59 protein-coding genes (1 of these 59 only partly in view) are annotated in these 55,668 nt (G+C 60.7%); 35 read left to right on the forward strand and 24 right to left on the reverse strand.

Annotated features, from left to right (window positions below; translation table 11 throughout):
* The 3 genes in view from AADZ90_RS11335 to AADZ90_RS11345 are tightly spaced (each overlapping or abutting the next) and all read left to right on the forward strand, a layout consistent with a single transcriptional unit that may run on beyond the window.
* A protein-coding gene (locus AADZ90_RS11335) for a restriction endonuclease subunit S (RefSeq protein ID WP_367310102.1) crosses the window boundary here: on the forward strand, window positions 1–122 show its final stretch. It extends 2,188 nt beyond the left edge of the window; the window shows 122 of its 2,310 coding nt (coding positions 2,189–2,310); its start codon lies off the left edge, out of view; it ends in the stop codon at window positions 120–122.
* Complete coding sequence (locus AADZ90_RS11340) at window positions 119–808, forward strand: abortive infection family protein (RefSeq protein ID WP_367310103.1); 690 nt, start codon at window positions 119–121, stop codon at window positions 806–808. Before AADZ90_RS11335 ends, AADZ90_RS11340 begins: the two co-directional genes overlap by 4 nt.
* The gene (locus AADZ90_RS11345; RefSeq protein ID WP_367310104.1) at window positions 805–4,425 is read left to right on the forward strand and encodes an ATP-dependent DNA helicase; all 3,621 of its coding nucleotides are present in this window, start codon (window positions 805–807) and stop codon (window positions 4,423–4,425) included. The genes AADZ90_RS11340 and AADZ90_RS11345 overlap by 4 nt, the downstream gene beginning before the upstream one ends.
* 64 nt (window positions 4,426–4,489) lie before the next feature.
* On the opposite strand, the gene AADZ90_RS11350 is transcribed toward AADZ90_RS11345, so the two are convergent.
* Both AADZ90_RS11350 and AADZ90_RS11355 read right to left on the reverse strand, forming a co-directional pair.
* On the reverse strand, window positions 4,490–5,713 hold the full coding sequence (locus AADZ90_RS11350) for a type II toxin-antitoxin system HipA family toxin (protein ID WP_367310105.1): 1,224 nt from the start codon (window positions 5,711–5,713) through the stop codon (window positions 4,490–4,492).
* Window positions 5,713–6,078: a helix-turn-helix domain-containing protein gene (locus tag AADZ90_RS11355; RefSeq protein WP_217358768.1), complete on the reverse strand. Its 366-nt coding sequence runs from the start codon at window positions 6,076–6,078 to the stop codon at window positions 5,713–5,715. Before AADZ90_RS11355 ends, AADZ90_RS11350 begins: the two co-directional genes overlap by 1 nt.
* 682 nt (window positions 6,079–6,760) lie before the next feature.
* Between AADZ90_RS11355 and AADZ90_RS11360 the strand changes: the two genes are divergently transcribed.
* The 6 genes from AADZ90_RS11360 (at window position 6,761) to AADZ90_RS11385 (ending at window position 13,921) form a co-directional block, all read left to right on the forward strand.
* The gene (locus AADZ90_RS11360; protein ID WP_367310106.1) at window positions 6,761–7,954 is read left to right on the forward strand and encodes a DUF932 domain-containing protein; all 1,194 of its coding nucleotides are present in this window, start codon (window positions 6,761–6,763) and stop codon (window positions 7,952–7,954) included.
* Between the two features lie 92 nt (window positions 7,955–8,046).
* Window positions 8,047–8,709 (forward strand): CPBP family intramembrane glutamic endopeptidase, encoded by a 663-nt coding sequence (locus AADZ90_RS11365; RefSeq protein ID WP_367310107.1) that lies wholly within the window; start codon window positions 8,047–8,049, stop codon window positions 8,707–8,709.
* A 75-nt stretch (window positions 8,710–8,784) separates the two neighbouring features.
* Window positions 8,785–10,833 carry a ParB/RepB/Spo0J family partition protein gene (locus tag AADZ90_RS11370; RefSeq protein WP_367310108.1) on the forward strand — a complete coding sequence of 683 codons (2,049 nt, stop codon included), beginning with the start codon at window positions 8,785–8,787 and terminating at the stop codon, window positions 10,831–10,833.
* 209 nt (window positions 10,834–11,042) lie between these two features.
* Complete coding sequence (locus tag AADZ90_RS11375; protein WP_367310109.1) at window positions 11,043–12,089, forward strand: DUF7146 domain-containing protein; 1,047 nt, start codon at window positions 11,043–11,045, stop codon at window positions 12,087–12,089.
* 310 nt (window positions 12,090–12,399) lie between these two features.
* Complete coding sequence (locus tag AADZ90_RS11380; protein ID WP_367310110.1) at window positions 12,400–13,326, forward strand: DUF2493 domain-containing protein; 927 nt, start codon at window positions 12,400–12,402, stop codon at window positions 13,324–13,326.
* Between the two features lie 124 nt (window positions 13,327–13,450).
* Window positions 13,451–13,921: a hypothetical protein gene (locus AADZ90_RS11385; RefSeq protein ID WP_367310111.1), complete on the forward strand. Its 471-nt coding sequence runs from the start codon at window positions 13,451–13,453 to the stop codon at window positions 13,919–13,921.
* A 90-nt stretch (window positions 13,922–14,011) separates the two neighbouring features.
* Here AADZ90_RS11385 and AADZ90_RS11390 read toward each other — a convergent pair whose 3' ends face one another.
* Window positions 14,012–14,743 (reverse strand): SDR family oxidoreductase, encoded by a 732-nt coding sequence (locus tag AADZ90_RS11390; RefSeq protein WP_367310112.1) that lies wholly within the window; start codon window positions 14,741–14,743, stop codon window positions 14,012–14,014.
* 31 nt (window positions 14,744–14,774) lie between these two features.
* Complete coding sequence (locus tag AADZ90_RS11395; RefSeq protein WP_367310113.1) at window positions 14,775–15,215, reverse strand: ester cyclase; 441 nt, start codon at window positions 15,213–15,215, stop codon at window positions 14,775–14,777.
* A 115-nt stretch (window positions 15,216–15,330) separates the two neighbouring features.
* On the opposite strand from AADZ90_RS11395, the gene AADZ90_RS11400 reads away from it, so the two are divergent.
* The gene (locus AADZ90_RS11400; protein ID WP_367310114.1) at window positions 15,331–16,221 is read left to right on the forward strand and encodes a LysR family transcriptional regulator; all 891 of its coding nucleotides are present in this window, start codon (window positions 15,331–15,333) and stop codon (window positions 16,219–16,221) included.
* 567 nt (window positions 16,222–16,788) lie between these two features.
* A complete protein-coding gene (locus AADZ90_RS11405; RefSeq protein WP_367310115.1) occupies window positions 16,789–17,124 on the forward strand; it encodes a DUF736 domain-containing protein in 336 nt (111 codons plus the stop codon).
* A 159-nt stretch (window positions 17,125–17,283) separates the two neighbouring features.
* Here the strand turns inward: AADZ90_RS11405 and AADZ90_RS11410 are convergent, their stop codons facing one another.
* From AADZ90_RS11410 to AADZ90_RS11425, 4 genes are read right to left on the reverse strand one after another with little or no spacing between them, the layout of a single operon-like run.
* Window positions 17,284–17,721, reverse strand: coding sequence for a YybH family protein (locus AADZ90_RS11410; protein ID WP_367310116.1), 438 nt, complete (start codon window positions 17,719–17,721; stop codon window positions 17,284–17,286).
* A complete protein-coding gene (locus tag AADZ90_RS11415; RefSeq protein WP_367310117.1) occupies window positions 17,718–17,981 on the reverse strand; it encodes a putative antibiotic biosynthesis monooxygenase in 264 nt (87 codons plus the stop codon). The genes AADZ90_RS11410 and AADZ90_RS11415 overlap by 4 nt, the downstream gene beginning before the upstream one ends.
* An 11-nt stretch (window positions 17,982–17,992) precedes the next feature.
* Window positions 17,993–18,538 carry a YybH family protein gene (locus tag AADZ90_RS11420; protein ID WP_367310118.1) on the reverse strand — a complete coding sequence of 182 codons (546 nt, stop codon included), beginning with the start codon at window positions 18,536–18,538 and terminating at the stop codon, window positions 17,993–17,995.
* 23 nt (window positions 18,539–18,561) lie between these two features.
* On the reverse strand, window positions 18,562–19,236 hold the full coding sequence (locus tag AADZ90_RS11425) for an FMN-dependent NADH-azoreductase (protein ID WP_367310119.1): 675 nt from the start codon (window positions 19,234–19,236) through the stop codon (window positions 18,562–18,564).
* Between the two features lie 132 nt (window positions 19,237–19,368).
* On the opposite strand from AADZ90_RS11425, the gene AADZ90_RS11430 reads away from it, so the two are divergent.
* Window positions 19,369–20,259, forward strand: coding sequence for a LysR family transcriptional regulator (locus AADZ90_RS11430; protein ID WP_367310120.1), 891 nt, complete (start codon window positions 19,369–19,371; stop codon window positions 20,257–20,259).
* A 3-nt stretch (window positions 20,260–20,262) separates the two neighbouring features.
* Here the strand turns inward: AADZ90_RS11430 and AADZ90_RS11435 are convergent, their stop codons facing one another.
* Together AADZ90_RS11435 and AADZ90_RS11440 are read right to left on the reverse strand one after the other, a co-directional pair.
* Complete coding sequence (locus tag AADZ90_RS11435; protein ID WP_367310121.1) at window positions 20,263–20,448, reverse strand: nuclear transport factor 2 family protein; 186 nt, start codon at window positions 20,446–20,448, stop codon at window positions 20,263–20,265.
* Between the two features lie 76 nt (window positions 20,449–20,524).
* The gene (locus tag AADZ90_RS11440) at window positions 20,525–20,743 is read right to left on the reverse strand and encodes a helix-turn-helix domain-containing protein (RefSeq protein ID WP_367310122.1); all 219 of its coding nucleotides are present in this window, start codon (window positions 20,741–20,743) and stop codon (window positions 20,525–20,527) included.
* A gap of 176 nt (window positions 20,744–20,919) precedes the next feature.
* Between AADZ90_RS11440 and AADZ90_RS11445 the strand changes: the two genes are divergently transcribed.
* From AADZ90_RS11445 to AADZ90_RS11545, 21 genes are all read left to right on the forward strand, one after another.
* Window positions 20,920–21,180, forward strand: coding sequence for a DNA -binding domain-containing protein (locus AADZ90_RS11445; protein ID WP_367310123.1), 261 nt, complete (start codon window positions 20,920–20,922; stop codon window positions 21,178–21,180).
* A 148-nt stretch (window positions 21,181–21,328) separates the two neighbouring features.
* Entirely contained in the window at window positions 21,329–21,520 is a 192-nt protein-coding gene (locus AADZ90_RS11450; RefSeq protein WP_367310124.1) for a transcriptional regulator domain-containing protein, read from the forward strand.
* A 91-nt stretch (window positions 21,521–21,611) separates the two neighbouring features.
* Complete coding sequence (locus AADZ90_RS11455; protein ID WP_411997008.1) at window positions 21,612–22,058, forward strand: DUF2285 domain-containing protein; 447 nt, start codon at window positions 21,612–21,614, stop codon at window positions 22,056–22,058.
* A 174-nt stretch (window positions 22,059–22,232) separates the two neighbouring features.
* Entirely contained in the window at window positions 22,233–22,517 is a 285-nt protein-coding gene (locus AADZ90_RS11460; RefSeq protein ID WP_367310126.1) for a helix-turn-helix transcriptional regulator, read from the forward strand.
* A complete protein-coding gene (locus AADZ90_RS11465) occupies window positions 22,514–22,978 on the forward strand; it encodes a DUF2840 domain-containing protein (protein WP_367310127.1) in 465 nt (154 codons plus the stop codon). The genes AADZ90_RS11460 and AADZ90_RS11465 overlap by 4 nt, the downstream gene beginning before the upstream one ends.
* Entirely contained in the window at window positions 22,975–23,487 is a 513-nt protein-coding gene (locus tag AADZ90_RS11470) for a S26 family signal peptidase (RefSeq protein ID WP_367310128.1), read from the forward strand. Before AADZ90_RS11465 ends, AADZ90_RS11470 begins: the two co-directional genes overlap by 4 nt.
* Before the next feature lie 4 nt (window positions 23,488–23,491).
* On the forward strand, window positions 23,492–24,241 hold the full coding sequence (locus tag AADZ90_RS11475) for a lytic transglycosylase domain-containing protein (RefSeq protein WP_367310129.1): 750 nt from the start codon (window positions 23,492–23,494) through the stop codon (window positions 24,239–24,241).
* 247 nt (window positions 24,242–24,488) lie between these two features.
* On the forward strand, window positions 24,489–26,243 hold the full coding sequence (locus AADZ90_RS11480) for a relaxase/mobilization nuclease domain-containing protein (RefSeq protein WP_367310130.1): 1,755 nt from the start codon (window positions 24,489–24,491) through the stop codon (window positions 26,241–26,243).
* A gap of 13 nt (window positions 26,244–26,256) precedes the next feature.
* A complete protein-coding gene (locus AADZ90_RS11485; protein ID WP_367310131.1) occupies window positions 26,257–28,251 on the forward strand; it encodes a conjugal transfer protein TraG in 1,995 nt (664 codons plus the stop codon).
* Window positions 28,252–28,254: 3 nt separating this feature from the next.
* On the forward strand, window positions 28,255–28,683 hold the full coding sequence (locus AADZ90_RS11490) for a ribbon-helix-helix domain-containing protein (protein ID WP_367310132.1): 429 nt from the start codon (window positions 28,255–28,257) through the stop codon (window positions 28,681–28,683).
* 183 nt (window positions 28,684–28,866) lie between these two features.
* Window positions 28,867–29,802 carry a P-type conjugative transfer ATPase TrbB gene (trbB, locus tag AADZ90_RS11495; protein WP_425474920.1) on the forward strand — a complete coding sequence of 312 codons (936 nt, stop codon included), beginning with the start codon at window positions 28,867–28,869 and terminating at the stop codon, window positions 29,800–29,802.
* Window positions 29,799–30,134, forward strand: coding sequence for a TrbC/VirB2 family type IV secretion system protein (locus AADZ90_RS11500; RefSeq protein ID WP_367310134.1), 336 nt, complete (start codon window positions 29,799–29,801; stop codon window positions 30,132–30,134). Before trbB ends, AADZ90_RS11500 begins: the two co-directional genes overlap by 4 nt.
* Window positions 30,131–30,400 carry a VirB3 family type IV secretion system protein gene (locus AADZ90_RS11505; protein ID WP_055086476.1) on the forward strand — a complete coding sequence of 90 codons (270 nt, stop codon included), beginning with the start codon at window positions 30,131–30,133 and terminating at the stop codon, window positions 30,398–30,400. The genes AADZ90_RS11500 and AADZ90_RS11505 overlap by 4 nt, the downstream gene beginning before the upstream one ends.
* Before the next feature lie 4 nt (window positions 30,401–30,404).
* On the forward strand, window positions 30,405–32,891 hold the full coding sequence (gene trbE, locus AADZ90_RS11510) for a conjugal transfer protein TrbE (protein WP_367310135.1): 2,487 nt from the start codon (window positions 30,405–30,407) through the stop codon (window positions 32,889–32,891).
* Entirely contained in the window at window positions 32,869–33,648 is a 780-nt protein-coding gene (gene trbJ / locus AADZ90_RS11515) for a P-type conjugative transfer protein TrbJ (protein ID WP_367310136.1), read from the forward strand. The genes trbE and trbJ overlap by 23 nt, the downstream gene beginning before the upstream one ends.
* A 6-nt stretch (window positions 33,649–33,654) precedes the next feature.
* Complete coding sequence (gene trbK-alt, locus AADZ90_RS11520; RefSeq protein ID WP_367310137.1) at window positions 33,655–33,933, forward strand: putative entry exclusion protein TrbK-alt; 279 nt, start codon at window positions 33,655–33,657, stop codon at window positions 33,931–33,933.
* Window positions 33,934–33,936: 3 nt separating this feature from the next.
* Window positions 33,937–35,226 carry a P-type conjugative transfer protein TrbL gene (gene trbL / locus AADZ90_RS11525; RefSeq protein ID WP_367310138.1) on the forward strand — a complete coding sequence of 430 codons (1,290 nt, stop codon included), beginning with the start codon at window positions 33,937–33,939 and terminating at the stop codon, window positions 35,224–35,226.
* Window positions 35,220–35,909: a conjugal transfer protein TrbF gene (gene trbF / locus AADZ90_RS11530; RefSeq protein ID WP_367310229.1), complete on the forward strand. Its 690-nt coding sequence runs from the start codon at window positions 35,220–35,222 to the stop codon at window positions 35,907–35,909. The genes trbL and trbF overlap by 7 nt, the downstream gene beginning before the upstream one ends.
* The gene (gene trbG / locus AADZ90_RS11535; RefSeq protein ID WP_411997010.1) at window positions 35,906–36,964 is read left to right on the forward strand and encodes a P-type conjugative transfer protein TrbG; all 1,059 of its coding nucleotides are present in this window, start codon (window positions 35,906–35,908) and stop codon (window positions 36,962–36,964) included. The genes trbF and trbG overlap by 4 nt, the downstream gene beginning before the upstream one ends.
* Window positions 36,965–36,969: 5 nt before the next feature.
* Window positions 36,970–38,193: a TraB/TrbI/VirB10 family type IV secretion system protein gene (locus AADZ90_RS11540; protein WP_367310139.1), complete on the forward strand. Its 1,224-nt coding sequence runs from the start codon at window positions 36,970–36,972 to the stop codon at window positions 38,191–38,193.
* Window positions 38,190–38,438: a DUF2274 domain-containing protein gene (locus AADZ90_RS11545; protein ID WP_367310140.1), complete on the forward strand. Its 249-nt coding sequence runs from the start codon at window positions 38,190–38,192 to the stop codon at window positions 38,436–38,438. Before AADZ90_RS11540 ends, AADZ90_RS11545 begins: the two co-directional genes overlap by 4 nt.
* On the opposite strand, the gene AADZ90_RS11550 is transcribed toward AADZ90_RS11545, so the two are convergent.
* From AADZ90_RS11550 to AADZ90_RS11615, 14 genes are all read right to left on the reverse strand, one after another.
* Window positions 38,389–39,300, reverse strand: coding sequence for a LysR family transcriptional regulator (locus AADZ90_RS11550; protein ID WP_367310141.1), 912 nt, complete (start codon window positions 39,298–39,300; stop codon window positions 38,389–38,391). The two genes, AADZ90_RS11545 and AADZ90_RS11550, sit on opposite strands and share 50 nt — an antisense overlap.
* A gap of 336 nt (window positions 39,301–39,636) precedes the next feature.
* Window positions 39,637–40,548, reverse strand: a complete 912-nt coding sequence (locus AADZ90_RS11555) for an MBL fold metallo-hydrolase (RefSeq protein WP_367310142.1) — start codon at window positions 40,546–40,548, stop codon at window positions 39,637–39,639.
* A gap of 87 nt (window positions 40,549–40,635) precedes the next feature.
* Window positions 40,636–42,390, reverse strand: coding sequence for an MFS transporter (locus AADZ90_RS11560; RefSeq protein ID WP_367310143.1), 1,755 nt, complete (start codon window positions 42,388–42,390; stop codon window positions 40,636–40,638).
* A 1-nt stretch (window position 42,391) separates the two neighbouring features.
* On the reverse strand, window positions 42,392–42,823 hold the full coding sequence (locus AADZ90_RS11565) for a nuclear transport factor 2 family protein (protein ID WP_367310144.1): 432 nt from the start codon (window positions 42,821–42,823) through the stop codon (window positions 42,392–42,394).
* The gene (locus AADZ90_RS11570; protein ID WP_367310145.1) at window positions 42,820–43,431 is read right to left on the reverse strand and encodes an NADPH-dependent F420 reductase; all 612 of its coding nucleotides are present in this window, start codon (window positions 43,429–43,431) and stop codon (window positions 42,820–42,822) included. The genes AADZ90_RS11565 and AADZ90_RS11570 overlap by 4 nt, the downstream gene beginning before the upstream one ends.
* Window positions 43,428–44,297 carry an SDR family oxidoreductase gene (locus tag AADZ90_RS11575; RefSeq protein WP_367310146.1) on the reverse strand — a complete coding sequence of 290 codons (870 nt, stop codon included), beginning with the start codon at window positions 44,295–44,297 and terminating at the stop codon, window positions 43,428–43,430. Before AADZ90_RS11575 ends, AADZ90_RS11570 begins: the two co-directional genes overlap by 4 nt.
* Window positions 44,294–45,145, reverse strand: a complete 852-nt coding sequence (locus tag AADZ90_RS11580; RefSeq protein WP_367310147.1) for an SMP-30/gluconolactonase/LRE family protein — start codon at window positions 45,143–45,145, stop codon at window positions 44,294–44,296. The genes AADZ90_RS11575 and AADZ90_RS11580 overlap by 4 nt, the downstream gene beginning before the upstream one ends.
* 140 nt (window positions 45,146–45,285) lie before the next feature.
* On the reverse strand, window positions 45,286–45,966 hold the full coding sequence (locus AADZ90_RS11585) for a hypothetical protein (protein ID WP_367310148.1): 681 nt from the start codon (window positions 45,964–45,966) through the stop codon (window positions 45,286–45,288).
* Between the two features lie 104 nt (window positions 45,967–46,070).
* Window positions 46,071–46,565: a nuclear transport factor 2 family protein gene (locus AADZ90_RS11590; protein WP_367310149.1), complete on the reverse strand. Its 495-nt coding sequence runs from the start codon at window positions 46,563–46,565 to the stop codon at window positions 46,071–46,073.
* 58 nt (window positions 46,566–46,623) lie between these two features.
* Entirely contained in the window at window positions 46,624–47,355 is a 732-nt protein-coding gene (locus tag AADZ90_RS11595) for an SDR family NAD(P)-dependent oxidoreductase (RefSeq protein WP_367310150.1), read from the reverse strand.
* Window positions 47,352–48,875 (reverse strand): aldehyde dehydrogenase family protein, encoded by a 1,524-nt coding sequence (locus AADZ90_RS11600; protein WP_367310151.1) that lies wholly within the window; start codon window positions 48,873–48,875, stop codon window positions 47,352–47,354. Before AADZ90_RS11600 ends, AADZ90_RS11595 begins: the two co-directional genes overlap by 4 nt.
* A gap of 168 nt (window positions 48,876–49,043) precedes the next feature.
* A complete protein-coding gene (locus tag AADZ90_RS11605; protein ID WP_367310152.1) occupies window positions 49,044–50,492 on the reverse strand; it encodes a DcaP family trimeric outer membrane transporter in 1,449 nt (482 codons plus the stop codon).
* A 59-nt stretch (window positions 50,493–50,551) separates the two neighbouring features.
* Entirely contained in the window at window positions 50,552–51,919 is a 1,368-nt protein-coding gene (locus tag AADZ90_RS11610) for a hypothetical protein (protein WP_367310153.1), read from the reverse strand.
* Between the two features lie 203 nt (window positions 51,920–52,122).
* Window positions 52,123–52,893, reverse strand: coding sequence for a helix-turn-helix domain-containing protein (locus AADZ90_RS11615; RefSeq protein ID WP_367310154.1), 771 nt, complete (start codon window positions 52,891–52,893; stop codon window positions 52,123–52,125).
* Window positions 52,894–53,601: 708 nt separating this feature from the next.
* On the opposite strand from AADZ90_RS11615, the gene AADZ90_RS11620 reads away from it, so the two are divergent.
* Window positions 53,602–54,504: a helix-turn-helix domain-containing protein gene (locus AADZ90_RS11620; RefSeq protein WP_367310155.1), complete on the forward strand. Its 903-nt coding sequence runs from the start codon at window positions 53,602–53,604 to the stop codon at window positions 54,502–54,504.
* Between the two features lie 8 nt (window positions 54,505–54,512).
* Window positions 54,513–55,412: a helix-turn-helix domain-containing protein gene (locus tag AADZ90_RS11625; protein WP_411997011.1), complete on the forward strand. Its 900-nt coding sequence runs from the start codon at window positions 54,513–54,515 to the stop codon at window positions 55,410–55,412.
* Window positions 55,413–55,668: the final 256 nt, after the last annotated feature.

Here is a 55,668-nt window from a genome sequence, read left to right on the forward strand (position 1 = left end):
CCAGCGACCCGGAGTGGCATCCAAAGATCGAAAAACTCAGACTGACAGAGATGTCGATCGGGACGGCCGTGCTTGAGGTAACGGCGCTCTTCAACCCGGAAGGCGAGGATGAATCGGTTTGATCATATCGCCTCTGGAACACGCGCACGATTTTCAGAAAGTCTTGGAGCTAGCGAGGCTCGCGGCCACGATCGACAAGGCAGAGCGGGCGCTGGAAACCCTCGAACCCGAAGCAATCGACTACTGCAAATGCGTGATCGAGATCATTTGCAAACACATCCTCGCTGAGCGTGATATTCCTTATGAAGACCTGAAACTACCGAAGTTGGTCAAGCAGGCCTTATCGGCTTGTGGCTTCGACAATGACGGGATTGCTGGGAACCTATCCGGGATCGTCGGCGCGCTGGCAGAAATTCGCAACCGCACAGGCATTGCGGGACATGGCCAGCACGATAGCCAGGACATGCCGTCGCAAACGGACATCCGGATTTTTGTATCGATCTTCGAAAGCGTCATCAGCCTGCTCTGGCATGCTTTCAACCGGTTCAATATCGATCTGACTCTGACCAAGCTCCGTTTCGATCTGATCGAACAACGTCTGGAACTTGCGTCATTCAATGAAGTCTTGGATGCATCAACCTCGATCACCTACGATCAGGAAGAGGGCCGCATTTATATCAATGGCAAAGAGGTTCGCCCCTCGGAGCTGCTGTTCATTTTCGACCGGAACTCATACTCCGAAGAGCTCAAGAAGTTTCAGATTTCTGAGGTCGTTGCTGAACCAGATGAGGAGGCATCGGCCACATGACCACGCATCTCACCGCCCGCATCGCCTGGCATGACGACGGATGGAACGGGCGCATCTGCTCGAAGCCAGAACTCAACACCTACTGCGTTGGCCTGAAGTCCTATCCTGGAGACGTGATCCACCGGGAGCGGGATTTGGAGAGAGAAACGGCTTGCGCTGGCCAGGCGGTCTGCAAGCTCAAGGGTGACGATGTGCCGCCCTGCATATACAGCATCAATGCCTTTGGACCCGACGCTATCCGGGGTTACTCCAATCCACCAGACTTCTTCTACGATGGTGCTGATCGGGAAGAATGGGATATCCCGCCGTCGACCGTCTGCGTCTGGCCTTATGAAGCTATGTATGGCGATGAGGTTTATACTGACGGCCGGCTCGACAACGATAAGCGACGCAAAGGCGCGGACGAATTTTTCGCCGAACTGGATGATGGCGAAAGCCTGATCTTCTATTACGCCAACCACTCCAACCCGTTCACCGAAGAGAACGACCCAAAATATGTGATCGTCGGTGTCTCGCGAGTGAAACAGGTCGGCAAACCGCTTTTTTATCCGAACGCCACGGACGACATCAAAAAGCGCTTCGCTCAGGGCATGGTGTGGGCGCGCAATGTGACGTCCTACTACCCTGACGAAGGTTTCCGCATTCCCTATCACGCCTATCGCGACAAACCAGAAATTCTCGAGAAGATCTTTGTCACACCTGAGAATCCCGCCACGTGCAAATACGGTGCGCGTCACCTCACCGATGACACGGCCATCGGGATGCTGGAGCAACTGCTCGATGCCATCGGCCGACTGAAAGAGATCGGAGACGCCCAGGAAGATTGGGACCTTCGCGAGAAATGGGTACAGGCGCAAATCGGCAAGCTCTGGCAGCGGCGCGGCCTATACCCTGGGCTGCTTACCGTGATGGATCTACTCGACGTGGAAGCCAGCATCAACAATGCTAAATGGTATTGCGACAGGAGGGAGGAGAAAAAGGCCTACGAGCTTTTCTTCGACGCTCTCGAAAGCGGAAAGGATTGCCCCGAACTGAATCTGACGGGTCTCGTGGCGAAACGTGTCTCGCGTTCCTGGCAGTTGCTGGAAGACGATGTGCGTATGTTCCTCAAAACAGTGGCGGTGCGCGTCGACCTCTATCTCGATCAGCTTGAAAGCATTGTTGGCCAGAAGCGTACCGCGCATGGCCTGCCTGAAGACCTGAGGGAAATTGTCGAAGATCCCTATCTGCTAAGTGAGATCTTTGTCGGAGATGCGCCCGAAGACGTTATCCCGTGGAGTACGATTGATCGCGGGGTTTTTCCGTCACCGGAACTCGGCGGTGATGTGCTATGCGACATGCTCCTTGATGATCCTCGCCGGCTTCGTTCGCTGTGCGTGGAGCAATTGCATCGCGAGCCCAACCAGACCTTCCGTCCGGCGGATATCATTCTGAAGGAAATCAATGCCCGAATGGATAGGATGCCGGAATGGAAACGGCATAATTTCAGCCTGAGATATTTTGAGGTTGACCGAGATCCGCTCGAAAAAGCCTTGGTGCTAAAAAAAGAAGACGAGCGCCTCTACCTCTATCTGAAACAGGTATTTCAGGATGAGCGTAGGGTCGAAACGGCGCTAACAGAGCTTTTCGACCGGCCCGCCATCGCTCTGTCCCGCCCGCTCTCGGATGGATTTTGGATGCGAGCTGTTTCCGATGATGAATCGACCCTTTCAAAGAAAGGTGGCGAGGAATACCAGAACGCGGTGGCAGCCCAAGCAGAGCAATGCGCTCAGATATTTAGGCTGCCTCTTTCGGTTGTGTCCGGTCGTGCGGGCACCGGCAAGACAACCATCATCCGCGCCATAGTCAAAGGCATCCGGCAGGTCGAAGGAGTTGGCGCGCCGATCCATGTGATGACGCCGACCGGAAAGGCAACGGACCGTGTACGCGCCGTGTTCGAACGTCACAAGATAGCTGGTGTCGACGTGTCGACGATCCACTCCTTCTTGGCTTCAAACGGCTGGCTCAATGACAATCTGACTTTCAAGAGATGGGGTGGAAAACGGTCTGATCTCGAAGGCACGATCGTCATCGACGAAACATCCATGCTTGATCTTGCGCTCGCCGCCACATTCTTCCGGTCAATCGAATGGCAAAACGTGAAGCGTCTGATCCTCGTTGGCGATCACAATCAACTTCCTCCGATCGGCAGGGGACGCGTATTCTCGGATATCATCGAATGGCTGCGCGAAGCCGAAACGCATAATCTGGCGGTGCTTGAGACTAACATGCGTCAGATGGAAAATAGGCTCGACGGAAAAGGTCAAGGCATCCTCGATCTGGCGGAGCTATTTCTGGTCGATTCCTCCGTACAAAGCGAACAAACGACGCCCGAGGCAGAGCAATTCCTTCAGAAGGTGCACCAGGGCGGGAAGATCGACGAAGATTTGGATGTTGCCTATTGGAACTCAGCCGATGACCTCGTAGCTAGTTTGGTGTCAGACCTAGTCTCCGTCCTGCCTCGGGAAGAGGCGGACTCGCCAGTTTATAAATTGTGGCGCAATGAGATTATCCAGAACAGCCCGGAACGCTTACAGGTCTTAACTCCACACCGCGGGGAGCTTCATGGCGTCGAGGCGCTGAATATTGAGCTTCAGTCTGTTTTGACAAATGACCTGATCGATCGGGTGGGAGCAGTTGATGGCATCACGTTGAACGACAAGGTCATCCAGATCCAGAACAGAACATCTCGGCGGGGACTGTGGGCATTTGATTTCTCTGTCGGAAAAGCCCGCCAAGTTGAGCTATTTAATGGAGAAATAGGGTATGTCGAACCTCATAATTTCGACCGGGCGAACCTTAAAAAGGTCTTCGCGGGATACAGCAAAAAGCGCCTGAAACGATTTCAGGTCAAATTCGCACGAAAAGAGAAGATTTGCGTAAACTACGGTCGCGAAATCCCAACAGCGACAAAGGGTAGGTTTACGTCCGAGAGCGTCGAGAATAATCTCGAACTCGCTTACGCAATCTCGATTCACAAGTCTCAAGGAAGCGAGTTCGAGCAGACATTCGTTGTCCTCCCTGCGTCTCGACGACCGCTAAGTGCGGAACTTCTCTATACCGCATTAACACGCGCCCAAGGCCATTGCAGGTTGTACGTCCAGGGCAATCTCTCACCATTGTTGGATGCCAGGCGAAAAGAGAACGCACAGAGCGTGCTCGTTTCGTCATCGCTTTTCGGCCATTTCAGGACCGTTGATGATCGGCTGTTGGTTAGAAGCGACTGGTATGAAAGCGGCAAGATCCATGAAGCACTCAGCGGCGACATGGTGCGGTCGAAATCCGAGGTGATAATCGCAAACCTGCTCCATCAAGCAGGCATCCCGTTTACTTATGAAGAGCCACTCTACGCTGGAGACGGCAGTTTTTTTCTGCCGGATTTCACGCTTCGGGTGGGTGGGGAAAAATACTTTTGGGAGCACTGGGGAATGTTGTCAGACGAGGGATATTCGGTGCATCGCGATCAAAAGAAGAGTTGGTACGAGGCCAATTTTCCAAATCGTCTGATTGAAACATTGGAGAGCAGTCAACTCAGCTTCAAGGCAAATCAACTGATTGAGGGGATCAAACGCAGATAGCATGTTGGCGCATAGTCCTGCACCTTGCTTGCTGGTCATTAACTATGGCGTTGATTGAGAACTTTCAGCTCTCCTGCGCATGCTTGGTCTCGTCATGCTCGAAGGCATCGGCGTAGCTTTGCACCTCCGTTGTGGAACAGCCTTCATTCCGCAAAGCCTGTTTCCAGTTGTTCGCAATCGTTTCGGCCATCTGAAAAGCCTGCTGCCGCGCGTCATCGAGTGTAAGGTCGAAGAACTCACACGCCTCAAGCGCGATCTCCAGCGACGCCTCAAATGACCCACCCTGAATGATCCCCGTTTCCAGAACGCGATGCCGGGAGGGGGATGGATTAATGTCGAATGCCGGAGACAGCCGCCACCGGTCGCCCCCGACATAGATGAACCCGTGGTTTTTCAGGTGATCGTCCTTATTCGAAACAAGGATGGTGAACACGATCCGACGCCAGAGTTCGTGCAGGTCCTCCACCGGTTTGCTGGAAATCTGACGGATCACCTCGGCGATGTCCGTGTAGAACGCGCCTTCCTCGCTTTGCCAATCCAGTGCGGTGCGAGCCGAAATATAGGGGATGCGCGTGTCGCCGCGGCGGTCGAACCGGCGGATCAGGGCAATCGGGCTATCGCTGTCGCGCAGTTCGAGCCGCGCATCGGCCACGCGCAGACCGCACATGCGCGCCAGTTTCAGCGTCGCCACTTCGGCGCGCTCGACCGGCTTGGTGTCCTGAGCGGAAGTGAACTTGGCAATCCAGAGATGCCCATCGCCTTCGACATTGGCTTTGGGGCGCGCACCACCAAGAGAACCGGCGACACCAGCAAGATCGCGCGCCTCCTCTTCCGCGCCGCCCGGATCCCGTTCGAAGCGCTGCGCCAATGCGCGCAAGCGTTCCAACTCGACCAGCCGGGGAATGGGCGGCGTGAGGTCCGACAGTGGCTCCATATCCTCGCCGAGGAACCGCAAAGCGCCTTGCCGTGTTCGATCGTCTGACAGAACAAGATAGTCGAACTCGCTGAGGCCGCCGCCAAGCGCCCGGGTCATGAGCGCCCGACCCCATGAGTCCGGCGCAGCGTCCGCGAAACATCCTGGCAATGCCGAACGTTTGTCGTCCTTGCCGCTTGAAAAATGACTGCCTTCGCGCAGTGGCAATCCCGGCGACAGCGCGAAGCGATCGTCAGCGCCAAGCCATTCGTCGGCATATTCGAACTGCGAATGCTGGCGGCGCCCGTCGCTTTCAAAGCGCAGGCGTCCGACAATCCGTTTTCCTTCGCCAAGCGCGACGATGGCCTCGGGCATCAGAAACCGACCCCTTCCTCGTCATCCCCATCGGCAATCGGATCAGCCTTGTCCTGACCGCTGCTCGGCGACCTCGGCTTGCGCTTGCGATCGATCCGCTTGGGCAGGCTTTCCCGGTCGAGCAGCAATCCCGTGTCATCCGTGCCCGCGTCGAGGAACTCGGAGATGCGGTCGATTTCGCCAAGGACAAGGCATGCCATGGCGAGCGTGCCGATGCTCACGCCGTCATCGCCTTTCTCAAGGCGAGCCACGGTGCTTTCGGACACGCCGATCCGTTCCGCAAAGCCCTTCACGGAAATTCGCCGCTTCAGCCGCGCCGTCTTGATATTTGCGCCCAGCGCCTCCAGGGCTCGGCGCGCGCTCACAGAATTCACTTTAACCGCCATATCTGACGTCCAAACTAGATTTAACCGTCAAATATGACTGATAGAGCAAAATGAGGTGTAAAGCAACCTCATGCTATGGGGATGGCCGAAGGCCAGGCAATGTCCGAAATATGTAGCATGCTTCAGACAGGTCTTGCCGGGCATTGCGCAGGGGTGCGCAAAACCAGAGGTTCGATGCTGTCGACCATGGACCATGCCCCCGAATGAGGGGCAAGTGCCGAAGATCTGCAGCTGCAAATCATATTCCCAAGTCCGCGCCTAGCGCGGACATCGCAACATGATTCTGCAAGACCACGTGTGAGACCACGCATCCGCCTCCGACCGCCTGAAAGTCTACCTCCGACCGATTGAAAGCCTGAACCTCGCCGCTCAGGGAACCGCGAGATACCAATCCTCCCACTTCACGGCCTGAAGCTGGAGGTTTTGTATCGCCGAGAAGCGCAGGTGGGCGTCGCCCTGCGGGCCGGGCTGTCGGCAGAGCGGAAGCCCCGATGGGTCTTCCCCCTTTCGGGCGTCCATCCCTGACGCGGGCGGTATGGTCCTTCGTCGATCACGCCGTGATATTGAACGGCAAAGAAGAGTGAGAGGCCTGCGGCTGTCGTCGTGACGGGTTTGGAGGTCGAGAGAAAGGCTCTCGAACCGCCCGTCATGGAGAATAGCCATGACAGCAATCGAGATCATGAACGAGCGGCCCGAGAGCGGCGGCTACAAGGTGGATGTGTCCCGTGGTGGGCATAACGGGCGCGTGTCGTCTGAATGGTTTTCCCGGCCCGACGATGAGAAGTATCTCTCGCTCTCTGACCTCTACGCCTCGGTGAAGGGCCGCGCCGAGCGCAGCCGCACGCGGACGGTCGAGAGCGCGGCGATCCGCGTCGAGGCGCATCGCAACGATCCGGAAAACCTGGCGCTGATCCTGCCCGACGCCGCAGCGCCGGTCGCGCCGACCCATTGGAGCTTCGGCCAGCTCGCCAGCCTTGTCGGCGCACCCGCGGCCTATCTGCGCCAGCTTCCGGCGCCGCTCGCGGGCATCAACCTGCAATACGGCCTCACCAACCACCGCGCCGAGCAGGTGAAGACAATGGAAGTCGCCGATGGCCGAACGGAACTGCGCGCCGTCACCGGCCCGGACTATGGCCGGATCTACGATCACGAACTCGTTTCCGCCGTCCAGCGCATTGCAGGCGACGGTGTCGGCGACACGCGCTGGAAAGTGCCGGGCGTGCTCGACTGGTCGACGGGCATCTACAACCCGATGGTCGATGTCACCAAGGACACGACCACACTCTACGCCTCGGATCGCGATGTCTTCCTCTTCCTGGTCGACGATTTGAACCCGATCGAGGCGGGCACGCTACCTGACGGATCGCCCGACCTCTTCTTCCGGGGATTCTATTGCTGGAACTCGGAGGTTGGCGCGAAGACGCTGGGCATTGCCAGCTTCTATCTTCGCGCCGTGTGCCAGAACCGCAATCTCTGGGGCGTCGAAGACTTTCAGGAGATCACGATCCGGCATTCCAAATACGCCGCCAACCGCTTCGCGCATGAGGCAGCACCAGCGCTGGCGAATTTTGCCGACTCCTCGCCGCAGCCCTTCGTTCAGGGCATCCGATCCGCTCGCGAACGGATCGTCGCGCGCAGCGACAAGGACCGCATCGACTTTCTGCGCAAGCGCGGGTTCTCGAAGGCGGAGACCGGCAAGATCGTCGAGACCGTCCTCGCCGAAGAAGGTCGCCCGCCCGAAAGCGTCTTCGATTTCGTTCAGGGCATTACCGCCGTCGCGCGGGGCAAGCCACAGCAGGACGCGCGGCTCAGCATGGAAACCCGCGCCAAGAAGCTGCTCGAACAGGCGGCCTAGTCGTCTGATCTCCCGATCCCGCCTCCGACCGAGAGGCGGGATACAGGCTGAACCGCCATCGGGTGCCATGGTATGGGTGGATCATGGAGCACATGCCTGACATTCTGATCGTAGCACTTGCCTTGGCCGGACCGCCGCTCATCGCCGTCTACGGAACGCGGACGTCTGCACGACCGGCGGCCCTGTCGACCAACCTATTGTGCCAGGCAATGCTCCTCGGCCTCGTAGCGCTTGTCCTGGTATTTTTCAGCTTTGGTGGCAGGTACTCCCTGAGCTTGATCGGTTTTCAGACACCAGACCTGGGGACGCTTCTCTGGGCAGCTGGCATGGCCGCCTTCTTCATCCTCGCGCTCGGTCCGTTTCTCATGCGGCTCCCGCATTGGCTTGGCCTCTCGGGCTTCGAAGCGACACTCTCCGATCTTTCGCGCCTTCCAGTCTGGTATCTGTTCATTGCAGTTCTGATCGGCGGCGCTGCCGAAGAAATCCTCTATCGAGGAGTGGCACTCGCCATCCTCACATCTTTGCTTGGCGATGCTTATGTGGCGGCTGCCGTCATCGTTCTCGCTTTCGGGCTGGCGCATCTTCCGTTGTGGGGGCCTGGCCCTGCGCTGACGACGGTGATCTCCGGCGCTGCCCTGACCGTCTTCTTCCTCTGGCATGGCGATCTCTTCGCCAACATCATTGCCCATGTTGCAACCGACTTCGTGGGGATCGTCCTCGGGCCGCTCCGGGAGGCGTTGCGAAGACGAGAGTGAGAGGGAGGCGGAATTTTTCGTGACGGGTTTGGAGGTCAGAGAGAGTCTCTTGACCGCCCGTCGCGGAGAAATCCCATGACTAGTCCCAAGAAAATCACCCTCAGCGCCTCGCGCGACATCCCCTTCAACAAGCTGGTGCTCAGCCAGTCCAACGTTCGCAAGGTCAAGGCCGGCGTCTCGATCGAAGAGCTCGCCGAGGACATCGCCCGGCGTACGCTCCTGTCGTCGATTACGGTGCGCCCGGTCCTCGACGACGAAGGCGCGGAAACCGGCATATTCGAGATCCCGGCCGGCGGTCGTCGCTACCGCGCGCTCGAACTGCTCGTGAAGCAGCGTCGGCTCAACAAGACCGCGCCGGTGCCCTGTATCGTGCGCACTGACGGGCTCGCCGAAGAGGACAGCCTCGCGGAGAACATCCAGCGCGCACCACTCCATCCGCTCGACCAGTTTCGCGCCTTCCAGGCGATGTGCGAGAAAGGCAAATCCGAGGAAGAGATCGCCGCAGCCTTCTTCGTCTCAGCCAGCGTCGTCAAGCAGCGCCTCAAGCTGGCCGCCGTCTCGGCGACACTGCTGGACGCCTATGCCGAGGAGGAGATGACGCTCGACCAGCTCATGGCCTTCACGGTCAATCCCGATCACGAACGCCAGGAACAGGTCTGGGAGGCGCTGAAGCAGCACTACTCGAAACAGCCTTACGAAATCCGCCGCATGCTGACCGAAGGCGCCGTGCGCGCTTCCGACCGGCGGGCGCAATTCGTGGGTCTCGACAACTACGTCGAGGCGGACGGCGAAGTGCTGCGCGACTTGTTCCAGACCGACGACGGCGGCTGGCTGCAGGACGCAGCGCTCTTGGAGACCATGGTCACCGAGAAGCTGAACGAGGAGGCCGAAGCGATCCGCGCCGAAGGCTGGAAGTGGATCGAGCTGTGCACCGACTTCCCTTATGGCCACACCTACGACCTGCGGCACATTCGCGGCGAGGCCGAGCCGATGAGCGAGGAGGAAGAGCAAACCTACACCGCGCTCAAGGCCGAGTATGAGAAGCTCGAAGACGACTATGCCAAGGTGGACGAACTCCCCGAGGAGATCGACGAACGGCTCGGCAAGATCGAAACGGCGATGGAAGCGCTGCAGGATCGGCCCATCCGGTTCGAAGCTGGGGACTATGCGATCGCGGGCGCGTTCGTCAGCATCGACAGTTCCGGCGGTCTGCGCGTCGAACGCGGCTATGTTCGGCCCGAGGATGAGCCGGTGGTGGAGACCGACGTCGACCCCGAGAACGACGGCGCTGATCCGATGAGTCATGACGAGGCCGTCGACGGCACTGGCCAGGCCACCGATCTGGAAAAAGATGAGGATGATGACGGCACCAAGCCGCTGTCGGACCGCCTCGTCTGCGACTTGACCGTCCATCGCACAATGGCATTGCGCAATGCGCTGGCGAGTGATCCCGAACTCGCCCGGCTCGCCTGTCTCCACGCGATGGTCCTGTCGCTCTTCTATCATTACGGCCAGGACAGCTGCGTCGAGATCACGCCCAAGAGCACACAGTTTGGCGCGCAGGCGGAAGGTCTCGCGGACATGCCCTATGTGCAGTCGATCGATCTGGGCATCGAGACCTGGGCGGGCAATCTGCCGAAGGAGCCGGAAGACCTCTGGGAGGTGTTGGCTGAATGGGACAGCGACAGCCGCGACGCGCTCTTCGCCCATTGCGTGGCAATGACGGTCAACGCGGTGCAGGAGCCGCATTACCGGAAACCGCGCCAGATCGCCCATGCGGACGTGCTGGCGGGCACGCTCGGTCTCGACATGGCCAAAGCGGGCTGGACGCCGACGGCGGACAGCTATCTTGGCCGCGTGACCAAGGCGCAGATCCTCGCCGCCGTGCGTGAGGCAAAGGGCGACAAGGACGCCGACCGGATCGCCGGGTTCAAGAAGCCCGACATGGTCGAGGCTGCCGAAGAACTGCTGGCCGGGAGCGACTGGCTGCCCGAGCCGCTGCGCACACCGCCGCTGGTCGAACAGCCCGATGAGCCGGAGTTCGAGATCGTCGATGATGGCGACATTGCGCCGGATGCAGAACCGGCGGACGACAAGGCAGTCGCCCTCGAAGCTGCAGAGTAGTCGCATAGCGACAGGTGTCCGGCGGCCCTCGGTCGATGGTGGATTTCAGCCGATTGGGCGATGATCTGACTGTCGCCGGGGCCGCCTTCGCCCGACCTTCTCGGAAACCAGCGATCACAAACCGAGGGATGTCTTCCCCCCAAACTCCCTCGACCTGGGGCCTGTCGGACGCGGCAGGCCCTTTTTTGTCGCAAGCACTGGAGGCGTCCATGGACAGTCCGGCATCATCCCTGGCGCAGAAGCTCAGCCGCGAGGCGGAAAGTGTCTGCCGTCACTATCTCCCGAACGGCAGGAAGAATGGTCGCTATTGGCTGGTCGGTGACGTCCAGAACACGCCGGGGCGCAGTCTCTATGTCCGGCTCACCGGACCTTCATCCGGCCCCGGCGCCGCAGGAAAATGGACCGATGCCGCCACAGGCGAGCACGGCGATCTGCTGGACCTCATTGCCGCCAACCTCAATCTCTCGACCCTTCGAGATACGCTCGACGAAGCGCGACGGTTTCTCAGCCTGCCGAGACCTGATCCTCCTCGGCACGAGACACTGCCGCCCGTACCGACGGGCTCACCAGAGGCGGCACGACGGCTCTGGGCTATCTCTTCACCGATCACAAACACATTGGCCGAGCGATATCTTAATCAACGCGGCATCGCAGACTTGCAGGGACTACCAATGCTCCGGTTCCATCCCCGGTGCTACTATCAATTGCCTGCCACTGCAGAACAGCTTGGGCGTCAGATGTGGCCAGCGCTCATTGCCAAGATCACCGACACGGACGGAACGCTTACCGGGTTGCACCGGACCTGGCTCGATCCTGACACGGCCACGAAAGCTCCGCTCGATCCGAACCGCAAGGCGATGGGCAATCTACTCGGAAACGCCGTGCATATGGGTCCACCCTGCGGCGTGATCGCCGCTGGAGAAGGTCTCGAGACCATGCTGTCGCTGCGGCAGGTTTTGCCGAGAATGTCAGTCGCAGCGGCGCTCTCCGGCAATCATCTTGCGGCCTACCAGCCCGCAGCTTGGGTGCAGCGCCTGTACATCGCCGTCGACGCCGACAAGGCAGGTCGCATTGCCGCGAACAGGCTGCGCGACAGGGCGTCCGAAGCGGGTATCGAGACGATCATGCTGCGGCCCGCACTGGGCGATTTCAACGACGATCTCCGCGCACTCGGCATCGACCGGCTGCGCAATAATCTCAGCGCGCAACTGGAGAGCAGCGACACTCCAGAGCGAGTGCCTGAGCGCACCGGCTGATCTCAACGGGAACAAGCCGTTCGAGCCAAAGGAGCATCGCTCGCCTTGCAGCAAGAGCCGCGCCCACGGCCTTCCGAGAGGGACGAGACGGAGCGCAGACCGCCCGGTCCGGCAATGGCTGCGGCGCCCCCGTTTTCCGCCGCCGGACAAGCCCGGCTTTGCATCGCGAGTCAAAACGGCGCCGCCTTCGCCATCCTCCGCTGACGCTCCGGTCCCGCGAACGCGGGATGCAGGCCCGATCGGCCTCCGCTTGCCCGTCGCCCATGAAGGCCGCGCGAGGCGCGATCAGACAGCGAAGGAGACCAACCCCATGACCTTGCACGAACCGCAAGCCCGCTCGACAACCGCCCTGGTGCTCGACGAACTTCAGCTCTTCGGACATCGGCCCTTCTCGGACGAACCCGATCCCAGACCATTGCCTGAACCGGACACCGTCCAAGCCGCCATGACGGACATCTTCGACGCCTTCGTGGTCGCCCTCGGAGACACTCGGCTGGAACCCGATCTTGAAGACCTGCTCTGGTCTACGACCAACGTCTTCCACCGCATGGCCACTCGGATCGACCGGAAGCTTGACGACAATGAGCAAGCCCAGAAGCGCGGCCAAAGCAGCCAGGATGGGTCCGAAGTTCGGTCGGTTGAGCTGGAGCAATTGGTCGCCGAAGGGCTCACACTCACCGAACAACGCAACGCCTACGAGAGCATGCGCGATCTCGCTGCCGAGCACTTCGAGGCCCATCTCGGGCAGACCTGGCACCCACACTCGGGCTCGCAGGTCAACCGCAAGCATATGACTGCCGCTCTGATCGACAGCCGCGACTACCTGGATGCCAAGCGGAAGGCAGATCTTGAACCGCTGATGCCAACCGGCACCAAGATCGCCTTCACCGGCGGGCAGGACGTCACCGACACAACGGCTATCTGGGCTGCGCTCGACCGGGTCCGTGCCAAGCACGAGGACATGGTGCTCCTCCACGGCGGTTCGCCCAAGGGCGCGGAACGCATTGCCGCTTGCTGGGCCGACAATCGCAAGTGTCAGCAGATCGTCTTCAAGCCGAATTGGACCCGCCACGGCAAGGCCGCGCCGTTCAAACGAAATGACCAGCTCCTTGAGACCTTGCCCATCGGGCTTATCGTCTTCCCGGGCTCAGGCATCTCCGACAATCTCGCTGACAAGGCCAAGGCGCTCGGCATTCCGCTCTACGATTTCCGGCACAAGAAAGGCGGGTCGTCATGACCCGTGATGCGCATGTCGCATCGCGTTGTGCGGACCAGGAATATTCCGAGAACAGCGCAATTGTGCTAAGCTCTGCCAGCGCCATGGCGGTGGTGGCGGCGCAATCCATGAGAGGAGACCGCCCATGATTCTGTCCGCACTTCTGAGCATCATTGGACTGGGCGTCCTCGTCTACGTCCTGTTCAGTCTTGCCGTTTACGCGCTGCCTTTCTTCGTCGCCATGACCGTCGGCCTGTATTTCTATGGCACCGAAACCGGTCTCATCGTGGCGATCCTTGTGGGCTTGTTCGCGGGCGTCTTCACGCTCCTGATCGGACAAGTCGTTTTCGCCAAAGTGCAGTCCGTTCCGATCCGTCTCGCCATTGGCGCGCTTTATGCCGCGCCGGCCAGCGTTGCAGGATTCTCCGCGATCAGAGGTCTCTCCGAGATCGGCGGGGCGAGCGAAAGCTGGACGCTCGTCTTTGCAATCATCGGCGGTGTCATCGTCGCTGGTACCGCCTGGGTGCGGATCGCAAGCCTCGCCGGTCCCCCGGGAGCGGATGATGTATTGCACCCAAAAGCACATCAGTCCGCACCATTCGCGAATGACCGGTGAGCGGGACGATACGGACATTGGACCGGGCAGCGATAACGACCACTTCAGAAAAATCGACGAACCTGCAGGTACAGGTCGTACGACCTGACCTCACATCGTCGCACCACCGTTTACCAGCATGTGCTGGCCGGTGATCCACGCGCCGCTATCGCTCGCCAGAAACGAAACAACCTCAGCAGTATCTTGCGGTGCACCGAGGCGTCCAAGAGGCGAAGCGGCGGCGGCCACCTCGCGCAGATCCGGCCCGGCAAAGCTGAACATGCCCGGTATCGTCGGGCCGGGCGAGACGGCATTCACGGTGATCTGTCGCGACCCTAATTCCTCTGCCAACACCTTTGCCCAGGTGCGGACGATGGCCTTGCTGCCAGCATAGGTCGCCATGCCAGTGCTGGGAAAATCGACAAGCGAGGATGAGATGGCAATGATCCTGCCATGATCAGCAACTGTTTTTGCTGCCTGTCGCAATACTTTGAACGTCGCCTTGACGTTGGTGTCGAGAGCCGCGTCCAAATCCTCGTCGGTGATGTCCTGAAAAGCGGCGGCGGGTGCCCCTGCGCCGGCATTCGCCACGATGACATCCAATTGACCAAAGCGGTTCAGCACGGTCTGGAACAGGGCCTCCACCTGTTCGGTTTGACGCAGGTCAGCCTGAACGGAAATGGCTGTCCCGCCGCTCTTTTCGATGGCGGCGATACAGTCGTCGGCGCCGGCCTGGTTCGTACTCCAATGGACAGCCACCACCATCCCATCCGCTGCGAGTTTCTGCGCGATGGCGCTGCCGATGGCGCCACTGGCCCCGGTCACGAGGGCGACGCGCGCCACTCCCGTTTTCGCTTTCCTCGACTGTTCCATATCAGGAATCAACCGGAATCGCGCCGACCTGCTGCATCAGGCCAAGAGCATCCACGAACACGTTGTCTTCGGCGATCTTTCCGTCGCGCAGCCGGTAGAGGTGCATGACGTTCCAGAACAGCGGCTTGTGGGTCGCCTCGAACGGTCCCAGCGGTCCCTCGTGCGTTCCGCCAAAGCGGTCATAGACCATCACGATGTCGCCTTCCGCGATCATGTCGAGCGTTTCTGCTTTGACGTCGGGGATGCCCTTGTAGAAACCCTCGTAGACGGAGCGCATGCCCTCGGGCCCATAGGCTTCTTCGGGTGGAAATGCCGCTAGCGGCTTCAATACGAAGTCCTGCGTCAATAACTCGGGCAGGAGGTCGAGATTGTGGCCATTGAATACCTCCTCCAACAGGCGGGTGACCACGGCTTTGTTGGCTTCGAGTGCTGTGTTGGTCATTGGTCTTCTCCATTTGCTGTGGTGTGAAGAAGATATGGACCATTTGACTAATCGTGATAATCTAGCATTGTTATGAATGACTATCCAGAATTCTGAACAATGAGACCCCCCTGTTATGAGTGACCTCCGCGACAGACGCGCGTTCTGCCGGGTGGCTGAGCTGACATCCTTCGCCGCCGCCGCTCGCGATCTCGGCCTGCCGACGGCGACGGTCTCCGCCGCAGTCAAGCGGCTTGAAGATACGCTTGGTGTTCGGCTGCTTGAGCGCACCACACGCAAGGTCTCGGTTACTGAGGACGGGCGCGCCTATTATGACCAGATTGCCCCCTTGTTGGATGACATCACTGATGTCGAGGCGCGGGTGCACAGCCGCGCCGCCACCGTATCGGGCCGGGTCAGGATCGCGGCACCCAGACATCTGGCCAGCGCCCTGCTGGTGCCGAACATCGCGAGCCTTGTGCGCCAGCACCCGGAGATCGAACTGGATTTCACACTGGCCGACGCCGCCGTGGACATGGTGGGCGAAGCCGTCGATATCGCCGTCCGAATTGGCCCACTGGCGGATACCTCCACAAGTGCGATCCGTCTCGGTGCATTCGAACAGGTACTCTGCGCCGCTCCGCCATGGATTGAGGCGCATGGCACCATCGCACGTCCAGATGAAATACCTTATCCACTTCCAATGGCCTACCGGTTCCCGGGATCAGCGCGTGGCTACCCTTGGGCGTTTACCAAGGACGACGAAACGATCGAGATTAACCCTCACGCTACCATCCGTTTTGACGATCTTGACGCCTATGTGGAAGCCGGGCGCGCCGGACTTGGGCCGATCTGCGTCCTGTCGTTCCAGGCGGCGAGCTATCTGGCCGGTGGAGACCTCATTCATATGCTGACGGACTGGCGTGGGGCAACCATCGACGTCCATGCACTCACTCCCGAACGTCGCCATAGATCCCGACGCGTCGAAGTTGTGCTCGATTGGTTGAGACTATGCGTTGCAGTCTGAAGCTGATGCCTCACCGCTTTGGACGGTCACTCGACGAGGAGGCCCGCTCGAAAGCTGGCGCTTGATTCCGTCAGTTTCGGTATGTCGCGTCTAGTTTTGTTCGAAACCATCGACCGGGTTCGATTTCCGCCCTACCGCCAACACTCGCAATCGGGAGCGTTTTCGCATTCCCTTGGACGTCTGGCGATAAGCCCGCTCCCGCCTTTCTGCACGAAGCTGCCTGTCTTCACACGACAAACGGCGCCGGTGGATTGCTGGAAACGAACGCGGCTGTCATTTCTCTTCCCAATGCCCTCATCACCCGCGTCCGATGCGGTCTCTCCATGGGCTGATCTGACCGGGATCGGCTGACGCCTCGACCGCCTCAGCCGCAACGCCGGGGCCGCACTTTCTTCCCCTGGGCTTCGCCCATTCCTCGCGAATGACCCCCTGGGTCCAAGAAAGCCCGGCCCCGGCGTCCTCCGCTGCGCTGCGGGCCACAGGGGCTGCGTCGGCGGTCGTCCCGGTCCGGACGATCGCCATCGAGACCGCGACGGGCGCGGGATCGAAAACCAAAGGAGAAATGACATGGCCACCATCGGAACCTTCAAGAAGACCGGCAACGAGTACGTCGGAGAAATCGTCACCCTCAACGTACAGGCGCAGAACGTCCGCATCGTCCCCGAGGACAGCGCCCCTGGCGAAAACGCTCCCTCCCACCGGGTTTTCGTCGGCCGCGCCGAAATCGGCGCCGCCTGGTCGAAACGCTCGAACGAGGATCGCGACTATCTGAGCCTCAAGCTGGACGATCCGAGCTTCACCCAGCCGATCTACGCCAACCTCTTCGACGACACCGTCGTCGAAGGCGGCGAAGAGACCTTCAGCCTCATCTGGTCTCGGGCTCGCCGCAAGAACGGCGAGTGAGGATCATCAGACACGCCTCGCCCGGTCAACCGGGCGGGGCGTTCTTGGTCTACCTTTGATCCTGCCACCAGAAGTGGCTTCGATTCCCCAAAAATCTTGACCATTGCCGCCCGGCCAAAGCCCGCTCGCGAGCCTTCGCATTCACTTGTTTTCTGCCACTTAAGCGGCAGAGTTCAGCGACTTCATAGCATTCTCGACCGTGTCGGTCGTGAGATGCTCATGCACGATCCGCCATCCGTCGCCTTCGCGCACCCAGACATGTGTGCCGTGCTGTGCTGCCGACACTTTGTCACCGCTAGTGGAGATACCCTCACCTGCAAAAGCGAATGTCACAACGGCGAGGTCGCCCGATATGCGGATCTGGGGCTCTCCGATGGGCGCGATGGACCAGCTGCGGAACCCCGACAAGGTCCAAGTGCGCGCGTATTCATCGAAGCTTTTCAGGACAACGACCTTGTCGTCGAAATTGTCAACGACATGGATCTCGCCGGTCGAGAACAGCGGGCGCAGCTTCTCGACGTCAAAGGGATTGGTGCCGATGTTCCAGGCCGCGAACCATGTGTTCATGCCTTCGGTGATTTGTGCGTGCGGTGTCATAGTTTCAGTCCCTTCAATGGCGGATTGTCCTGGCCAGCTTCGACCCAGTGGCCGAAGCGCGCCATCAGATGCGGCATAATGAGAAAGTTCAGAAGCGGGACGACGATCAACGTCAGAACCAGCGTTCTTGCAATCAGCGGCCAGTCCCCGATGACCGGCCCGGTGAGGGCCAGCACCAGAGTGATGAGGGGGAAGACGGCTGCCCATAGAAGGACAGCGCGCCGTACGGATGGTCTGTCGATGAGAATACGAACAGTCATTATCCTGCTCCTCATTGACCATCGTCGCTGATCAGCGACTGCGTGGTTTCGAGATCCGGGAACGGAACAGCCGACGAGCCGTGCTCGTGGATGATCAGCCAATCGCCGTCGTCCTGTTGCTCGAAGATCAATGTCACACGTGCTTCGGGAAAAGCAATGGGATCCCCGTTGGGCATGGTGCCCGATCCCGACAGCGATACGGTGGTCCAGGCGATGTCGCCTCTAACCGTGACGCGCATGTCGTCCGCCGGGACAAGCGTCCATTCCGCAGGCAGCGCCATGAAGCCTTCATAGTAGCGCGATGCGGCTTCCCAGCCTTCTACACCGTTGTGCGGGCGGCCGAAGTCGTAGGAAAACAGTCGTTCGTCTTTCACATAGAGATCAGCGATCTGATCAATGGAAAAGGGCTCGTCCGGACTGGTGCTCCAGCCCGCAACCCAGGTGCTGGTCAGGTCGCGCAGCTCTGCTTCGTCAGCGGTGTCCTGTGCCAGGACCGTACCCGCGGTGCTCAGTGCGAGGAGGGATGCAAGGGCGGTTGTTTTGAGAAAGTGTGTCATTGTCTTACTCCTTTGAAAGGGTTTCAAGCGGCTGCGGACGCAGCGCTCTTGTTTGTCAGTTGAGCTGCCACTTCCGAAAGTGTTTGCGCCGCGGCGGCCTGCCGGTCAGGCAGGTTGTCCTTGTCGACTGCTGTCAACTCGACCGCCACCTGTGTGACGTCCTGCACACCGACGAACTTGAGCGCATAGTCCAGGTACCGCGCCTGAAAGTCCCAGTCTTCCACCCCGCTTCCCGGAGCAACTGTCCCGCCGCGCGCGGTGATAACCACGGCAGACTTGCCGCTGAGCAGCCCCCAGTTCTCATAGGGAGCATCCGCACGGGGCTGATAGGTGTAGCCGGGTTGTGCGATGATATCGATCAGATGCTTGAGGACATAGGGCACGCCGAAGTTCCACATCGGGGTCGAGATCACGATCAGGTCCGCATCGGCGATGCGATCGATGACCTGCGTCACGCTTTTCCAGGCACGCGCCTGATCTGAGGTCGGGTCCTCGCCATTCAGCAGGGCATATTTGGCATCGATCAGCGCACCGTTGAACGCGGGCAAGTCCGTGGCCCACAGGTCCATCCGGTCGATTTCGACGTCAGGATTTGCAGTCTGGATGCCGGCCAGGAATTGCGTGGCCAAGGCGATCGAATGCGAGCGTTCCTTGCGTGGCGAGGCTTCGATATAGATGATCTTGTTGAGCGGTTTCATGGTTGGGTTCTCCGTTTTGATCTGTTGTCTGGTCCTGACAAACATCGCGCTGCCGGGCCTTGATTGCCAATTCGAATGGCCCGTTCTGTGATAGGCATTGCTTATTAAAGGCCGCTCTGGCAAATTTGGTTCATGTCAGGGTTCAGGAGATACGAGTGTTTTGTGGCGGTCGCCGAGACGCTGCATTTTCGCAAGGCGGCCGAGCAGGTCGCGATGACGCAGCCCGCGCTCAGTCAGCAGATCGCGGCGCTTGAAAAATCCCTGGGTGCCAAGCTCTTTGATCGGGATCGGCGCAAGGTCAGCCTCACAAAGGCAGGCAAGGTTTTATTGCCTGCTGCCCGGGGCGCATTGGCGCAACTGCAGGCGGCGGAAGCTGAGATCAAGCGTCTGTCTGCGCAGGAGGACAACCTGCTGCGGATCGCATTTCTGGAGTATCTGAAGGTCCCGCATCTGAGCCAGATTCTGGGTGATCTGATGCAGAAACACACAGACATCGACGTGCAAATGTCAGAGCTACATTCCGATGCTGTGGTTCATGCTTTGGTCGCGCGGGACATCGAAGTCGGTGTTGGGTTTTTGCCCCCTGACCATCCCGATTTGGCGGCGCGTGAGACTATGAACGGCGTCTGGATGGCCGCGATACCTGAGGATCATGTCCTGTCGGAGTTCGCGGAGATACCTTTGGACCGGCTTGCCGCAGAAAGTGTGATTACCTTCGCCCGACACCTCAATCCACCGCTCTATGATCGATGCCTGCGCGTGATGCAGACTGCAAACCCGGAAGCGCGCATCGCCTACCATGTGTCCCAACCGTCAACAGGTCCGGAATATGTGCGCGATGGCTTGGGCTGCTTTCTGCATGCATCCTATGTCTTGCCCGATGTACCAGCAGGCGTGACGCGCCGACCTGTCAGTGGCTTCGATCCGATCTCCATCGGCTTGATCTGGAGGTCGGATCGGAAGACGAAGGCTGTTAAGGCCTTTCTGGACGTGCACAAGCATTGGATCGCAGAGAACGTTTGACGCCTATTCGCTCAGGCCCGCCGCTTTTTCAACGATGTACCAGCTGCCTTCGTTCCAGGTGATGGTCTGGACCATCTTGGTGATCTTCCAGCCGGTTTCCGTGCGCACCAGCCAATTGTCATAGTACCCGATCATGGTCTGCACCGGGCCGCCCCTTGCGTTGGGCAGGTAGTGCTGGGCGTGCAGCATTGAGCGGACATAGGCCCACAGGCAACTTAGTTCGCAATGCAATCTTCAAGATTGGGCATGAGCCACAAAACGCAGTTTAATCGGTCGTCTTATCTTCGAGCAGCTTGTTCGGCGCCACATCCAGCGCCAGGGCCGCATGCCAAAGTGTAATGATCGTGACGTTCTGCTGGCCGCGCTCCATTGAGCTAACATGCGCGCGATCGACACCCATCTTCACGGCGAGCGCCGCTTGGCTCATGTCCGCTAAAGCCCTGTAGTGTTTGAGATTGTTACCAAAAGTCTGCCGGATATCCATCCGAAGACAAAGGACTATCGCGTATTTTAGTGCGACGTATTATAATACTCACTATGACAGTGCCATCCAGACAACCGAACGCAAAAATGCGGTCCCTCTGCTGTGCCACCGTTGCGGAAGGCCCTGCAAATAGGGCATTAACTATTCGGGCGCAGCGACGCCCGCTGGGGGATTAGATGGGCAATCAAATAAGGAAAAAGCTTACGGATACTCCCCCGCATAGCGACACGCTGACAGACTATGATCGCGCGCAGTTGAAACTGTATGCACGATTGCTCGACGCTGAAGCCGAGGGCGCGGCGCTGTCGGAAGTCGCCCAACATCTCTTCGGAATCGATGTTGATGACGAACCGGAACGCGCCCGCCGCGTGCATGACAGCCATCTGGTTCGAGCGCATTGGATTGCGGAACACGGTTACCGTGAGCTTCTGAGATAGGCACCAGCAGGCGCGATGCTGACGCCAAGGTGATGCTTTTCACGCATCACCTTATGCCGCTGACTCCTCTACGAATTCCCGCTTAACGCGAGCATATTGCTGTGTCCTCAGCGTCTAACGCTCGGCGCGTAGCAGTGGGAGAGCGAATATGCCGACGAATTGGCGAGACGAAACCAACTACGACTACATCGAAAACCTCGATGCGTCCGGGCTGGCCTGGGAATGTCTCAGGCGCAATCCCGACTACCGCGCCGCATTTCCAAACATGACCGAGAACGAGGCGGCCGCATGGGGGTTACGATTTCCCCGTCGATCCCGAGCTCAGGGCGACGGCCGCTAAGCTCTACTGGAGGCCATCCGTTGCACCGGCCGTCACAACACTGATGACGGATACGGCGCTTAGCAACGCAGACCCAACCGACTTTCGCCGCGTGATCATCGACGTCCGAAGAGGTGCGCAAGGCCGGTATTGGACGTGCATCCGCAGCGGTCTGATCATTGTCTCAAACGACGCTTTATCACCCGACCGGCCGCGCGCCATCGTCATTCCGATCGCTCCCGACTGGTCAATCAGGATGCTTGCAGCGGAGCGCCTGAGAGCCGTATGGCGCGGTCAGACCCCGCCAGCCTTGTTCACCCTTCAGCGACGCCGCCGCATCGGTCATGCGCTACGCACTGACGATGCGCGGCAGTCCGGTGCGCCGCTGCGCGATATCGCAGTCGCCTATTTCGGCGCACACCGAGTCGCTGCCGAACCATGGAAGACCAGCGCTTTGAAAGCGCAGATCGCGCGACTTGCAGCATACGGAAGAACGCTCGTCGGTGATGGCTATCGGCAATTGCTTCGAGGGAAATCAGCGGCCCGATCGCGTCGTTAGCAGCCGTAGTCGCCTAGCCTCGCGCAAGATCTGGCAAAAACTGCACCCCAGTAGGGGGTGACGATTTCTTCGATGAATCTTCGTCATCCCTCCCGGGGACCCTTCTCCGCTTCTCTGACCATCAGCCGTCCTTCGCATCCCGCGAGGAACCCGCGATGACCAGAGGAGCCCCAAATGCCCGATCCCAATGCCGGCCTGCCGCCGCGCTATCTCAGAACCCCTGAAGCCGCCCGATTTCTTGGCCTCTCCGGTCGAACGCTGGAGAAGCACCGCACCTACGGAACCGGTCCGAAGTATTCCAAAATCGGTGGGCGTGTCGTCTACGCGGTCGATGATCTGCAAGCCTGGGTCAGCCGCGGCGAGAAACGCTCGACCTCCGACGACACCGGCGACACCGTGCTTCCCGCCAAGCGCCATGCGGCGGTCTCGCCCGCCTATAGCGGCGAGAAGCGCTCATGAGTGCGCGCACGACCATCGAACTGACGTGGATCGAAGGCCGCATCGAACGCTGGTTGCGCTTCGGTCGGATCGTTCAGGAGAAGATTCAAAGCCGCACCGTCCGCACCGTCAGTGTCGATCCCGGCAGCATCTTCGCGTTCGTCCGGTGGGCGGCCAACGATTACGGCACCGTCGACAGCCGGATCGATATCCTGCAAGCCGTAAGCCCCGGCGAGCGCTATTCGACCGTGCCTCATGTGACGCCCGGCGGGGTCAGCCTTCTGCGCCTCACGGGCTGGCCAAAGGTCGAAGCTTTGTTGCTCGCTGTCGATCAGGTCGAGGCTGAGAACATCGCGCCCGAAGACGTCTGCCCCGACCACTGGCGGCACGTCCACAATCGCCTCAGCTGCAATCTGGAACCGCGTTCCTATACGCCGTTTCGGCATGAGGCCTGGCTCAAACGACAGGCGCTGGCCGCATGAAACACGGCCACAAAACACTCATCACCAGCACTGGCGCAATCGGCCTGATCGCCTTCTCGGCACTCCTTCATGCCACCCCGATCCTCATTTGGAACGCCTCCGCGAGCGTCTCCATCGGCTTCTATGCGGTGCAACCCATCGACATGCCGAAGGTCGGTGATCTGGTTGTCTTGGAACCGCCGTCATCGCTCGGTGACTGGCTTCTGGAGCGCGGCTATATCGGCGCGGATGTCCCGCTCATCAAGCATGTCGCGGCGCTGCCCGGGCGACGCGTGTGCCGCATCGGAGTGACGATCAGCATCGACGGTAACACCGTCGCGACCGCCAAGACGCGTGACCGCTTCGATCGCCCGCTACCCGTCTGGCAGGGCTGTCACCTGCTCACCGACGATCAGGTATTCTTCCTCAACCCTGACACCGATGCGAGCCTCGACGGGCGGTATTTCGGACCGCTGCCGCGCGACACAATAGTCGGTCTCGCGGTTCCGCTCTGGACGCGGGAGGCCTGACGCGATGGCCTTTCTTCTGCCTTCCGGCCGTCGTCTCATCGCCGCTTCCGCGATCCTGACCGCGCTTTCCGGTTGCGCCAATCCGCCCGCCGCTGAGGCGCAGGATACGGTCTCGCGCTCCGCGGAGACCTACGCTCCAACGTCCGACATCGATGCGTATATCACAGAAGCTGCGGAGCGCTTCCGCATCCCCGAGCGTTGGATACGCGCTGTCATGCAGGCCGAAAGTGCCGGCAATGCGCGCGCCGTCAGCAACGCCGGTGCGATGGGTCTGATGCAGATCATGCCCGGCACTTGGGCCGAACTGCGCGCAGCGCATGGGTTTGGTTCCGATCCGTTCGACCACCGCGAGAATATCCTCGCCGGTGCCGCCTATCTGCGCCAGATGTACGACCAGTTCGGCGCGCCGGGGTTTCTCGCGGCCTACAATGCTGGCCCCGGGCGGTACGCCGAGCACCTTCGCACGGGCCGCACCTTGCCGCGTGAGACCCGTCGCTACGTTGCAGTCCTTTCGCAGGAACTCGGATTTTCAGATGCAGTGCTGTTGCAGCCGGTGCGCACCGTTTCTGCCGATCGATGGCAGACTGCACCGCTCTTTGCGCCCGTTTCGGCTTCGCGAGAAGCGCGGCTGAGTGCAGAGCCTGACCGCAAATCTACCGATCCGCAGACCGCAGAAAGCCCGACCCAGGCGCGTTCACACAACAGCCAACCAAACGCGCTTTTCGTCTCCAGAACTGGGAAGCCAGAGCGATGATCGCAGCGACCTGGCTCCGCCCCGTTCCGTCGTGCAGCTTCGTATGGAATGCGGCAGACGGAGGATTGCACCCGATATCAACGACGGGAGGGCAAGATAAAAGGCCGGACGCGCGGGGGCGCTACGGCGTTGTTGTTGTTGGGGTTTTTGCGTGCTGCGCACTTGGTCACAGTGCTGCGCCCACAGCTACCGCTTTGATTCTACTCAGCTTTCACCGTGCCATGCCTGACTTTGGGAGCGCACGAGCATGAGCCAGCGCGATAACGACATCCGCATCAAACCGGGTCACATCCGTGACAAAGGCCCCTCGGCCAAACGGGCGAAAAGCTTCGTCGGACAGGTCATGCGCGCCGCGAAGAAGGCAGGGCATACCGGCAAGCATTTCAGAACGAGCGGCGGTCGCGCCGGCCGGTCGACCTTCGGGCGAGGCCGTTTCGTGAGGGTCTCACGCGGCCTCGCGCGAACGCAGCGCCGGGTCGTCGTGAATGCGCGCATCGTCCGACATCGCGGTCAGACATGCCTATCCGCACCGCTCGCCAAGCATCTCAATTATCTGAAACGCGAGGGCGTCACCAAGGACGGCCGAGATGCGGCGATGTTCGACAAGGAGCACGACCAGGCCGACGACCGCGTTTTTGCCGCCAGCACCGAGGACGATCGGCACCATTTTCGCTTCATCGTCTCGCCGGAAGACGCCGGGCAAATGGAGGATCTGCGCGCCTTCACCCGCGATCTTATGGCCCAAGCCGAGCGCGATCTCGGCACCGAACTCGATTGGGTCGCGGCCGATCATTGGAACACCGACAATCCGCATGTTCATGTGCTGGTGCGCGGCAAGGCCGATGACGGGAAAGACCTCGTGATCTCGCGCGACTACATCAGCCGCGGTTTGCGGGGCCGCGCAGAGGAACTCGTCGAGCTCGAACTCGGACCACGCAGCGAGAAGGAAATCGCCGCCGGTCTCGATGCGGAGGTGAAGGCCGAGCGCTGGACTGGCCTGGACCGGGCGCTGCGGTCCTATGCGGGGGACACACTCGGCATTGCGGATATGCGGCCGGGCGCACCCGATCTCGACGACACAGACCTCAAGCGCCGGATGATCGGGCGCGCGCAGACGTTGGAACGGTTCGGGCTCGCCGAAAAGCTCGCGCCCTCGGTCTGGCAGCTCAAGCCCGGCATGGAAGACACGCTGCGCGAGATGGCCGTGCGCGGCGACATCATCAAGACGATGCATCGGACGATGGGTGGTCAGGCTCGCGCACAAACCGACTTCGCCATCGAAGGACAGCCGGACACTCCCATCCTCGGCAAGCTGGTCGACCGAGGCCTGCACAATGAACTCTCGGGCGAAGCTTACGCGGTCATCGACGGGGTCGATGGCCGTCTCCATCATCTGCGCTTTCGCGATCTCGATCTCACCGGCGACACACCCGTCGGTGGGATCGTCGAGACGCGGAGCTGGTCCGGGAAGGATGGAGCAGCGAAACGGTTGGCGCTAGTTGGCCGGTCGGACGTGGCGCTCGACAAACAGATCGGCGCGGACGGTGCGACCTGGGCCGACCGATTGGCGCTCGCCAAGACCCGCGCGCCGCTGGCGCAGAGCGGGTTCGGAGCCGAGGTCCGCGACGCTCTGGAAAACCGAGCCGAGCATTTGGTCGGTCAAGGTCTGGCGACGCGCCAAGGTCAGCGCGTCACCTTCGCGCGCGATCTTCTAAAGACGCTGCGCCAGCGCGATCTCGATAGAGCCGCAAGCAAGATCGCCAACGACACCGGCCTGTTCTTCCGAAAGTCCGGTGACGGCGAGCCCATTGCGGGCATCTACAAGCAACGCCTCGATCTCGCGTCGGGCCGCTTCGCCATGATCGATGACGGGATGGGCTTCGAACTCGTCCCCTGGAAACCCCAGCTCGAAAAGCATCTCGGCCAGACCGTCTCAGGGACCGTCACGGCAGGCGGCGGCATCGACTGGTCGCTCGGCCGCAAGCGTGGCCTGTCGATCTGACCCGGAGAACTCTATGACCTCGAAGAAACACGCATCACCGGCCACTGCCATCCTCTGGGGCCAGATTCTCATCGTCACGGGTGTAGCGCTGCTCTTCGTTTGGGCCGCGACGCAATGGGTGGCCTTCCGGCTCGGCTTCCAATCCGAACTGGGAGACCCGCTAACGACCATCTTGGGCCTACCGATCTACCCGCCATGGAACGTCTTCGTTTGGTGGTACTGGTACGACGCCTATGCACCGCGCGTCTTCATGGAAGGCGCGATCATCGCAGGGGCCGGTGGTATCGCTGCCGTCGGTGTCGCGATCTTCCTCTCCGTCCTGCGCGCCCGCGAAGCGAACAATGTGACGACCTACGGCTCCGCTCGCTGGGGGACAGAGAAAGATATGCGCGAGGCGGGATTGTTCGTTGACGATGGCGTGGTGCTCGGCCGCTACCAGTCCCGCTATCTCCGACACGATGGCCCAGAGCACGTGCTGTGCTTTGCGCCGACGCGATCCGGCAAGGGAGTCGGATTGGTCGTACCCTCACTTCTAACCTGGCCGGGCTCGGCGATCGTCCACGATATCAAGGGTGAGAACTGGCAGCTCACGGCGAATTACCGCTCCCGCTTCAGCCGGGTGCTGCTCTTCGACCCAACCGATGCAAAATCGGCGGCCTACAACCCGCTACTCGAAGTGCGGCGCGGCGACAGTGAAGTGCGCGACGTCCAGAACGTCGCCGATATCCTGGTCGACCCCGAAGGGCTGCTCGAACGGCGGAACCATTGGGAGAAAACCAGCCACTCGCTTCTGGTCGGTGCGATCCTGCACGTTCTCTACGCCGAAGCCGACAAAACGTTGGCGGGCGTCGCGGCGTTTCTGTCCGATCCAAAGCGGCCGATCGAGTCGACCCTAGCCGCCATGATGCGGACGCCGCATCTCGGAGATCACCCGCATCCTGTTGTCGCGCAGGCCGCGCGCGAACTCCTGAACAAATCCGAGAACGAACGATCAGGCGTCCTCTCGACGGCGATGAGTTTCCTCGGGCTCTATCGCGATCCGGTCGTGGCTAAGGTAACGCGCCGCTGCGACTGGCGGATCGACGATCTCGTGACCGGCGACAGGCCGGTGACGCTCTATCTCGTCGTGCCGCCATCCGACATCTCGCGCACCAAGCCGCTCATCCGGCTCGTGCTCAATCAGATCGGCAGAAGGCTCACCGAAGACCTGCACGCCAAGCGCAGTCACCGCATGCTGCTGATGCTGGACGAATTCCCGGCGCTCGGCCGGCTCGACTTCTTCGAAAGCCAGCTCGCCTTCATGGCGGGCTACGGCATCAAGGCGTTCCTGATCGCCCAGTCGCTCAATCAGATCGAGAAGGCCTACGGGCAAAACAACGCCATCCTCGACAATTGCCATGTGCGCGTCGCCTTCGCAACAAACGACGAGCGCACGGCCAAGCGCGTATCAGACGCGCTCGGGACAGCGACCGAGATGCGCGCGATGAAGAACTATGCCGGACATCGGCTGTCCCCCTGGCTTGGGCATCTGATGGTCTCGCGCCAAGAGACGGCGCGGCCGCTGCTCACCCCCGGCGAAATGATGCAACTGCCGCCGACCGAAGAGATCGTGCTGGTCTCAGGTTCGCCGCCGGTGCGTGCGGAGAAAGCGCGCTACTATACCGATCCCCAGTTCAAGGCTCGGATTGCGCCGCCGCCGGATCGCACTGCCAGCGATGACTCAGTTAGCAGCACGGCAGACGATTGGAGCGGCCGCGAACCGATCGCTGCGCCGCCACCGAAGAAGCGAAAGTCAACAACGGACGACACCGATGGTGGTGTCCGTCGCGAACCTGACTTGCCGGAACATGAAGACATCGCGCCCGAACCGGCTCCGGCACGCAGCGAGTTCGCCGATCTCGATGACGAACCGGAGGATGATGCACAGCGGGCCAAGGCCATGCGTGACCGGTTCGGCACGGTAGCACGTCAGGCCTCGCTTGATCCCGATGACGGGATCGAGCTCTAGGACATGGCCGTGAAGAAGGAGCGCCTGAATGTATATTTTGATCCGGCTTTGTCGGGTGAGTTGGGGGCGTTGGCCGCTCGCCGGAAGGTTTCGAAGTCGCAGATCGTGGAGGCGGCGCTCGCGGCTTTTCTTTCGCCTGATGGAGCTGATCAGCGGGAGGCCGCCATCGTGCGGCGTCTGGATCGACTTACCCGCGCGGTCGAGCGATTGGAGCGAGATGTGTCGATCGGCAACGAGGCGATGGCGCTCTTCGTGAAGTTCTGGCTGACGACCACGCCGCCACTGCCCGACGAATTGCGCGAGGCCGCTCAGGCGTCAGGCAAGGAGCGCTATGACGGGTTCGTTGAGGCACTTGGGCGGCGACTCGCAAAGGGGAAAGCGCTTTCCAAGGAAGTCTCGGAGGACATCCCAGACAGAAAATCCACCGTCTGACACGATCCTAGCTTCATGCGAACTACGCTTGTCCCTGCCTCTCTACGCCTCTGCACTACTACGCCGCCAAACCTGTTGCGAATGATCCTTTAGCGGTCTTCTTGATCGACCCCGTAACCAGATGCGGGGCCGCGAATGACCGTCCACACTCTCAAATCAGCAGCGATCGAGCGCGGTTCCCGCATGCTCCGCACGGCGCTTGGCAGCGATATCGCGGCCTGGCTCGACGAAGACGCTGTCGTTGAGGTGATGCTCAATCCGTGCGGTCGGCTCTGGGTCGACCGGCTCGGCGATGGCCTCTGCGATACGGGGACCAGTCTTTCGCCAGAAGATGGCGAACGCATCGTCCGCCTTGTTGCCCACCATGTCGGTGCCGAAGTCCATGCCGACGCGCCGCGGGTTTCGGCCGAACTCCCCGGAACGGGCGAGCGCTTCGAAGGGCTCCTGCCGCCGGTAGTCTCGGCTCCGACCTTTGCGATCCGCAAGCCCGCCATCGCGGTCTTCACCCTCGAAGATTACGTCAGCGCCGGGATCATGGATGAGGCCGCAGCCAACGCACTTCGCAAGGCGGTCGCATCGCGCGCCAACATCCTCGTTGCCGGCGGCACCTCGACCGGCAAAACAACGCTCACCAACGCATTGCTCGCAGAAGTCGCCAAGACCTCCGACCGCGTCGTCCTCATCGAAGACACCCGCGAGTTGCAATGCACGACGCCCAATCTGGTCGCGCTGCGCACCAAAGACGGCGTCGCGACGCTATCCGATCTCGTCCGCTCCTCGCTCCGCCTGCGTCCGGATCGTATCCCGATCGGCGAGGTGCGCGGGCCCGAAGCGCTCGATCTCCTCAAAGCCTGGGGCACCGGCCATCCCGGCGGCATCGGCACAATACATGCCGGTTCGGCCATCGGCGCGCTGCGCCGCCTCGAACAGCTCATCCAGGAAGCCGTCGTCACCGTCCCGCGAGCCCTGATCGCAGAGACCATCGACGTGCTCGCCGTCCTGCAAGGACGCGGCAGCGATCGCCACCTCGCAGACCTCTCGCGCGTCACGGGTCTGACCACCGACGGCGATTACGCGCTCCAATCCCTTCTCACCAACCTGAAAGGAACCGCCACATGACCAGCCGACTCAATCTCCTTTGTCCCCGCTGGCCCATCTACGTCAGCGCCGCAGCGATCGCCTTCCTGCTCGCCGCCGGTCAGGCCGAAGCAGCCGGTTCCGGCATGCCCTGGGAAGCACCGCTTCAAGCGATCCTCGAGTCGATCGAAGGCCCGGTCGCCAAGATCGTCGCGGTGATGATTATCATCATTACCGGTCTGACGCTCGCCTTCGGTGATACGTCCGGTGGCGCGCGTCGGCTCGTGCAGATCGTTTTCGGTCTTTCGATCGCCTTCGCCGCGTCCAGCTTCTTCCTCTCGTTCTTCTCCTTCGGTGGCGGCGTACTCGTATGAGCGATCCCACCGACATTCCAGGCTTTACCGCGCCTGTGCATCGCGCACTCACCGAACCGATCCTGCTCGGTGGCGCTCCGCGCACCATCGCGATCGCGAACGGAACGATCGCCGCCGCTGTTGGTCTGGGCTTGCGCCTTTGGCTTGTCGGGCTCGTTCTTTGGGCCATCGGCCACATGCTCGCGGTCTATGCTGCCAAGCATGACGCGCAGATCGCAGACGTCGCGCGCCGCCACCTCCGTTATCCGACCTGGATGGGGGTGTGACCCGATGATGCGCCTCGCCGAATACCGTTCCAAAGCCGCGCTGCTGTCGGATTTCCTGCCTTGGGCCGCGTTGATTGCTGACGGCGTCATCCTCAACAAGGATGGCAGCTTCCAACGGACGGCAGCGTTCCGGGGACCGGACCTCGACTCCGCGACGCCATCGGAATTGGTCTCGACTGCGGCCCGCCTCAACAGCGCGCTTCGACGCCTGGGGTCGGGCTGGGCCGTGTTCGTCGAAGCACAGCGCATCCCGGCACGCGAGTATCCGCTCTCCGAGTTTCCTGATCCGGTCTCGGCGCTGGTCGATGCAGAGCGCCGCGCGCAATTCGAAGAGGCATCATCGCATTACGAGAGCCGCTATTTCCTGACGCTGACCTGGATGCCCCCGGCCGATGAGGCAAGCCGGGCGAGTGGATGGCTGTTCGAGGACGCCCCGAGCAAGGGCGCGAACCCGCGCGAGCATCTCGCCGCGTTCAGGTCCCGCAGCGATCGGCTGCTCGACCTCTTCGAAGGTTTCATGCCGGAAGCCGCTTGGCTCACCGACGAGGAGACGCTGAGCTATCTGCATTCAACGATCTCGACGCGGCGGCAGACCGTCCGCGTGCCCGAGACGCCCATGCATCTCGATGCCTACCTCGCCAACGAACCGCTCGTTGGCGGGCTCGCGCCGCGCCTGGGCGACGGGCATCTGCGCACGCTGTCCATCGTCGGCTTCCCGACCGCGACCTGGCCCGGCCTGCTTGACGAGCTCAATGCCCAGGCCTTCGAGTATCGCTGGGCCACCCGCGCCATCTGCCTCGACAAGACCGAAGCGACGAAACTCATGACGCGCATCCGCCGCCAATGGTTCGCCAAGCGCAAATCCGTCGCAGCGATCCTCAAGGAAGTGATGACCAACGAGGCCTCGACGCTTCTGGACTCAGATGCCGACAACAAGGCGCTCGATGCCGATGAGGCGCTGCAGGAACTCGGTTCCGATATCGTCGGGGCCGCCTATGTTACCGCGACGATCACCGTCTGGGACGAAGACGGGCGCGCGGCAGACGCCAAGATCAAGATGGCCGAAAAGGTCGTGCAGGGCCGCGATTTCACCTGCATCCCTGAGACTTTGAACGCGGTGGAAGCATGGCTCGGTTCGCTGCCCGGGCACCTTTACGCCAATGTCCGTCAGCCACCGATCTCGACGCTCAATCTCGCGCACATGATCCCGATCTCGGCGGTCTGGGCTGGACCGGCGCGCAACGATCATCTGGACGGACCGCCGCTGTTCTACGCGGAGACGCAAGGCGCGACGCCGTTCCGCTTCTCGACTCATGTGGGCGATGTCGGCCACACGCTAGTCGTCGGACCGACCGGAGCGGGCAAGTCGGTACTGCTCGCACTGATGGCGCTGCAGTTCCGACGCTATCCCGGCGCGCAGGTATTCGCCTTCGACTTCGGCGGCTCGATACGCTGTGCCACCATCGCCTGCGGCGGCGACTGGGAGGATCTCGGGCTCGCACTGTCGGACGATGAGGGCGCGGTCCAGCTGCAGCCACTCGCTAGGATCGATGATCCGGCGGAGCGCGCCTGGGCACAGGACTGGCTTGCCGGGCTGCTGGCCCGTGAAGGCGTGACGGTTGATCCCGTCGCGCGCGATCATCTCTGGTCTGCGCTCACGTCACTCGCCTCTGCACCGGTCGAAGAGCGCACACTGACCGGCCTCTCAGTTCTCCTCCAATCGAACAATCTCAAGCGCGCGCTCGCGCCGTTTTGCCTCGGCGGACCTTTCGGCCGACTGCTGGATGCCGAGAACGAAGCGCTCGGCAGCGCAGACTTTCAGGCGTTCGAGACAGAGGGCCTGATCGGGTCCGCCGCCGCGCCAGTGGTGCTTGCCTATCTCTTCCATCGGATCGAAGCCCGGCTCAACGGGCGGCCTAGCCTGATCATCGTTGACGAGGGTTGGTTGGCCCTGGATGACGCCACCTTCGGTAGCCAACTGCGCGAATGGCTGAAGACGCTGCGGAAGAAGAATGCCAGCGTCGTCTTCGCCACTCAGTCGCTCGCCGATATCGACGGCTCCGACATCGCGCCCGCGATCGTTGAGAGTTGCCCGACGAGGATCTTCCTACCCAACGAGCGGGCCTTCGAGCCGCAAATCGCCACAACCTATCGCAGCTTCGGGCTGAATGACCGCCAGATTGAGATCGTGGCGCGCAGTACCCCCAAGCGTGACTATTATTGCCAGTCGCGGCGCGGCAACCGGCTCTTCTCTTTGGGTCTCGGCGCGGTCGCGCTGGCCTTCACCGCGGCTTCCTCAAAAGCCGATCACGCCGTCATCGATGCGATCCTCGCGGAGCATGGGCGGGACGGCTTTGCCGCTGCCTGGCTCGCCGGGCGCGGCCTCGACTGGGCGGTCGAACTGCTCGGGCCTTCCGATGCAGTGATCGACGCCACCCCATCCCCCACCACCGACAAGGAGATTGATAATGTTCAGAACCAAGAAACGTAAACTCGCGGGCCGCGCGGCAGCCGCCTTGCTGCTGTCGAGCGCGATCGCGTTCTCACCGGGCACCGCGCCGCCTGCCCATGCACTCTTCGGCGGCGGGTTTGGCGGGATCGTCTACGACCCGACCAATCATGCCGAGAACCTGCTGACCGCCGCCCGGACACTGGAACAGATCAACAACCAGATCGCCCAGCTCCAAAACGAAGCACAGATGCTGATCAATCAGGCGCGCAATCTCGCCAGCCTCCCTTACTCGTCGCTATCGCGCCTGCAGTCCTCTGTGCAGCAGACGCAGCAGCTCCTCAATCAGGCACAGCGGATTGCCCACGACGTCGCAACGATCGACGAGGCCTTCACGCAGGATTACGGCGCGGCAGCCGCGCGGGGAGACTTCGACGACATGATTGCCGGCGCGCAGGACCGTTGGCGGACCTCGGTCGCAGGGTTCGAGGATGCACTGAAGGTCCAGGCCGGTGTCGTTGGCAATATCGAGACCGCTCGCACCGAGATGCAGGCGCTCGTCGGTCGGAGCCAGGCCGCGACGGGTGCATTGCAGGCCACTCAGGCTGGCAACCAGCTCCTCGCACTCCAGAGCCAGCAGATCTCCGACCTGACAGCGGCGATCGCCGCGCAGAACCGGGCGCAGTCGCTCGAAGCTGCGCGCGTGGCTTCTGCCGAGGCGCAGGCGCGCGAGAACTTGAACCGCTTCCTCGATTACGGCTCCGGCTACGAGCCGACCACCGTTCGGATGTTCCGGTAGGCGGCCATGAAACTGAGCGCCGAGACCACCCTCAAAGGGATCGCCATCGCCATGGGCGCCATCGCAGCGCTCATGGTGGCAGTCGAGTTCCAGACTGCCCTTGAGACGGAGCATGCCGAACGCTCCGCTGCCGTGATCTCGGACGATCCGCTGCGGGGGATCCTGCAACGCTGCCGGACTCTCACACCGGAAGCTCTCAAGACCGATACGACCTGTCAGGCCGCGTGGGAAGAGAACCGGCGGCGCTTCTTTAGCCTTACGCCCGACGATCAGGACGCGGAGTAGGCCATGGGCGATGTCGGCGTCATCGATCGGTTCCTGGAGGTCTTCACCACCTATATCGACAGCGGCTTCGGTCTGCTCGGCGGCGACGTCGCTTTCCTCGCCACGACCCTGATCGTCATCGACGTTACGCTGGCCGCACTCTTTTGGGCCTGGGGCGCCGACGACGATATCATCGGGCGGCTCGTCAAGAAAACGCTCTTTGTTGGCGTCTTCGCCTATATCATCAGCAATTGGAACACGCTCGCGCGGATCATCTTCGAGAGCTTCGCCGGACTGGGTCTTGTCGCCACCGGCGGCGCTCTTGGTGCGGGCGAACTGTTACAGCCCGGTCGCATCGCGGCGGTCGGGCTTGAAGCAGGACAGCCGATCCTGGAATCCGTCGCCGACCTGATGGGCTTCGTCGCCTTCTTCGACAACTTCGTCCAGATCATGATCCTGCTCTTCGCCTGGATCATCGTGCTGCTGTCCTTCTTCATCCTCGCGATCCAGCTCTTCGTGACCCTTATCGAGTTCAAGCTGGCAACGCTGGCGGGCTTCATCCTCGTCCCCTTCGGTCTCTTCAACAAGACCGCCTTCATGGCCGAGCGCGTCCTCGGCCTCGTCATCTCCTCGGGCGTCAAGGTGCTCGTGCTCGCTGTGATCGTCGGGATCGGCTCGACCATATTCAGTGAGTTCACCACCGGCTTTGTTGGCGAACCAACCATCGGTGACGCTATGGCCGTCGTACTGGCAGCCCTCTCCATCCTCGCGCTCGGCATCTTCGGCCCAGGCATCGCCAATGGCATCGTCTCTGGCGGTCCGCAGCTTGGTGCGGGCGCCGCCGTTGGTGCGGGTTTGGCCGCGGGCGGTGTCGTCGCCGGAGGCCTCGCGGGTGCGAAGATGGCTGGTGCTGTCGGAGGCGCAGCCTTGCGTGGCGGTTCTGCTGTCGCGGGCGGTGCCTCCACCGCGTTCAAAATCGGCGCTGCATCGGGAACGACGACTGCCGGAAAAGCCGCAGGCGGCATGGCGGCCGTCGGACAGGCTGGAGCATCCACCGCCATCAATCCGCTTAAGCGTGCCGTCGGCGACAGCTATCGCTCCGGCTCGCGCGCCGCATTCGAGGCCACCGGCGGCAAGTTCAGCAATTCCCCGGCCAACCTGCCGACCCCCGCAAACAACGGTCCGCCCGCTTGGGCGCGCCGCATGAAGCGCCAGCAATCATTGCACCACGGCGCCATGACCACTGCCCACGCGCTGCGCTCAGGCGATGGCGGCGGCGCGGGCACGTCCATCAGCCTTTCGGAGAGATCATGAGATTCAAGCGACCGAGCGTGCGATACGCCAAGACACCGGAACCGACGACACCCTATCAGAAAGCCGCTCAGGCTTGGGATGAGCGCATGGGGGCCGCCCGCGTTCAGGCACGTAACTGGCGCTTCATGGCGCTCGGCTGCCTCGCGACCACGGCCACCTTCGGCCTCGCGCTGGTCTGGCAATCCACCCAGGGCACCATCGTGCCCTACGTGGTCGAGGTCGATCGGCTCGGTGCGGCGCAGGCCGTCGCACCCGCCACGGCAAACTATCGTCCGACCGATCCGCAGATCGCCTTCCACCTCGCGCGCTTTATCGAGAATGTGCGCCAGGTCCCGGCCGATCCCATCGTCCTGCGTGAGAACTGGCTGCGTGCTTACGACTTCACCACCGATCGCGGGGCCGTCGCCCTGAACGACTTCGCCCGCGAGAACGACCCCTTCGCCCAAGTCGGTGAGGTGCAGATCGCGGCCGAAATCTCCAGCGTCATCCGCGCCTCCGACACCAGCTTCCGTGTCGCTTGGATCGAGCGCCGCTACGTGAACGGCCAACTCGCCGGGACCGAACGTTGGACCGGCATCCTTTCCGTCGTCGTGCAGCCACCGCGAGATGCGGAGCGACTGCGTAAAAACCCCCTCGGCGTCTTCGTCCACGCCATCAACTGGTCACGGGAGAACGCCCAATGAGTGATTGCATCACACGCCAAATCTGCATATCCGCCAAACTGTCCTTCACCGCCTTGCTCGCAACTTCGATGCTTGCCGGATGCGCCACCTTCAAGCCGCCCGAGATCAGCTATGACGATCCCGTCGCCGCGACACTCGTCGCAGACCCGCCCGGACCCGTTCAGATCGTCGAGCGGCCCGAACCCTTGCCACTTCCCGGCCAGCTCATGCGGGTCGATGCGGATGATCGGCCTGAAGAAGCAGCAGAACCGACCGACCGCGTCACCAACGCAAACGCCGCTGCGCGGATCGAGCCGGTGCGCGACGGTTTCATCAACGCAATCCAGCTCTATCCCTACAGCTCCGGCGCGCTCTATCAGGTCTATACCTCGCCGGGACAGGTAACCGACATCGCCTTACAGGCAGGCGAGAGCCTCGTCGGATCGGGTCCCATCGCAGCAGGCGATACCGCCCGCTGGATCATTGGCGACACCGAGAGCGGGTCCGGAGACAACCGCCGCATCCATGTGCTCGTCAAACCGACACGGCCCGATCTGGTGACCAATCTCGTCATCAACACCGATCGGCGCACCTACCACCTCGAACTGCGCGCGACGCCGCAGGCCTATATGGCCTCCGTCTCCTGGCAGTATCCGGAGGACGAACTGATCGCACTGCGCCGTCAGAACGACCGCGCGGAAGCGAGCCTTCCTATCGGACGGAACGTCGCGCTCGAAGATCTCAATTTTCGCTACCGCATAACCGGTGACCGCGCGCCCTGGCGGCCGCGCCGCGCCTTCGACGATGGGCGGCAGGTCTTCATCGAATTCCCGCGCGGGATCGGCCAGGGCGAGATGCCGCCGCTCTTCGTGATAGGGCCGGAAGGGGATGGCCAGCTCGTCAATTACCGCATCCGACGCAATTACATGATCGTCGATAGGCTCTTCGCCGCCGCCGAGCTGCGGCTTGGCGACCGCCAGCGCGTCGTCCGGATCGTCCGGACCGACGGCGTGCGCCGGAGTGCGAAGCGGGAGGAGCGTGTAGTCTCCGCGTGGCGCCAGGACGATGACCGGTGAGCGACATGAGTGATCGTGAAGCAGACCGGAATGGGGCTGGCGGCGAAACCGAGCCGCGGTCCGAGCAGGAGATCGCCAAGGACCTGCGGCTGCGCCCGGACCCGCCGCGCGTGATGAGACTATCGCGTAGAGCGATCACGGTCATTACCGTGGCGGGCGGGCTGGGGATCGGTGCAATCCTAATCGTCGCGTTTCAAGGCCCAGATCGGGGGGACGGGCCGTCGGAGCTTTTCTCCACCGAGCGTGTTCAGGAGGCGGAGGGCCTATCGCTACTGCCACGAGACTATGGATCGATCCCGCAGCTTGGGCCGCCGCTGCCGGGCGAGTTGGGTCGTCCAGTCTTGTCCGCCCAGCGGCGCGGTGAGGCGGTGCCGGTCGTGCCCGCCACTGGACCCGCCGTCGATCCGGTCGAACAGCTGCGGCTCCAGGAGGCAGAGGCCGCACGGCTCGCGACGCTCTTTGCCGATGCGCAGACCAGCAGCACGACTGCCAGCTCTCAACCGGCAAGGCCAGGGTCGCCGCAAGCGTCGGGATTACAGGGGCTCTTTCCAACCGCAACGGGAGCGACGGATCGGCCCGATGCTGTCGATCGCCGTGAAGCGTTTCTGGACAGAGAGGTCGATCGTCGCACGACGGCGGTAGATCGCTTGCAGCCGCCAGCAAGCCCCTACATCCTGCAGGCTGGGTCCGTGATCGAGGCCGCACTGCTCACTGGTTTGCGGTCCGATCTGCCGGGCCAAATCAGCGCCCAGGTTACCGCCAATGTCTATGACAGCCCGACCGGACAGTTCCTCCTTATCCCGCAAGGAGCGCGGCTCCTCGGAGAATATGACAGCCGTGTCGCGACAGGCCAGCGGCGCCTGCTGCTCGTTTGGACACGGCTCATCCTGCCCGACGGCCGCTCGATCGTCCTCGAACGCGAACCGGGAACGGACGGGGCTGGCTATGCCGGCCTTGAGGACGGTGTCGACAACCACTGGGGATCGTTGTTCCTCGCTGCAGGACTCGCGACGATCCTCAATATCGGCTTGGAAACTGGCGAAGATAATGGTGACGAGATCGCCGAGGCCATCCGCGACGGCACTCAGGACACCATCGGACGCGCAGGCGAAGCCATCGTCCAACGCCAACTCGGTATCCCACCGACACTCACGATCCGTCCGGGATTTCCGGTGCGCGTGATGGTCACGCGCGATCTGATTCTCGAGCCACGAGGAGCCACCCAATGACGAAGCTGAAACTTGGAAACATCCGAGATGATAAGCCGGTGAAGCTAAACGTAGAACTGCCTGCGCACGTGCATCGCGATCTGACGGCCTATGCAGAGATCCTTGGCGCTGAAAACGGAGAAACGCTTGAGCCGGCCAAGTTGGTAGCCCCGATGCTGGAACGATTCATGAAAACCGATCGTGGTTTTTCGAAGCTCAGGAAGGATCACCGTTCTTCTTCGCCTCGATCCGCGCAAGAGAGATGAAGCGGCGAAGCGCCGGATTGTCGTTTTCTGGGCGCCAAACCAAGGAAAACGGGATTTGATCGGCCTCATCACGAATTGGTACGAAGGTCACATTCGGGTACGATAGGCCTCGCCAGTGATCAGTGACCAAGCTAACTCCAAGACCAAGGCCAACTAGGCTCATGATGCCCTCGCGTCCTAGCCTATGCCGTCGCACTTTTACCGAGCGCCCGAGATCGCTCAGTTGGCGGATTACGTAGTCATGAATTTCCGGACCGGGCTCGCGGGCGCTAACGATAAAACGCTGTCCCGATAATGTAGACCAAGCCAATGCAGTCTGAATCGCCAAGGGATGATCACTAGCAACCCCCAGAAACACTTGTTCCTTCGCGAGGATCAATTTGTCAAAGTCATCATAGTCGGGCTCCCCTGAAACACATACCAGATCAATCCGACGATGACTTAGCATCGTCATCAACTCACTGCGATCGGTTTCCAGCAGACAAATTTCCACCTGCGGATGCCTCTCGACAAATCTTTGCAGCAACGTTCGAATTGGGCCTGCTGAAAGCGACGCGATAATGCCGATCTGTAAATGACCGTTCTTGGCGATGCCGGCTGACCTTGCGGCATCGACTGCAAAGTTAACCTCATCCATGATCAGTCTGGCACGAAGCGCAAAACACTCGCCAGCGACAGTTAGCCTAGCACCAGAAGGACGCCGCTCGAAGAGTGACACGCCCAAAGTGTCCTCAAGCTTTTGAATGCGTCGGCTGATCGCAGATTGTCCAATGTCAAGCGCAGCCGCAGCGCGGTGAAAGCTGCCCGCTTCCGCGACAGTGAGAAAGTATGACAACTGTGCTGTTTGAACATCTGGCCACATGCGACATGTCATACATTAGGCTCGGAAAAGTCTCCTCCAGATTCCGAACTCAGTTTTATAGAATACGGATATTCCGTTAGATCAACGACTAGTCACTGACATGAGTTTCCTGCTTTATGCTCCGCGAAGCCATTTCGCGAAATTGATTGTTCAAGGGACCATATCGCTTTCGACAAAGAGCGGTTTTGCGGCTCTCGCGATATCGCGAACGCGCGAAACAGACAGAACCAAATACTACGTTTTCGGGGTCCGTATTAGCACAGTCGCAGGCCAGGTTCCTTTAAGACCTTCGCCCCTTGGGTCTAGCTCCAGTTAGGAGCCAGTTTTAGGTACAATTCACCTTTCCCTCAGCAATTCTTCAGCGATAGCTTGAGCATTGAGACGCATAAAATCAGGAATCGGCGCAACAGGCTCTTGACCGGGATGTAGCAGTTCGAATTCCTCGGCGACTTCGGTTGCCTCTTCATCCGTAAATACACCATCTTCGATACGAACGCGAACGAGGCCATGCATATCCGTGATCCATACAGCCTGTTCTTCCGCCAGTTTGGAGAGAGGAGCTTGGGCGCCGTGACCCGGGTACGCAATTGTTTGATCGCGCCCATATTTCTGGGTGACGTAATCCAGTTGCCGGAGCCACTGAGTTGTGCGTTGCTCGAGCAGAAAGCCTTTCTTGTCATTATCCGTTAAGTCACCCACGAAGACTGCGCCGTTCTGCTGATCGTAGAAGATCGTCATGGCGATGGACTCGCCCGCTCCGATATCGTCAACCGTGAGCGCAATATCTCCAAAGCGTAGAACCTCCCGATCGACCACAACCCGAGTGACGGCGGCAAGCTGCGTCGGATAAGCGTCGCCATTCACGCGGCGCGCGAAGGCGAACATCCCCAGGCTATCGCTTTGCATCTCATCGGCGGTGGCTTGGAGCGCAACGACTGGGGTGTCGGGAAAGGCTTGCAGTATAGATGGGATCCCTCCGACATGGTCTGGATGCGGATGGGTGATTAGGATGGCGAGAAGCGGCTTGCCGGTTGCCTCGATGCGCTCCGCCACGTCCTGGCCGGCTTGAATGGTCCGCTGGCCATCGATCAAAACGACGCCGTCCTCGCCTTCGAGTATCCATGTATTCACACTGCCGGGTCCCGGCTCGTGGAACCGCTCGATCTCATACGCCCATGCGGGAATGGCCAGCGTCATGATTAATGTGACTGCTCCGACGAAGCGGGCTGCGAATGGCGAGGTCTTCATGGTCTATTTCCTTTCGAAAAAGTTTCGGCCAGTTGTTCTTTCATTTAGATCGCTTCCGACGGTGATTTGGCGGCCGCGCGCGATGCATCAGACATCCATCGTGGTAGGGCCGATAAGAGTGTGCGGTAGATCGGTGGGTCGTGATGCCGCCTTTTGAGCCTTCTTCCGCCCTGCGCCAATCCAGTGGACCACACGCGGTTCACTCTCTTCTTGCAAGGTCGCACGAAGCATCTGCTCCAACTCAACCGCTTCGGCTGACTGCCGACTGCGTTGTCTCAGGTGGTCGTCCCAGGTTGCTACCAGGTTCACTTCCATGAAGCGTCTTGGCTCGCCGCCGTGTTCGAACAAGTCCCAGGTCACTGTCCCGCTGGCACGACGCGTGCTTGCGATGCGGCATATGATTTCGTGGAATCGGTCCTCCATGCCTTGCCGAACAGCATATTGCACTGTCACGAGGACCGGGCCGTCAGTAGGGACGATGTCGGCATTGATGTTGGGTTCTGGCCAAACGGCGGCTCGGGTCGTGCTTGACGGCGCCTTGGCTTTCGGCATGGGCCACGCAAACATTACGGCGGTTCCGACAAGCTGCAAAACGCCGGCCGAGACAAGAGCTGCGGTGAGGTCGATAATATCGGCCAAGGCGCCCCACAGCAGGCTTCCCGCGCCCATACCGACAGCGAAAACCATCATGAACAAAGAGGTTGCGCGGCCTCTGATCCAACCAGGAACCGCGACCTGCACCCCCGCCGTTAGCAGCGCCATGCAGATCATCCAGCCCATTCCAGCCAAGATCATGGCGGGAACCGCTAAAGCAGGCGCGAGTGCGAGGAGGCCAATCGCAGCGCCGAGGAATACGCCAGCCATCCCGACCAGATGCGCATCATCGGCCCGCTTACGCATGGCCGCCAGCGCAACACCAGCGATGAGCGAGCCGATCCCGACAGCGGCCAGAAGCAAACCATACACTTCAGGTCCAGCTTGCAGGTCACGCCGGGCGACCAGTGGTAAAAGCGCCCAAAGCGCGCTAGCCGGAACGGAAAAGAGGGCCGTTCGCATGAGCAGGCTGCGCAGGCTGGGTGCGTTGCGGGCATAGCGCAGACCGGCACGCAGCGCCGCCAAAGCCCGTTCGCGTCCGATCTGGAGTTCTTCCAGAGCAGCTTGCGCGCTCGCAGCTTTCGCAAAGAAGAGTACGCCAACGACACCAGCGAAGCTTACCGCGTTGAGCAGGAAAACCGCGCCCGGACCAATCGCAGCGACCAGGACGCCGCCGAGCGCTGGACCAACGGCGCGGGCGAGGTTGAAGGAAATGCCGTTGAGAACGAGCGCCTGCGTTAAATCACTCTCGCCGACAATGTCAGCAATCATGGCTTGAAAGGTGGGCAGCGAAAATGCCGCAGCAGCCGCTAGCGCGAAGGTCAGCCCCAAGAGAAGGGTCGGCGTCATCGCGCCCGATATCGTCACCAGGCCGAGCACGACCGTGACCAGCAGCATCGCGATCTGAGCGCCGAGCAGGAGCCGCCGCCGGTCATAGAGGTCCGCCATCACTCCGGCGGGCAAAACCAGGAGCGCCATTGCTGCCATCGCAGCAGATTGCACGAGTGCGACAAGAGTGGCACTCGGCGTAAGTTCGGTCATGAGCCAGGCGCGCCCGACATCTTGAACCCAGGTTCCAAAATTCGAGACCGTAGTGGCGATGAAGAGGGCCGCAAAGAGGCGGTTGCGCAGCGGAGCGAGCGCTGAACCCGTCTCGTGTCCCGTAGGCTCTAATTCGGTAGATGTTTGAGACCCGGTGCCGACCGGCGACGCTTCGTCCGCACTTGTTTGATCGGCTTCGCCAGGCATTCTACGGGGTCCGCGCTGCAGCTACAGCGAAGGTGTTCTCGAAGAACTGACCGCCCGCAATCCGCCCACCCTTCATATCGAAGCGGGCGCACCAATCGCTGTCGGCAAGCTTGCCTGTTTGCTTATGACGGAACAGGAAATGCCCTTCGACGTAGACCCGCTCTCCCGCTTCGGCGAAGGAATGCGGCGTGAATTCCTCGACGTCGAACTCACCGAAGAGCTTGCTGTATAGTTCGGCGTAACCTTCTTCACCTTCATGGACGTATCCGGCCCAGGGGATTGCGGCGCGCAACTCATCGTTCCCAGCTGAGCCCGTAACGAAGCGAAAGTCGTCGTGACCGTAAAGCCGGAACCCTTCATCCGCTCTGCCAGCATATTGCAGTTCGAAGAAATGCCGGACCTTCTCAACATTTGATTGCTCACTGCCGCTCATTGGTCCGTTTCCATGTGATGCCGGACCAGCGCCCAGTCACGTCCAGTCCGGCCAGTCCCTGTAAGGTTGATCCAGATCATCGCGAAGGCCTCAAGCAGGTGGGATTGCCGTATGGAGCCGAGGTATTGTGGGTCGAAGCCAGCATCACTGACGACCTGCTCGGCGATGCTGCGGCTTTCGCCATCGGGGCCGGCAATGAGCATGAAGGGCTTGGCTCCGCCGAAGGAGTCTGGCTCGGCCAGCACCTCGACGCCCACCTGATTGAAGCTCTTGTAGACATCGGCTGCCTCGGCCCAGGTAGCGATATTCTCACCTGCAGACTGTCCCGGCTTCAAAGCAATGCGCGGACCCTCGTCGCCCATGTCGACGGCGTTGGTTGCATCGATGAGAACCTTGCCGGTCAGATCGCCCGCCGCCGCGATGACCGGCTCGGCTGCGGAGTACGGGACCGCAAGAAGTACGACAGCTGCATCCGATACGGCATCAGCGAACGACATCTCGCCATTCTTCGGTGCACGCACGCCATAGACGACCTCGTGTCCGGCTGTGGCAAGTATGCCGCCAATGCCTCGTCCGACGCCGCCAGCGCCCAAAACTGCAATCTTCATGATGCTACCTCCGGTCGGAATTCTTGCGCGAAATCCTCGGAGAAGTCTCTGAATGATCGTGCAGGACGACCGGTCAAACGTTTCACACTGTCGCTGACTGTGCCCAGTTCTCCCGCCTTCAGCTCGGCGTCGAGTTCGAGCTCCGCGTTGGCATAGGCTTCGCTCTGTCCAAAGGAGAGCAATCGCCGCTTGTGCTCTTCAGGCGTAATATCCTCATGGTGTATCCGGCGACCTAGAACGTCAGATAAAACGTCGGCTTGCTGCTGGAACGACAGGGCCTCCGGGCCGGTCAAGAGATAGGCCTGACCGTCATGCCTGTCTTCGGACAAAACAGCTGCAGCGCAAGCGGCGATATCTCGCGTGTCAATAACGCTGACATTCGCGTCGCCTACCGGGAGGCCGAATACGCCGTCTGACTTGATCGGGTCAGTAAACCAGAACAGATTCTGCATGAACACGTTCGGTCGCAAGAACGTCCAGGCCAGACCGGACGCGCGGATTGCCTCCTCGACCGGCCGGTGCCAGTGGCCAAAACCGAAAGTCGGTTCGTGGTCGGCGGCGATGACCGAAAATTTTACAATCCGTTCGATGTCTGCATCCTTTGCGGCCTGGACCGCCGCCAGCTCCCGGTCCGGCAGGGCCGGATCGGCCGAAGAAATGAGCATAAGCGTCTGCGCGCCGCGCATGGCTGGCGCGAGCGTTTCTGGTGCGTCAAAGTCTCCCCGAACCAATTCGACAGCGGCAGGTAACCGACCGCGAGCCCGCTCGGGGTCACGAACCATACCCCGAACCGATGCTCCGCGCTCGTTCAGAAGGCGGACAATCTCTGATCCATTGCCGCCAGTGGCGCCAGTCACAACAATCATTGTCCTGTCTCCTCGTCCGTCTCAATCGGGGTGAGCGGCAAACGGACGAGCGTCGCCTCTCCGGTGCCGCCTATGAACACACCGCCCGTTCCCAATGCGTAAAGCGTGGTGCCGTCCGGCGTGAGTTCGACCGCCGTCGCCCCATCGACGTCTTTATCTAGCACTGGCTCCACGCTGCCATTGCGCGCGCGGACCAGTACCACATCGGTATGCGGCGCGAAGAATAACCTTCCGTCGGCAGCATATTTGAAATCGTCAATTCCGGGCAAATTTGCGACCCGTTCGAGATCGCCCGAAGGCGCGCTATCCGCGCCTATGCCGATCCGGCTGAGCGATGCATCGGCGGAATTCGCAAGATAGAGCGCGCCGTCATGGATCTGAAGGCCATTGAGCCCGAAACCCGCCGGATCTTCTGGGGCCAGGCTCGGGTCCTCGAACCAAACCGAAGCAAGGCCGGATTCCAGATTGACTTGCCAGACCCGACCCGTTGCAGAGTCACCCAGAAGGGCAACAGTCTGGGACAATAGGGCCATGCCATTAAGGGCTGCGGCTTGTGGTAGTTCGATAGTTTCGCGGATCTCGCCATCATATGCGACGATCATCACGACGTTGCCGAGACCATCTGCGGTCGGTGCCGCCATCGACCCACGATGCGCGAGCACAACGAAATCGCTGTCCCGAGCGACGACATTCATCGCATGCGCTCCGAGATCAATCGGCGTCTGCAAGCCGTCGCCCGGGCGCCAGATCTCGAGGCGCTTCGCGGTGTAATTGGTGAAGACCACGTCGCCATTCGGTGCGATCTCGAGATTCTCGAGGAAAGTTCCAGGTGCGAAACGGGCGAGCACCTCGGAATTTGCGACGGGCTCGACTGGGGTTTCCGCCTCAGAAGCGCCGCCCGAGCAGGCTATTAGGAGCGCGATCCCCGTCATGCAGCCCGCCGCTCGTCGCCAACCAGTCACGCATCGCGCAGAGATGACATCAAAACTCATCCGACCATTCCTTCGATCTCGGAACCGTCCACGGCATGCATCAGCCGCGGCCAGATAAGCCACTGCCACCAAGTGTGCGCTATCGCAAAGAGGCTTCCGTGGTGCTCGCTTCCGTCCGCAATACGCTCATCGGCCGGATCCGTGGGCAGCACCAGAATGTGCGCGTTTGTTTCTTCGATCGCGCGAACATGAAGGTCAGGATGAAATGTACCGCACATCTCGGCCTCGAGGGCTTCCCGTGGCGCTGATAAAAGAGCAGCCCGCCATTCAGGATCCGTCCAGCTCCGCCCAATAATCTGGACATTGAGCGCGCCGAGGAAGGGGTCGACCACCTCGCCGTGCTCGCGGCGCATCCACCAGTAAAAGCCGTGCGCAAGCATCCACCAGTCGGAGATTTGCTCATAGCGATACCAGAGCTCAGCTTTGGGCGGGATACGCGGAACGACGAAGATGAATTCATCGGTCGCCTTGTCAACGATCCGAAGGTCCATGCCTTCAGGTTCTGGCAGCCCTGTCAGCTCGAAATAGGTCTTCGGGCTCTCGACCAGCTTTTGTCGAAGCGTGGCATCTTTCCACGTGAGATGACCCAACTCGGCTGCGAGAGACTCGCGGTAGGGACCGAAGGGGCGAACATCAATGCCGCTCCAAGTGCGCTTGGTTTGCAGTTGCTGGGTCATGGCAATTCAGTTCCTTTTTCTAATTGCGGCCGATTGCACCTTCGTCTCTGCCGCACGCTCTCCGAATTGGGCGCCGGTAACGAGGGCACTGATGCCTGCGATGTTTATGCGCCGTTCTCCGGCACAGTCCGTGGCGGCACGCCGGGCGCCCCATTGTCGATTGTCCACGATCCAGCCGTCCGAAAGGCATTGGCGATGGCGAAGGTGTCCTCGTAGAAGTGATAGGATGCGATCTTTCCTTCGCGCACCACAGCATGCATGGCGAAGTCGCTATCGGCGGCGTGTCCGGTGGATTTCGCCACAAAGCGGAGCGTGCCGAACACCGCGACCTGCTCGCCGTCGACGATGAACGTGTGATCATCGAAGCCGCGAACTTCAAAGTTCGCATTCAGAAGTTCCTGAAAGGCGATGATCTCGGCGATGCCGGTCCACGTCCCGGCCCAGGGAATGGCTTGTTTGGTTTCGGGTGACATCTGCTCGCTGGCAAAGTTCAGATAGACCGCATCTTCCGTGAAGAGGTCGGGAATGAGGTCGCGCCAATTGGCCTCGCGAAAGCTGGCATAATACGCGCGTACGGTCGCTTCGGGGGAGCGTGTCATCTTGTGATCCTCTTCATATCCGTCCGCTTCTGTTGCGGGCTCCTGAAGGCTGGTCGCATCACCATGGCAGCGCGCCTTCCCTGTTGCGAAAACTTCCATCCGGCGCATCGACGCCGCCGCTCGCAATGCCGAGCGCGAGGTCTGCCGCATCCTCGGGCGTATTGGGAGCATCCGGCCCGCCAATGTCGGTTTGCGTCCAACCCGGACACATGGCGTGTACGGTAACGGACGTGTCTTTCAGTGCCTTTGAAAGCAACGCGGTGACGCCGTTCAACACCATCTTCGACAAGCGGTACGAGCCCGCCTTCATCAGCGCATAGTCGTTTTCCGGATCGAGCGTCGCGGCGATCGACCCAGCTTCGGAGGAGACGTTGATGATGCTGGCACCATCCTTTGATGCTTCCAGCAGAGGCAGCAAGACCCGCGATATGCGCAAGGGGCCAATCGCGTTGATCGCAAGAGAGGCTTCTATATCCTCATAAGACGCGGCAATAATGTCGTGCTCCTGGCCAACATTTATTCCGGCATTGTTGATCAGAACGGATATGCTCGAATGGGCCTTGGCGAGCGCATCTGCCGCAGCGTCTATTGATGCGGGGGCGGTCACATCGAGCGGCATGGCTTCGGCGGTACCGCCCTTCGCTGCTATAGCTTCCCTGACCTCTTCTGCTTGCGCCGCGTCGCGCGCACCGATCACGACGTGGTATCCTGCATCGGCGAACCGGAGCGCGGTGGCACGGCCGATGCCGCGATTGGCGCCGGTGATGACTGCGACCTTTGCCCCTCTCATGATGCGGCCTCCGCGATGGAAGGCAGCCAGATGGATTTGGTCTGGGTATAATTCTCCAGCGCCTGTCGTCCGCACTCGCGGCCAAAGCCGGATTGCTTGACACCGCCGAAAGGCACGGAAACGTCGAAATAATTGTAACTGTTGATCCAGCAAGTGCCGGCTTTGAGGGCGTTCGCGACGCGTAGGGCCTTGGCCATGTCCGTCGTCTGCACGCCCGAGGCGAGACCGAACGTGGTATCATTGGCGATGCGGATCGCTTCGGCCTCGTCATCGAAAGGAATGACCGCCAGGACCGGCCCGAAGATTTCCTCCTGAGCGATGGCCATGTCGTTTGTGCCAAGAAAAATCGTCGGTTGGTGGAACCAGCCTTTGCCGCCCAATCCTTCAGGCTCGGCCCGCTCGCCGCCATAGCGCAGGTCAGCACCGGCTTCGCGGCCCTTGCGGACATAGCTCTCGACCTTCTTCAACTGGCCCTCGTCGGCCATCGGCCCAAGGAACGTCGCGGCATCAAGCGGATCGCCGATGACGAGTGCACTCGCAGCCGCGACCAGTGCCGCCAAAACCTCTTCGAGAGCCGAGCGTTCCACCAGAAGACGCGATCCCGCGGTGCAAATTTCGCCTTTGTTGTAAAAGATGCCAAAGATGGCGTTTTGCACCGCGCTATTCATGTCCGCATCCGCGAAAATGATATGGGCCGACTTGCCGCCCAGCTCCATCGTCACCTTCTTCACTGTGTCGGCGCTCTTCGCGATGATCCCTTTGCCGACACCGGTTGAGCCAGTGAAGGCGATCTTGTCGACATCAGAGTGTGTCACCAGCGTGTCGCCAATCTCCGATCCAGGTCCGGTCACGAGGTTGTAGACCCCTGCGGGTACGCCCGCTTCCTCGAACGCCATGGCGAGGCGCACGGCGGACAGCGGCGTGGCCGAGGCCGGCTTGTGGACAATCGTGTTCCCAGCCGCCATGGCTGGCGCGATCTTGGTCGCCGAGAGCAGTAGGGGGAAGTTGAAGGGTGTGATGGCCGCCACAACGCCGACCGGCTCGCGCACGGACATGACCTGACGTGCTGCATGGTCGGGGGGCGGTGAGACGGTGCGCGCGTCACCATCCGGATCAGCTGCCGCTGCGCCAAAGAAACGGAACAAATCTGCAAGAAGGACGGCATCGATGCTGCGGGCGAACTGGATGGGCTTGCCCATATCGAGCGTCTCGCAGCGCGCGAAATCGTCAGCATGGCGCTCGACAATATCGGCGACCGTCATCATCAGACCTTGGCGCTCTGGCGCGGGCATGCGGGCCCATTCTGCATCGTCGGCGCGTCGCCGCGCCGCTGCGATGGCCGCTTCAACATCATCCTTGCCTCCCTTGGCGACAGTGGTGACGACAGACTCGGTCGTCGGGTCGACTGTTTCCATGCGATCACCTGAGGCACTCTCGCGCCAAGTGCCGTCGATATAGAGCTGACAGTCCTCGACGGGAGACGTTCGGGTGTCGGTTGCGCAAGTTGCTGCGTTCTGCATGGTCAGTCATCCTCCATTGCACGACCAGAATTCGATCGATAAATGATGATAGCCGACGGGAACGGCCGTGTTTTCTACCGGACGCGCATGCCTTTACACGATACCAACATCTAGCGGATCAACTGGCTCGGCTTGCTCCATTCGCTCGTTTGATGCGAACAAGCCCGATCAAAAACGAAACCGCCCCAGGAATTGGAGCCGCGACGCATCGGTCTGCTCGCCGGATTGTGTTTCGCGCGCTCCGATGACTATTTCCGCGCCCAGATCGACCATGGCAACCGGCGACCAGACAAGATTTACGGTACCGATCTGCAACATTCGTGGATCGTCATCATCAAGGCTCTGCGTTCGGCCAACCACAATGAGCCCGTAGGTCGCCGTGCTTCGCAGCGTGTCGGACCACCAATGCTGATAGCCGGCATGTGCCGTCCATGTTGGGACGGTCTGCAGCGTTCCGTCGGCACTCACGGTTCCGTCAAGACCGTCGAATGCCAGTTCGAGATGATAGCGCCCAATGCTCTCACCGCCGCCAACTCCGAACACCAGATTGTCTTGGTCTTCAAGGAAGGGCAGGTCGATACGCCCGGTCATATTCAGGCCCCATCCAATCTCGCTGTCGGAACGGGTCTCACCATTGATCTCTGTACGCGCTCGCAGCGCGCGTACCAAACCCACCAGGCGTATTCGGCCCCAGTCGCGTTCCAGGGTCACCCCGGCAAGCAGATCGGGCCAGTTGTCGAGGCTCTCGCTGGACTGGGGCCCCGAAAACCGGCTCGCGGGATTTTCCATGGCTATTGCATAGGATAGGCCTGCCGACAGATCGCCGACGTACCGCACGCCCACTTGCCTCACCAGAGGCTTGCCCGATGGCGATGTGGGATTGAGCGTTTCGGGAAACGATTCAACATCCGAGAACAGCGACCAATATTGGCCCGCATAGAGATTGCCGAGCTGGCCATAGGCGTGAAGAAGCCGCAGTCCATCGCTATTGGTGGTCAGAGAATTTCCCTCCGCACCGTTGAAATCCGCTTCGATGAAGGTCCTGAACAAGCCGAGTTCGGTGTCGCCGCGAACATCCACATTGAAACGGCTGCCATCGGCAAGAAATGCCGTACGCGAAACATCGGTATCGGACAGCGGGATCAAGCTCGGCAGGAACAGGCCATCGGCGGCTTGATCTCCGAAAGACCGGTTGAGGTTCACCTGCGCAAACCCACCGATCTTGAGCGCGAGGATGCTACCTGGGATGCGGATCGAATTGTCGAAGCTGCCCGGCCTCACAATCGTATCATCCGGAAATCGGCCTATTTCGCTATTGCTGCGGCCAGGATTGTCGAGCGGTTGCGTATCTGCACCGTTGCCACTCGCAGGAGTTCGCGCTGGGGGCGCTTCGGCTTCGTTAGGGTACTCCGCGAATGTCGAAATCGGCACCTCATCGTCTAACGCCCGTTCGTCCAGCCGCCGCTCCAGGTGGTCGATTCGTTCGCCTTGCCGACGGATCAACTCTTCTTGCTGCTCGATGATCGCGATGAGATCGGACAGCGTGGGCTCTGATTGTGCCGCTGCTGGCGGGGCGGGTAAGCAGACGCAAAACAGCGCCATCGCAAGGGTGGACACGAGTGGCGATCCCAGTTTCGCCCTATCCGAAAGATCACGCGGCAAGTTCGATGAGACGCTCACCTGCCGCGCGAGAGCTCATCCGGCCAGGCGATCGAGCCAGGCATCGCATCGAAGGGCACTGCGTCGCAGCTGCTGTAAACCCCCTCTATTAAGTAGGGTGAACTTTCCATTATCCCCTCAGCGCGCGCTTCGTCTAAACCGTGCATAAAATAGAGCCGAGCCGTCAGCTCCGCTTCCCGCCCATCTCCGTAGACCTCTCCGGCGAAAGCGATCCGCGCGATGTTGAGCTTGAGGAAGCGGTCGTAGTCAGGCGCGACGGCCCGTCGCCTTTCATCCGATCCGGGCACGGTCATGCAACGCACCATCGTCATCCGGGCAGCCGGTTCCATATTCGGATAGTCGATATGCGAGAAGCTCGCTTCAAGCGACAGGCCCGGCTCGTCCGTACCAATGGCAACGACATTTGCTGGTGCAGGATTTTCTGGATCGAGGTAAAATCCGCCATCCCCAACGACATAAAGCGTGTTTCGGTCCTCGGCCCGGCGCCCGAACGCCGCTGCCGTCGATCCCGCAACGCCTTGCTCGGTCTTGGCGACAGTCGTGACCGATCCATCCTGCTCGATCCGGACCACGCTGTCGAATATATGCGTGGTGCCGTAGATGGTCCCGTCGGCGGCAATTGCGAGATCGTCGAACGAGATATCCTGCAAAATGACCTCTGGACTCCCTGCACGATAGTCCAGCCCGATAGCAGGAATGCGCAAGAGGGTCGTACGGCTTGAATTGGTGGCGTACACGGCGCCGTCGAAGACCTTTAGCCCATTCACGCCCGGCAGCAGAGGGCTGCGATCCGGGTGAACTCCGAGACTTTCATCGGACGACCAGATCCGCGACTCTTCTGACTCTATATCGACATGAATTATTAGTCCGCCTCCAGAATCAGCGACGAGCAGCTGACCCGGAGCGACAAAAGCGACGCCGTTCAGAAACTGTGCGCCTTCGATGAGGATGGTCCGGTCAAGCGCGCCATCGTCCTTGAATGTGAAAATCGCCGCATTGCCATCGGCGGTGCTGCCGGACAACACAATCTGGCCATCAATATCGACGGCCAGACCGACCGGTTGGATATCGGATTGATGGAACGGCGCGCGCGCTCCGCTCGGATCCACTCGCCAGATGGTTCGGCTTTGAATCTCTGTGATGAGCAGATCCCCGCTCGAAAGCACAATTACGCTTTCGAGAAAATTACCCTCCTCAAAGCTGGCAATGATGTTGGATGATAAGGGCTCAAACGCGCCGACTTGGTGCGGCACTGCCGAAAGATCGATCCGCGGCTGTGCCGTAGCGGGGGCAGCAAAAGCGACAGCAGCGGCAATGAAGGCAGCGGCGCCATTCCATATCTTGAACCGAACCATTGTGAACATCATGCACCTCTTATCGTTGGTGCTTTCGCGCCGGACGCGGGCGGCGATGGTAAAACTGTGTCGAGTGACCGCGACGCGAGGAAAAAGCACTTCCGACCAACATGAACTTGGCCGATGCATTTGATGATAACCTAACAGAGACGTCCTGTTTGCTATGATTGAAACGTACCGTTGCACAATTAGGACGAGATCGCGCTTAAACCTTAGGTGCAATGGAACCCATTGCGTGCCGCTGCTGGGGTACCCCCGAAAGCCTCCTTAAAGCACCGTGTCAGGTGGCCTTGGTTGGCGAAGCCACAGCGATAGGCGATTTCGGCGATCGAAACGCTTGTCGTCAGCAACATCTCCTTCGCTCTCTCGCACCGACGGCGCGTGACATAGGCCCAAACCGGAACGCCCATTGCTGTCTTGAAAGTCCGGGAGAAATGGCCGGGCGAAAGACAGGCAACGCCGGCAAGCTCTGCAATCGTCAGCGCGTCGCCGTAATGAGTCTCGATGTAATCGACACTGCGCGCTATGCGGTGATCAAGGCGATCCAAGAGGTCCAATCGCTCCTGCTGGGCGCGCACGCGCGACGCAACGAGAAGCTCGATTACGCTCAACATCGGGTCAATAATCTCGCTCGCGGTATAGGATGAGCCCCAAGCCCTGCGCAGAAGCTGTCCGATCAGCCGGTCACCTACGCGTTGCGGAATCGGCGGTGCGGGAAGATTATCCATCCGCGCGCTCAAGACACGGCCTCTCACGCAAGCGCTGGTGCCGTCCCCCACAGGCAAGAGAACGAGTTCACCAACGCTCAGCCTGCCGCGCAGATCTGTCAGACTGAACTCTTTCGCTTGGCAGTCGAGCACCAAGACGATTTCGCACTGCTCACGCTCAGGCCATACTTCTCCACGCCGGAAGGTGATAAGGCGCAGGCGCTGATCAGCTGTCGTGTTTGCTGAATCCTGGAGATTGAATTCGGACTGCTTCATGCAGATCAGAAAGCAAATTCGCCTAAGCCTGTATTCCGTGCAGATGTTGATTCCAGAATTGGAAATCTAGAACGTTCGACAATTCTGAAAAAATTTCAGTTTAGCCTTGGATACGCAGCGCCATGCTCATCCCGTGCGGCCAGTTCTTCGTGGATCAAGAGCCGGACTAGCGCCAAAGACGTCTCTGCGACTTCATCGGAACTGCGCCAGGCACGTGAGCAGAGTAAACCGATCAGTACCTCGGATAGAGGCCCGACGTACTCCGTGACCACAAGCCCCGGAAGCACCACGCGAAGTGCCCTCAAATGGCCCGTGATTGATAACGTTTCTCCCGGTGGCAGGAGAATGGCAGCGCCTGACCGGTCTCGGCCGTTCGTTCCTGACCACAGGGCGCGGCCGCGCCCAGCGTTACGCAAGAAAATCTCGAAATCGTCACCGGCCACAACAGTCTCGCCCTTGCTCAGCATGACATAGCAGATGCTGCCAGTGCTCAGGTCGCGCCGGATCCCGTCGCTGGAACTGACCACAGGTGGCGGTTTGGAGGATCCGAAGGTCATTCTAGAAAGGTCGCACCAATTAGCGCGCAGGTATTCCACATTCGTCGGCCGACGAAGTCTGAATTCTCGACGATTACAGAATACTGGATAGCTTTGTGCTATATAGTGTTTTGAAGTTCTGGCCAATTGCACGCGAAAGGAGGCGGAAAAAATGACGCAGTGCACCGCATCCTCGTTGGCGGAATTCTACTCTGATCCGTCCAGTCCCTACGCGGCGTTCCCTCAGGAACATCGTGATGGCGGGTCCATGCCTGTAACGTTGCTTCGCGCCGAGCAGCAGCCATTTGAAGGCACGGACCCAGCTGTACCGGAGCTGGGCCTGATCCTGGCGACGCGCGCTGACATGCCATTTCGTTGGAACGTCGGTGATGGCCTTACCGACGAAAAAACCTCTCGAAGTGGTGATCTCAGCGTTGTTCCGGCGCAGACGGCTATCGACTTCTACTGCTACGGTGAGCATGAACTCATAGATATTCGTCTTCCCGCAGGTGAGATTGAAGCGCTGGTTGAGGATTATGGTGCCGGTAGACTATCGGACTTGAATTCTCTGACCGGAGCCACACTTTTCCGAGACGAAACGCTGCGCCGCACCGTCATGCAAATGTGGGCGGAGAGCGCGCGGACAGGCGGCACCAGCGACCTTCTAATGGACGGGCTGACCCAAGTCCTGATCGCGCGGCTGTTCGACAAGGCGGGTGCGTTGCGCCGTCCTCAGCCGATCCTTCCGCTCAGCCCTGCCGAGATCACACGCATCGACACGCTGGTCGAGCACCGGCTTGCCGAACGGCTCACTGTCGCAGACCTCGCCCGTGCACTCGACATGCCCCGCTGGATCTTCGCCGACGCCTTCAAGGCCACCACCGGCGACACGCCGCACGCCTATGTCACCGGCAAACGTCTGGACAAAGCCTGCGAACTCCTGCGCCTTGGCGACATGCCACTCGCTGAAATCGCCTACGCCACCGGCTTCGCCTCCCAGAGTCACATGACAGATACGTTTCGCAGGATACTAGGAACGACACCGGGAAAGTGGCGACGCGAGGTGCGGCAATGAGTGGGGCAGTGCAGCAAACCGCGTCCTCGCTGGCAGAGTTCTACACCGACCCAGCCTCGACCTATGCTGCGTGCCCGCAGGAGCATCGCTCCGGCGGGTCGATGCCGGTGAAGATGATCCGTGTGGAACAGAGCGAGTTCAGCCATACGCAAGCTCCCCGAACCGATGTGGTGGTGGGCGTCGTGCTGCGATCTGAGACGACGCTGAGGTGGGACATGGGAGACGGCTGGACTACCGAGCGAGAATTGCGCGTGGGCGACCTTCATCTGCTACCCGCCGACACTGAGGCTAGCTATGAGTGTCGTGCGCTGCATGTTCCGTTGTTCATAGGTTTTCCGGCCGCCAGCACAGCCGCGATTCTTGATGATCACCGCGTCAGCGATCTCTCGTCATTCGACGCGCTTACCAGCGCCGTCATATTCCGCGACGAAACCATCCGCCGCACCGCCATGCAAATGTGGGCGGAGAGCGCGCGCACCGGTGGCACCAGCGACCTTCTAATGGACGGGCTTACGCAGGTGCTGATCGCCCGGCTCCTTGACAAGGCTGGCACCCTACGCCGTCCTCAGCCGATCCTTCCGCTCAGTCCAGCCGAGATCACACGCATCGACACGCTGGTCGAGCACCGGCTTGCCGAACGGCTCACTGTCGAAGACCTCGCCCGTGCACTCGACATGCCCCGCTGGATCTTCGCCGACGCCTTCAAGGTTACCACCGGCGATACGCCACACGCCTATGTCACCGGCAAACGTCTGGACAAAGCCTGCGAACTCCTGCGCCTTGGCGACATGCCACTCGCTGAAATCGCCTACGCCACCGGCTTCGCCTCCCAGAGTCACATGACAGATACGTTTCGCAGGATACTAGGAACGACACCGGGAAAGTGGCGACGCGAGGTGCGGCAGTAGAGCCTCCGGCTGCCGTCCGGCGCCATCGCTATCCGCCGTATTGTGCGAGCGAACTGGTCGTAGGCCGCTGCCAGCCGAGCGTAGCGCGACTGCTTAGGAATAGTTCGCATCTCATCGCGGGTTGGCATTCGCACCGTCGGTGGTCATTTCGCATCAAGGAGTACTCACTGGCACGGCAGCGAACCATTTCTCACGTGGTGGGGCGCGTGAGATTCGAATTTACCGCAAAACCGACTGACTTAGTTGGCGATATCGC

This window comes from Aestuariibius violaceus (assembly GCF_040779325.2).
Classification (GTDB): Bacteria; Pseudomonadota; Alphaproteobacteria; order Rhodobacterales; family Rhodobacteraceae; genus Aestuariibius; species Aestuariibius violaceus.

What these genes read in the sequence shown, in the direction of transcription:
- trbK-alt (WP_367310137.1), top strand. Translation starts at nt 33,655, where the DNA reads ATGAAACTGAGCGCCGAGACCACCCTCAAAGGGATCGCCATCGCCATG.
- trbJ (WP_367310136.1), top strand. Translation starts at nt 32,869, where the DNA reads ATGTTCAGAACCAAGAAACGTAAACTCGCGGGCCGCGCGGCAGCCGCC.
- AADZ90_RS11550 (WP_367310141.1), bottom strand. Translation starts at nt 39,300, where the DNA reads ATGTGGCCAGATGTTCAAACAGCACAGTTGTCATACTTTCTCACTGTC.
- AADZ90_RS11360 (WP_367310106.1), top strand. Translation starts at nt 6,761, where the DNA reads ATGACAGCAATCGAGATCATGAACGAGCGGCCCGAGAGCGGCGGCTAC.
- AADZ90_RS11600 (WP_367310151.1), bottom strand. Translation starts at nt 48,875, where the DNA reads ATGCAGAACGCAGCAACTTGCGCAACCGACACCCGAACGTCTCCCGTC.
- AADZ90_RS11505 (WP_055086476.1), top strand. Translation starts at nt 30,131, where the DNA reads ATGAGCGATCCCACCGACATTCCAGGCTTTACCGCGCCTGTGCATCGC.
- AADZ90_RS11540 (WP_367310139.1), top strand. Translation starts at nt 36,970, where the DNA reads ATGAGTGATCGTGAAGCAGACCGGAATGGGGCTGGCGGCGAAACCGAG.
- AADZ90_RS11475 (WP_367310129.1), top strand. Translation starts at nt 23,492, where the DNA reads ATGGCCTTTCTTCTGCCTTCCGGCCGTCGTCTCATCGCCGCTTCCGCG.
- AADZ90_RS11570 (WP_367310145.1), bottom strand. Translation starts at nt 43,431, where the DNA reads ATGAAGATTGCAGTTTTGGGCGCTGGCGGCGTCGGACGAGGCATTGGC.
- AADZ90_RS11610 (WP_367310153.1), bottom strand. Translation starts at nt 51,919, where the DNA reads ATGTTCACAATGGTTCGGTTCAAGATATGGAATGGCGCCGCTGCCTTC.
- AADZ90_RS11405 (WP_367310115.1), top strand. Translation starts at nt 16,789, where the DNA reads ATGGCCACCATCGGAACCTTCAAGAAGACCGGCAACGAGTACGTCGGA.
- AADZ90_RS11470 (WP_367310128.1), top strand. Translation starts at nt 22,975, where the DNA reads ATGAAACACGGCCACAAAACACTCATCACCAGCACTGGCGCAATCGGC.
- AADZ90_RS11555 (WP_367310142.1), bottom strand. Translation starts at nt 40,548, where the DNA reads ATGAAGACCTCGCCATTCGCAGCCCGCTTCGTCGGAGCAGTCACATTA.
- AADZ90_RS11485 (WP_367310131.1), top strand. Translation starts at nt 26,257, where the DNA reads ATGACCTCGAAGAAACACGCATCACCGGCCACTGCCATCCTCTGGGGC.
- AADZ90_RS11370 (WP_367310108.1), top strand. Translation starts at nt 8,785, where the DNA reads ATGACTAGTCCCAAGAAAATCACCCTCAGCGCCTCGCGCGACATCCCC.
- AADZ90_RS11445 (WP_367310123.1), top strand. Translation starts at nt 20,920, where the DNA reads ATGGGCAATCAAATAAGGAAAAAGCTTACGGATACTCCCCCGCATAGC.
- AADZ90_RS11365 (WP_367310107.1), top strand. Translation starts at nt 8,047, where the DNA reads ATGCCTGACATTCTGATCGTAGCACTTGCCTTGGCCGGACCGCCGCTC.
- AADZ90_RS11350 (WP_367310105.1), bottom strand. Translation starts at nt 5,713, where the DNA reads ATGCCCGAGGCCATCGTCGCGCTTGGCGAAGGAAAACGGATTGTCGGA.
- AADZ90_RS11615 (WP_367310154.1), bottom strand. Translation starts at nt 52,893, where the DNA reads ATGAAGCAGTCCGAATTCAATCTCCAGGATTCAGCAAACACGACAGCT.
- AADZ90_RS11395 (WP_367310113.1), bottom strand. Translation starts at nt 15,215, where the DNA reads ATGACCAACACAGCACTCGAAGCCAACAAAGCCGTGGTCACCCGCCTG.
- AADZ90_RS11565 (WP_367310144.1), bottom strand. Translation starts at nt 42,823, where the DNA reads ATGAGCGGCAGTGAGCAATCAAATGTTGAGAAGGTCCGGCATTTCTTC.
- AADZ90_RS11500 (WP_367310134.1), top strand. Translation starts at nt 29,799, where the DNA reads ATGACCAGCCGACTCAATCTCCTTTGTCCCCGCTGGCCCATCTACGTC.
- AADZ90_RS11430 (WP_367310120.1), top strand. Translation starts at nt 19,369, where the DNA reads ATGTCAGGGTTCAGGAGATACGAGTGTTTTGTGGCGGTCGCCGAGACG.
- AADZ90_RS11380 (WP_367310110.1), top strand. Translation starts at nt 12,400, where the DNA reads ATGACCTTGCACGAACCGCAAGCCCGCTCGACAACCGCCCTGGTGCTC.
- AADZ90_RS11585 (WP_367310148.1), bottom strand. Translation starts at nt 45,966, where the DNA reads ATGACCCAGCAACTGCAAACCAAGCGCACTTGGAGCGGCATTGATGTT.
- AADZ90_RS11435 (WP_367310121.1), bottom strand. Translation starts at nt 20,448, where the DNA reads ATGCTGCACGCCCAGCACTACCTGCCCAACGCAAGGGGCGGCCCGGTG.
- AADZ90_RS11410 (WP_367310116.1), bottom strand. Translation starts at nt 17,721, where the DNA reads ATGACACCGCACGCACAAATCACCGAAGGCATGAACACATGGTTCGCG.
- trbG (WP_411997010.1), top strand. Translation starts at nt 35,906, where the DNA reads ATGAGTGATTGCATCACACGCCAAATCTGCATATCCGCCAAACTGTCC.
- AADZ90_RS11440 (WP_367310122.1), bottom strand. Translation starts at nt 20,743, where the DNA reads ATGGATATCCGGCAGACTTTTGGTAACAATCTCAAACACTACAGGGCT.
- AADZ90_RS11400 (WP_367310114.1), top strand. Translation starts at nt 15,331, where the DNA reads ATGAGTGACCTCCGCGACAGACGCGCGTTCTGCCGGGTGGCTGAGCTG.
- AADZ90_RS11450 (WP_367310124.1), top strand. Translation starts at nt 21,329, where the DNA reads ATGCCGACGAATTGGCGAGACGAAACCAACTACGACTACATCGAAAAC.
- AADZ90_RS11595 (WP_367310150.1), bottom strand. Translation starts at nt 47,355, where the DNA reads ATGAGAGGGGCAAAGGTCGCAGTCATCACCGGCGCCAATCGCGGCATC.
- AADZ90_RS11345 (WP_367310104.1), top strand. Translation starts at nt 805, where the DNA reads ATGACCACGCATCTCACCGCCCGCATCGCCTGGCATGACGACGGATGG.
- AADZ90_RS11560 (WP_367310143.1), bottom strand. Translation starts at nt 42,390, where the DNA reads ATGCCTGGCGAAGCCGATCAAACAAGTGCGGACGAAGCGTCGCCGGTC.
- AADZ90_RS11385 (WP_367310111.1), top strand. Translation starts at nt 13,451, where the DNA reads ATGATTCTGTCCGCACTTCTGAGCATCATTGGACTGGGCGTCCTCGTC.
- AADZ90_RS11420 (WP_367310118.1), bottom strand. Translation starts at nt 18,538, where the DNA reads ATGACACACTTTCTCAAAACAACCGCCCTTGCATCCCTCCTCGCACTG.
- AADZ90_RS11480 (WP_367310130.1), top strand. Translation starts at nt 24,489, where the DNA reads ATGAGCCAGCGCGATAACGACATCCGCATCAAACCGGGTCACATCCGT.
- trbB (WP_425474920.1), top strand. Translation starts at nt 28,867, where the DNA reads ATGCTCCGCACGGCGCTTGGCAGCGATATCGCGGCCTGGCTCGACGAA.
- AADZ90_RS11465 (WP_367310127.1), top strand. Translation starts at nt 22,514, where the DNA reads ATGAGTGCGCGCACGACCATCGAACTGACGTGGATCGAAGGCCGCATC.
- AADZ90_RS11590 (WP_367310149.1), bottom strand. Translation starts at nt 46,565, where the DNA reads ATGACACGCTCCCCCGAAGCGACCGTACGCGCGTATTATGCCAGCTTT.
- trbE (WP_367310135.1), top strand. Translation starts at nt 30,405, where the DNA reads ATGATGCGCCTCGCCGAATACCGTTCCAAAGCCGCGCTGCTGTCGGAT.
- AADZ90_RS11415 (WP_367310117.1), bottom strand. Translation starts at nt 17,981, where the DNA reads ATGACTGTTCGTATTCTCATCGACAGACCATCCGTACGGCGCGCTGTC.
- AADZ90_RS11460 (WP_367310126.1), top strand. Translation starts at nt 22,233, where the DNA reads ATGCCCGATCCCAATGCCGGCCTGCCGCCGCGCTATCTCAGAACCCCT.
- trbL (WP_367310138.1), top strand. Translation starts at nt 33,937, where the DNA reads ATGGGCGATGTCGGCGTCATCGATCGGTTCCTGGAGGTCTTCACCACC.
- AADZ90_RS11620 (WP_367310155.1), top strand. Translation starts at nt 53,602, where the DNA reads ATGACGCAGTGCACCGCATCCTCGTTGGCGGAATTCTACTCTGATCCG.
- AADZ90_RS11490 (WP_367310132.1), top strand. Translation starts at nt 28,255, where the DNA reads ATGGCCGTGAAGAAGGAGCGCCTGAATGTATATTTTGATCCGGCTTTG.
- AADZ90_RS11425 (WP_367310119.1), bottom strand. Translation starts at nt 19,236, where the DNA reads ATGAAACCGCTCAACAAGATCATCTATATCGAAGCCTCGCCACGCAAG.
- AADZ90_RS11545 (WP_367310140.1), top strand. Translation starts at nt 38,190, where the DNA reads ATGACGAAGCTGAAACTTGGAAACATCCGAGATGATAAGCCGGTGAAG.
- AADZ90_RS11375 (WP_367310109.1), top strand. Translation starts at nt 11,043, where the DNA reads ATGGACAGTCCGGCATCATCCCTGGCGCAGAAGCTCAGCCGCGAGGCG.
- AADZ90_RS11575 (WP_367310146.1), bottom strand. Translation starts at nt 44,297, where the DNA reads ATGATTGTTGTGACTGGCGCCACTGGCGGCAATGGATCAGAGATTGTC.